This window comes from Streptomyces sp. NPDC088725 (assembly GCF_044751305.1).
GTDB lineage: Bacteria > Actinomycetota > Actinomycetes > Streptomycetales > Streptomycetaceae > Streptomyces.
On record NZ_JBIVLO010000004.1, the window covers coordinates 632,830 to 683,284 of the forward strand.

General features: G+C 71.0%; 37 protein-coding genes, 7 tRNA genes, 2 pseudogenes and 1 riboswitch. Of the genes and pseudogenes, 22 read left to right on the forward strand and 24 right to left on the reverse strand.

Annotation, left to right across the window (positions count from 1 at the left end; genetic code table 11):
* Positions 1-114: 114 nt before the first annotated feature.
* Entirely contained in the window at positions 115-321 is a 207-nt protein-coding gene (bldC, locus tag ACIP6N_RS13060) for a developmental transcriptional regulator BldC (RefSeq protein ID WP_003949541.1), read from the forward strand.
* A 467-nt stretch (positions 322-788) separates the two neighbouring features.
* Here the strand turns inward: bldC and ACIP6N_RS13065 are convergent, their stop codons facing one another.
* The 5 genes from ACIP6N_RS13065 to ACIP6N_RS13085 all read right to left on the reverse strand — a co-directional run bounded on the left by ACIP6N_RS13065 (position 789) and on the right by ACIP6N_RS13085 (position 5,709).
* Positions 789-1,010 carry a DUF6274 family protein gene (locus ACIP6N_RS13065; RefSeq protein ID WP_401815163.1) on the reverse strand — a complete coding sequence of 74 codons (222 nt, stop codon included), beginning with the start codon at positions 1,008-1,010 and terminating at the stop codon, positions 789-791.
* 170 nt (positions 1,011-1,180) lie between these two features.
* Positions 1,181-1,255: transfer RNA gene (locus ACIP6N_RS13070), tRNA-Asp, on the reverse strand.
* Positions 1,256-1,379: 124 nt separating this feature from the next.
* A complete protein-coding gene (hrpA, locus tag ACIP6N_RS13075) occupies positions 1,380-5,441 on the reverse strand; it encodes an ATP-dependent RNA helicase HrpA (protein WP_401815165.1) in 4,062 nt (1,353 codons plus the stop codon).
* A gap of 99 nt (positions 5,442-5,540) precedes the next feature.
* Positions 5,541-5,614 (reverse strand) — tRNA-Phe (locus tag ACIP6N_RS13080).
* Between the two features lie 20 nt (positions 5,615-5,634).
* Positions 5,635-5,709 (reverse strand) — tRNA-Asp (locus ACIP6N_RS13085).
* A 233-nt stretch (positions 5,710-5,942) separates the two neighbouring features.
* Here ACIP6N_RS13085 and ACIP6N_RS13090 point away from each other — a divergent pair.
* The gene (locus ACIP6N_RS13090) at positions 5,943-7,208 is read left to right on the forward strand and encodes an FAD-dependent monooxygenase (RefSeq protein WP_401815166.1); all 1,266 of its coding nucleotides are present in this window, start codon (positions 5,943-5,945) and stop codon (positions 7,206-7,208) included.
* A 216-nt stretch (positions 7,209-7,424) separates the two neighbouring features.
* Here the strand turns inward: ACIP6N_RS13090 and ACIP6N_RS13095 are convergent, their stop codons facing one another.
* Complete coding sequence (locus ACIP6N_RS13095; RefSeq protein ID WP_401815167.1) at positions 7,425-7,577, reverse strand: hypothetical protein; 153 nt, start codon at positions 7,575-7,577, stop codon at positions 7,425-7,427.
* A gap of 118 nt (positions 7,578-7,695) precedes the next feature.
* The gene (locus ACIP6N_RS13100; protein WP_401815169.1) at positions 7,696-7,974 is read right to left on the reverse strand and encodes a hypothetical protein; all 279 of its coding nucleotides are present in this window, start codon (positions 7,972-7,974) and stop codon (positions 7,696-7,698) included.
* A gap of 234 nt (positions 7,975-8,208) precedes the next feature.
* Between ACIP6N_RS13100 and ACIP6N_RS13105 the strand changes: the two are divergent.
* Positions 8,209-8,542, forward strand: a pseudogene (locus ACIP6N_RS13105) (integrase core domain-containing protein); the annotation flags it as partial.
* Between the two features lie 230 nt (positions 8,543-8,772).
* Here the strand turns inward: ACIP6N_RS13105 and ACIP6N_RS13110 are convergent.
* The 3 genes from ACIP6N_RS13110 to ACIP6N_RS13120 all read right to left on the reverse strand — a co-directional run bounded on the left by ACIP6N_RS13110 (position 8,773) and on the right by ACIP6N_RS13120 (position 11,090).
* Positions 8,773-8,848: transfer RNA gene (locus ACIP6N_RS13110), tRNA-Glu, on the reverse strand.
* An 81-nt stretch (positions 8,849-8,929) separates the two neighbouring features.
* A complete protein-coding gene (locus tag ACIP6N_RS13115; RefSeq protein ID WP_401815170.1) occupies positions 8,930-10,624 on the reverse strand; it encodes a metallophosphoesterase in 1,695 nt (564 codons plus the stop codon).
* 115 nt (positions 10,625-10,739) lie between these two features.
* A complete protein-coding gene (locus ACIP6N_RS13120; RefSeq protein ID WP_401815171.1) occupies positions 10,740-11,090 on the reverse strand; it encodes a metallopeptidase family protein in 351 nt (116 codons plus the stop codon).
* 231 nt (positions 11,091-11,321) lie between these two features.
* Between ACIP6N_RS13120 and ACIP6N_RS13125 the strand changes: the two genes are divergently transcribed.
* The 5 genes from ACIP6N_RS13125 to ACIP6N_RS13145 all read left to right on the forward strand — a co-directional run bounded on the left by ACIP6N_RS13125 (position 11,322) and on the right by ACIP6N_RS13145 (position 16,835).
* Positions 11,322-12,008: a hypothetical protein gene (locus ACIP6N_RS13125; RefSeq protein WP_401815172.1), complete on the forward strand. Its 687-nt coding sequence runs from the start codon at positions 11,322-11,324 to the stop codon at positions 12,006-12,008.
* Positions 12,009-12,330: 322 nt separating this feature from the next.
* Positions 12,331-14,619 carry a DEAD/DEAH box helicase gene (locus ACIP6N_RS13130; RefSeq protein ID WP_401815174.1) on the forward strand — a complete coding sequence of 763 codons (2,289 nt, stop codon included), beginning with the start codon at positions 12,331-12,333 and terminating at the stop codon, positions 14,617-14,619.
* Positions 14,620-14,880: 261 nt separating this feature from the next.
* Positions 14,881-14,953 (forward strand) — tRNA-Lys (locus ACIP6N_RS13135).
* 152 nt (positions 14,954-15,105) lie between these two features.
* The gene (locus ACIP6N_RS13140) at positions 15,106-15,966 is read left to right on the forward strand and encodes a helix-turn-helix domain-containing protein (protein ID WP_401815175.1); all 861 of its coding nucleotides are present in this window, start codon (positions 15,106-15,108) and stop codon (positions 15,964-15,966) included.
* An 83-nt stretch (positions 15,967-16,049) separates the two neighbouring features.
* Entirely contained in the window at positions 16,050-16,835 is a 786-nt protein-coding gene (locus tag ACIP6N_RS13145; RefSeq protein WP_401815177.1) for an SAM-dependent methyltransferase, read from the forward strand.
* 293 nt (positions 16,836-17,128) lie between these two features.
* On the opposite strand, the gene ACIP6N_RS13150 is transcribed toward ACIP6N_RS13145, so the two are convergent.
* A complete protein-coding gene (locus ACIP6N_RS13150) occupies positions 17,129-17,914 on the reverse strand; it encodes a TioE family transcriptional regulator (protein WP_401815178.1) in 786 nt (261 codons plus the stop codon).
* A gap of 58 nt (positions 17,915-17,972) precedes the next feature.
* Between ACIP6N_RS13150 and ACIP6N_RS13155 the strand changes: the two genes are divergently transcribed.
* Complete coding sequence (locus ACIP6N_RS13155) at positions 17,973-19,190, forward strand: erythromycin esterase family protein (RefSeq protein ID WP_401815180.1); 1,218 nt, start codon at positions 17,973-17,975, stop codon at positions 19,188-19,190.
* A 69-nt stretch (positions 19,191-19,259) separates the two neighbouring features.
* On the opposite strand, the gene ACIP6N_RS13160 is transcribed toward ACIP6N_RS13155, so the two are convergent.
* Positions 19,260-20,405: a DUF5954 family protein gene (locus tag ACIP6N_RS13160; protein WP_401815181.1), complete on the reverse strand. Its 1,146-nt coding sequence runs from the start codon at positions 20,403-20,405 to the stop codon at positions 19,260-19,262.
* Between the two features lie 128 nt (positions 20,406-20,533).
* Positions 20,534-22,375, reverse strand: coding sequence for an asparagine synthase (glutamine-hydrolyzing) (asnB, locus tag ACIP6N_RS13165; RefSeq protein WP_401815183.1), 1,842 nt, complete (start codon positions 22,373-22,375; stop codon positions 20,534-20,536).
* 424 nt (positions 22,376-22,799) lie between these two features.
* Between asnB and ACIP6N_RS13170 the strand changes: the two genes are divergently transcribed.
* Positions 22,800-22,873 (forward strand) — tRNA-Lys (locus ACIP6N_RS13170).
* 139 nt (positions 22,874-23,012) lie between these two features.
* Here the strand turns inward: ACIP6N_RS13170 and ACIP6N_RS13175 are convergent.
* Both ACIP6N_RS13175 and ACIP6N_RS13180 read right to left on the reverse strand, forming a co-directional pair.
* Positions 23,013-23,890, reverse strand: a pseudogene (locus ACIP6N_RS13175) (helix-turn-helix domain-containing protein).
* A complete protein-coding gene (locus ACIP6N_RS13180; RefSeq protein WP_401815184.1) occupies positions 23,826-24,041 on the reverse strand; it encodes a hypothetical protein in 216 nt (71 codons plus the stop codon). The pseudogene ACIP6N_RS13175 and the gene ACIP6N_RS13180 overlap by 65 nt, the downstream one beginning before the upstream one ends.
* Positions 24,042-24,336: 295 nt before the next feature.
* Between ACIP6N_RS13180 and ACIP6N_RS13185 the strand changes: the two genes are divergently transcribed.
* Positions 24,337-25,221 carry a helix-turn-helix transcriptional regulator gene (locus ACIP6N_RS13185; RefSeq protein ID WP_401815185.1) on the forward strand — a complete coding sequence of 295 codons (885 nt, stop codon included), beginning with the start codon at positions 24,337-24,339 and terminating at the stop codon, positions 25,219-25,221.
* Positions 25,222-25,345: 124 nt separating this feature from the next.
* Here the strand turns inward: ACIP6N_RS13185 and ACIP6N_RS13190 are convergent, their stop codons facing one another.
* Positions 25,346-26,290, reverse strand: coding sequence for a PAC2 family protein (locus ACIP6N_RS13190; RefSeq protein ID WP_401815187.1), 945 nt, complete (start codon positions 26,288-26,290; stop codon positions 25,346-25,348).
* Between the two features lie 214 nt (positions 26,291-26,504).
* On the opposite strand from ACIP6N_RS13190, the gene ACIP6N_RS13195 reads away from it, so the two are divergent.
* A complete protein-coding gene (locus ACIP6N_RS13195; RefSeq protein ID WP_401815188.1) occupies positions 26,505-26,717 on the forward strand; it encodes a hypothetical protein in 213 nt (70 codons plus the stop codon).
* A gap of 122 nt (positions 26,718-26,839) precedes the next feature.
* On the opposite strand, the gene ACIP6N_RS13200 is transcribed toward ACIP6N_RS13195, so the two are convergent.
* Positions 26,840-27,478, reverse strand: coding sequence for an HAD family hydrolase (locus ACIP6N_RS13200; protein ID WP_401815257.1), 639 nt, complete (start codon positions 27,476-27,478; stop codon positions 26,840-26,842).
* 63 nt (positions 27,479-27,541) lie between these two features.
* Between ACIP6N_RS13200 and ACIP6N_RS13205 the strand changes: the two genes are divergently transcribed.
* The 6 genes from ACIP6N_RS13205 (at position 27,542) to ACIP6N_RS13230 (ending at position 32,200) form a co-directional block, all read left to right on the forward strand.
* Complete coding sequence (locus tag ACIP6N_RS13205; RefSeq protein ID WP_401815189.1) at positions 27,542-27,739, forward strand: hypothetical protein; 198 nt, start codon at positions 27,542-27,544, stop codon at positions 27,737-27,739.
* Positions 27,740-27,849: 110 nt separating this feature from the next.
* Positions 27,850-27,923 (forward strand) — tRNA-Met (locus ACIP6N_RS13210).
* Positions 27,924-28,123: 200 nt separating this feature from the next.
* Entirely contained in the window at positions 28,124-28,282 is a 159-nt protein-coding gene (locus ACIP6N_RS13215) for a hypothetical protein (protein WP_401815191.1), read from the forward strand.
* A 74-nt stretch (positions 28,283-28,356) separates the two neighbouring features.
* A complete protein-coding gene (locus tag ACIP6N_RS13220) occupies positions 28,357-29,535 on the forward strand; it encodes a PP2C family protein-serine/threonine phosphatase (protein ID WP_401815259.1) in 1,179 nt (392 codons plus the stop codon).
* Between the two features lie 372 nt (positions 29,536-29,907).
* A riboswitch (cyclic di-AMP (ydaO/yuaA leader) is annotated at positions 29,908-30,063 on the forward strand.
* Positions 30,064-30,074: 11 nt separating this feature from the next.
* Positions 30,075-31,124 (forward strand): M23 family metallopeptidase, encoded by a 1,050-nt coding sequence (locus tag ACIP6N_RS13225; RefSeq protein ID WP_401815192.1) that lies wholly within the window; start codon positions 30,075-30,077, stop codon positions 31,122-31,124.
* A 131-nt stretch (positions 31,125-31,255) separates the two neighbouring features.
* Positions 31,256-32,200, forward strand: coding sequence for an aldo/keto reductase (locus ACIP6N_RS13230; RefSeq protein WP_401815193.1), 945 nt, complete (start codon positions 31,256-31,258; stop codon positions 32,198-32,200).
* Positions 32,201-32,312: 112 nt separating this feature from the next.
* Here the strand turns inward: ACIP6N_RS13230 and ACIP6N_RS13235 are convergent, their stop codons facing one another.
* From ACIP6N_RS13235 to ACIP6N_RS13250, 4 genes are all read right to left on the reverse strand, one after another.
* Complete coding sequence (locus ACIP6N_RS13235; protein ID WP_401815260.1) at positions 32,313-33,626, reverse strand: PrsW family intramembrane metalloprotease; 1,314 nt, start codon at positions 33,624-33,626, stop codon at positions 32,313-32,315.
* Positions 33,627-33,824: 198 nt separating this feature from the next.
* Complete coding sequence (gene trmB / locus ACIP6N_RS13240) at positions 33,825-34,556, reverse strand: tRNA (guanosine(46)-N7)-methyltransferase TrmB (protein ID WP_401815261.1); 732 nt, start codon at positions 34,554-34,556, stop codon at positions 33,825-33,827.
* 357 nt (positions 34,557-34,913) lie between these two features.
* Positions 34,914-36,131, reverse strand: coding sequence for an L-2-hydroxyglutarate oxidase (gene lhgO / locus ACIP6N_RS13245; protein ID WP_401815195.1), 1,218 nt, complete (start codon positions 36,129-36,131; stop codon positions 34,914-34,916).
* 143 nt (positions 36,132-36,274) lie between these two features.
* Complete coding sequence (locus tag ACIP6N_RS13250; protein ID WP_401815196.1) at positions 36,275-37,741, reverse strand: MFS transporter; 1,467 nt, start codon at positions 37,739-37,741, stop codon at positions 36,275-36,277.
* 729 nt (positions 37,742-38,470) lie between these two features.
* On the opposite strand from ACIP6N_RS13250, the gene ACIP6N_RS13255 reads away from it, so the two are divergent.
* Positions 38,471-40,726, forward strand: a complete 2,256-nt coding sequence (locus tag ACIP6N_RS13255) for an asparagine synthase-related protein (RefSeq protein ID WP_401815198.1) — start codon at positions 38,471-38,473, stop codon at positions 40,724-40,726.
* A gap of 102 nt (positions 40,727-40,828) precedes the next feature.
* Here ACIP6N_RS13255 and ACIP6N_RS13260 read toward each other — a convergent pair whose 3' ends face one another.
* Both ACIP6N_RS13260 and ACIP6N_RS13265 read right to left on the reverse strand, forming a co-directional pair.
* Positions 40,829-43,018 (reverse strand): sigma-70 family RNA polymerase sigma factor, encoded by a 2,190-nt coding sequence (locus tag ACIP6N_RS13260; RefSeq protein ID WP_401815199.1) that lies wholly within the window; start codon positions 43,016-43,018, stop codon positions 40,829-40,831.
* 398 nt (positions 43,019-43,416) lie between these two features.
* Positions 43,417-44,262, reverse strand: coding sequence for a TetR/AcrR family transcriptional regulator (locus tag ACIP6N_RS13265; RefSeq protein WP_401815200.1), 846 nt, complete (start codon positions 44,260-44,262; stop codon positions 43,417-43,419).
* Between the two features lie 333 nt (positions 44,263-44,595).
* Between ACIP6N_RS13265 and ACIP6N_RS13270 the strand changes: the two genes are divergently transcribed.
* Both ACIP6N_RS13270 and ACIP6N_RS13275 read left to right on the forward strand, forming a co-directional pair.
* Positions 44,596-46,104, forward strand: coding sequence for an NAD(P)/FAD-dependent oxidoreductase (locus ACIP6N_RS13270; RefSeq protein ID WP_401815201.1), 1,509 nt, complete (start codon positions 44,596-44,598; stop codon positions 46,102-46,104).
* 229 nt (positions 46,105-46,333) lie between these two features.
* Complete coding sequence (locus ACIP6N_RS13275) at positions 46,334-48,046, forward strand: SpoIIE family protein phosphatase (protein WP_401815203.1); 1,713 nt, start codon at positions 46,334-46,336, stop codon at positions 48,044-48,046.
* Between the two features lie 6 nt (positions 48,047-48,052).
* Here ACIP6N_RS13275 and ACIP6N_RS13280 read toward each other — a convergent pair whose 3' ends face one another.
* On the reverse strand, positions 48,053-49,369 hold the full coding sequence (locus ACIP6N_RS13280; RefSeq protein ID WP_401815262.1) for an MFS transporter: 1,317 nt from the start codon (positions 49,367-49,369) through the stop codon (positions 48,053-48,055).
* A 150-nt stretch (positions 49,370-49,519) separates the two neighbouring features.
* Between ACIP6N_RS13280 and ACIP6N_RS13285 the strand changes: the two genes are divergently transcribed.
* Positions 49,520-50,089: a MarR family winged helix-turn-helix transcriptional regulator gene (locus ACIP6N_RS13285; RefSeq protein ID WP_401815204.1), complete on the forward strand. Its 570-nt coding sequence runs from the start codon at positions 49,520-49,522 to the stop codon at positions 50,087-50,089.
* The last annotated feature ends 366 nt before the right edge of the window (positions 50,090-50,455 follow it).

Here is a 50,455-nt window from a genome sequence, read left to right on the forward strand (position 1 = left end):
CCGTTCGTCCTATAACCGACTCGGCCCGCGTCCGCCATTTCGGGCAACGTGGGTCAAGGTGCAGAATTTAGAGGAAAGAACCGAGATGGTTCGGTTCTCCCGAGGAGGCCGCTCATGACCGCTCGCACCCCTGATGCCGAGCCGCTGCTGACCCCGGCTGAGGTTGCCACGATGTTCCGTGTGGATCCGAAGACGGTCACACGCTGGGCAAAGGCAGGCAAGCTCACGTCCATCCGCACGCTCGGTGGGCATCGCCGGTATCGCGAGGCAGAGGTCCGCGCGCTGCTTGCGGGTATTCCGCAACAGCGCAGTGAGGCCTGACACACCCCATCAGGGCCCGACCAACTAGGGCTCGACCAGCGCAACCAGATCCATCAGAGCAACACGATCAACAAGCAGGGCGCGGCCGGGTTCCCCCAACACGGTCGTCCCGACACATATGGCTCCATACGGCGGGTGCCTGCCCCAACAGGCCCCATGCCCTCGCAATACGGGTAAGTCGTCGATCGCGCCGGACTCCGCCGAGTCCGGCGCGATCTTTTTTGTGCTCCGGGGCGGCGCCGTGCCGGCCCCGTCCGGACGCCGTCCCGGCCCTGTTCGGGTGGTGTGCGGGCGCTCCGGGCGGCGTGTACCACCACAGTCCCAGGTAGGTGCAATTGCACATATAAAATTGATGGCCTGTGAGGAGGGGGTAAGAGCGGCCGTTGTCCGGAATCGGCACGTGACTCCCGTCACATCGCACGACTCTTGCGAACGACCGGTGTTGCCGCTAGGGATATCACGGTCCGTCAGCTGTGCTCTGCGTCCGCGGTTTCTTCGTCGTCCGTGTCGCAGGACCGCGCGGGCCCGTCCGTGTTGCGGGGCCATGCGAGAGCCTGTCCCGGCTCCATGGCGAGCCGCTGGAGGCGATGACAGACCGGGCAGACGCTCGTCGCATGCCGATAGCCGGAAGCGGCCGCCAGATGGGCGCGCAGAAGCGCGCCGGTCTCATGCCTCACCGCATGCCTCACCACGGACGCCGTCACGCACACCACCCCCCGGTGCGGGCCCGGCTACGGGTGAACAGGGCCCTGATGACTGGGGTACCCGTGCTGGCGGGCGCCGTCAATACGGCCGAAGGCCCGGATCCACTGGATCCGGGCCTTCGGGGACAGCTTTTTACAACTGCTTTTCTCAACTGCGGTCCTGACGGGATTTGAACCCGCGGCCTCCACCTTGACAGGGTGGCGAGCACTCCAAGCTGCTCCACAGGACCAGATTCGCGGCCCCTTGGCGGCGGCTGCGAGACAGACTGTACAGCAGCTCAGAGGGTGCGGTCGAACTGACTGATGGCGGCAGCGGCCGGGCGCTTCCCCAGAGGGGAAGCCCGAAGGCACGGCCTACGGCGCCGCCGCGTCGATCGCCTTCACGATGCGCTTGTCCGAGACCGGCTGAGCGGTGCCCAGCGCGTGCGCGAAGTAGCTCACCCGCAGCTCCTCGATCATCCAGCGGATGTCCAGGACCTCCTGCGGGACGGGCCTGCCCTGCGGCAGCTGCTCCAGCAGCCAGGCGTACTCGTCCCGCATCTCGTGGACCTTCTCCATGCGGGTGGTGTCGCGCTGGACGTTCGTGGGCATCTGCTGCAACCGCCGGTCCACCGCCACGAGGTAGCGCATCAGGTCGGGCAGCCTGCGCAGCCCGGTGCGCGTCACGAAGCCGGCCGGTACGAGGGCCGCCAGCTGGTCCTTGACGTCCTGGACGTTGTTGAGCAGCACCAGGCTGTTCGTGGCCTTCAGGCGGCGCTCACAGGCCTGCCAGGCGGCCAGGATCTGCTGGACCTGGCCGACCGTGCGCACGGTCGCGTCGACGAGATCGGCGCGGACCTTCTCGTACAGCTTCCGGAACGATTCCTCGTCCCAGGCGGGGCCGCCGTGGTCCGCGATCAGCTTGTCCGCCGCAGCCGTCGCGCAGTCGTCGAACAGCGCCTGGATCGAACCGTGCGGATTGCGGGACAGCGCCAGCTTGTGCTGGTTGGTGAGCTTGTCCGAGGCGAACTTGGCCGGGTTGACCGGGATGTTCAGCATGATCAGACGCCGGGTGCCCGCCCACATCGCCTGCCGCTGCTCCGCCTCGGTGTCGAACAGCCGTACGGCGACGCTCGCACCCTGGTCCACCAGCGCCGGGTACGCCTTGACCGGCTGGCCGGCCCGCCGCGTCTCGAAGACCCGGGAGAGCGAGCCGATCGTCCAGCCGGTGAGACCGGTGCGCTCGATCGCCTCGCCGCCCGAGCGCTCCGCGGTGGCCGCGGCCGCCTTGGAGAGGGCCTGGCGGGCCCTGGGGCGCAGCCGCAGGGCCAGCGCCTCCAGATCCTTGCCCTCGGCGTTCTCGGAGACGCGGCGGCGCCGCTCGTCCACGATCCGGAACGTGATCTTGAGGTGGTCGGGGACGCGCGTCAGGTCGAAGTCGTCCGCCGTGACCGGCACGCCGACCATCCGCTGGAGTTCGCGCGCGAGCGTGACGGGCAGCGGCTCCTGGAGCGGTACGGCGCGCTCCAGGAACGCCTTCGCGTAGTTCGGCGCGGGTACGTAGTGCCGGCGGATCGGCTTGGGCAGCGAGCGGATCAGCTCCGTGACCACGTCCTCGCGCAGGCCGGGGATCTGCCAGTCGAAGCCCTCCGGGGTGACCTGGTTGAGCACCTGGAGCGGCACGTGGACGGTCACGCCGTCCGCGTCCGTACCCGGCTCGAACTGGTAGGTGACCCGGAACTTCAGCTGTCCCTGGCGCCAGGAGTCCGGATAGTCGTCCTTGGTGATGGCGCCCGCGGACTCGTTGATGAGCATGGAGCGCTCGAAGTCGAGGAGTTCGGGCTCCTCGCGGCGCTTGTGCTTCCACCACGAGTCGAAGTGCGCGCCCGAGACCACGTGGTCGGGGACCCGGCCCTCGTAGAAGTCGTACAGCGTCTCGTCGTCCACGAGGATGCCGCGGCGCCTCGCGCGGTGTTCCAGCTCCTCGACCTCGCCGAGGAGTTTGCGATTGTCATGGAAAAACTGATGGTGCGTCCGCCAGTCGCCCTCGACCAGCGCGTTCCGGATGAACAGCTCGCGGGACGCCTCAGGATCGATTCGGCCGAAATTCACCTTGCGCTGGGCGACGATCGGTACTCCGTAGAGCGTCACCTTCTCGTACGCCATCACGGCCGCCGCGTCCTTCTCCCAGTGCGGCTCGCTGTAGGTGCGCTTGAGGAGATGGCCGGCGAGCGGTTCGATCCACTCGGGTTCGATCTTCGCGTTGACGCGGGCCCAGAGGCGGGAGGTCTCCACCAGCTCGGCCGACATGATGAAGCGCGGTGTCTTCTTGAAGAGCGCGGAGCCCGGGAAGATCGCGAACTTGGCGCTGCGGGCGCCCAGATACTCGTTCTTGGCGCCCTCCTTCACATCCTTCAGCCCGATGTGCGACAGCAGGCCGGCCAGCAGCGACTGGTGGACGGCCTGGTCGGGCGCGTGCGCGTCGTCGTCACCGCCCAGCTTCAGGTCCATCTGCTTGGCAACCGTGCGCAGTTGGGAGTAGATGTCCTGCCACTCCCTGATCCGCAGGAAGTTCAGGTACTCCGATTTGCACATGCGGCGGAAGGCCGACGAGGACAGCGTCTTCTGCTGCTCCCGTACGTACCGCCACAGGTTGAGGAGGGCGAGGAAGTCGGAGGTCTCGTCCTTGAAGCGGGCGTGCTGCTGATCGGCCTGGGTCTGCTTCTCGGCGGGGCGCTCGCGCGGGTCCTGGATGGAGAGCGCGGCGGCGATCACCATCACCTCCCGTACGCAGCCGTTCTTGTCGGCCTCGATGACCATCCGGGCGAGGCGCGGGTCGACGGGCAACTGGGAGAGCTTGCGGCCGAGCGGCGTCAGACGCTGGCCCTTCCTGCCCTCCCGCTTTCCGCCGGGCCGTCCGTCGCGCCGTCCGTCCGGCCTTCCACCGGGCTGTCCGTCCGGCTGTTCGCCGGGCTTCCCGTCCGGACTTCCGTCCGGGGCGGGCTTCTGCGCGGTGTCGAACGCCCCCAGTTCCTGGAGCAGTTGCACGCCGTCGCGGATGTTGCGGTGGTCCGGCGGGTCGATGAAGGGGAACTTCTCGATCTCGCCCAGCCCGGCCGCGGTCATCTGGAGGATGACGGACGCCAGGTTCGTACGGAGGATCTCGGCGTCCGTGAACTCCGGGCGCGAGAGGAAGTCGTCCTCGGAGTACAGCCGGATGCAGATGCCGTCCGACGTACGGCCGCAGCGGCCCTTGCGCTGGTTGGCGCTGGCCTGCGAGATCGCCTCGATCGGCAGTCGCTGGACCTTGGTGCGGTGGCTGTAGCGGGAGATACGGGCGGTGCCCGGGTCGATCACGTACTTGATGCCGGGAACGGTCAGCGAGGTCTCCGCGACGTTCGTCGCCAGCACGATCCGGCGTCCGCCGTGGCGCTGGAAGACGCGGTTCTGCTCGGCGTGCGAGAGCCGGGCGTACAGCGGAAGGACCTCGGTGCCGCGGATCCTGCGTTTCTCCAGGGCGTCCGCGGTGTCACGGATCTCGCGCTCACCAGAGAGGAAGACCAGGATGTCGCCGGGCCCCTCCGACTGGAGCTCGTCCACGGCGTCGGAGATCGCGGTGATCTGATCGCGGTCGCCCTCCTCGCCGTCCTCCTCGAGGAGCGGCCGGTAGCGGACCTCGACCGGGTACGTACGGCCGGAGACCTCCACGATCGGCGCGTCGCGGAAGTGCCGCGAGAAGCGCTCGGGGTCGATGGTCGCGGAGGTGATGACGACCTTGAGATCCGGGCGCCGGGGCAGCAGTTGGGCCAGGTAGCCGAGGAGGAAGTCGATGTTGAGGCTGCGCTCGTGGGCCTCGTCGATGATGATCGTGTCGTACGCGAGCAGTTCGCGGTCCGTCTGGATCTCGGCGAGCAGGATGCCGTCCGTCATCAGCTTGACGAACGTCGTCTCCTGGCTGACCTGATCGGTGAAGCGGACCTTCCAGCCGACCGCCTCGCCGAGCGGGGTGTCCAGCTCGGCGGCGACCCGCTCGGCGACCGTGCGCGCGGCGATCCTGCGCGGCTGGGTGTGGCCGATCATGCCGCGGACACCCCGGCCCAGTTCCATACAGATCTTGGGGATCTGCGTCGTCTTGCCGGAGCCGGTCTCACCGGCGACGATCACGACCTGGTGGTCGCGTATCGCCTCCAGGATCGTGTCCTTCTTCTGGCTGACAGGCAGTTGCTCCGGATAGCTGACGGCGGGTACGCGGGCCGCGCGACGCCGCGTCCGTTCGGCTGCCTTCCCGGCTTCGGCGGCGATCTCGTCCAGCACGGCCTGACGTGCTTCGGGCTTGCGGATGCGCCGGGAGCCTTCGAGACGGCGGCCGAGCCGCTGCGCGTCACGCAGCGAGACCTCGGCCAGCAGGGTCTGGAGGTCGGCGAAGGAAGTAGACATACCTGAACCAGGATCTCACCCCGCGCCGCGACCGGGCGAACGAGTTTCGCCGGAGACGGCAAAAGCCCCGATCCGGGAGGATCGGGGCTCTTACGGCGGTGGCTGGGGCCGGGATCGAACCGGCGACCTATCGCTTTTCAGGCGATCGCTCGTACCAACTGAGCTACCCAGCCACGCAGCTGCGTGGCTGCAGCGGTCCTGACGGGATTTGAACCCGCGGCCTCCACCTTGACAGGGTGGCGAGCACTCCAAGCTGCTCCACAGGACCTTGCGATGTGCGAGTGCAAGTCTCGCACACAGTTAAGGGCGGCTCCAACGGGATTCTTTACAGCTTCAATACGGGAGGATACCCTCCGGCACTGATCAGACACGCTGTGGTGTCCCGATGTCGCTAGATGAGCGTATCAGAACGCGGTTCATGCTCCGTGCGCCCAGATGGCGGCGGCGGACCACTCGCAGGCAGCACACGACGGCGCACCGCTCATCGCAGAACGGACACCCATGGCACCGAACAGACCGAAAGTCCTCGTCATCGGCGCGGGAATCGGCGGCCTCGCCCTCGCCGCAGCCCTGCGCCGCGCCGGCATCGGCGCCGAGATCTACGAGCGGGCCGACCGGCTGCGCGCGGCCGGAACCGGCCTCAGTGTGATGAGCAACGCCATCACCGCGCTGGCCTCCGCCGGTATCGACCTCGGACTCGACCGGCTCGGCCAGGCCATCACCAGCTTTGTCATCAAGGACGCGCAGGGCCACGACCTGGCCCGGCTGCCCGTGCCGGAAGCGGTCCGGGAGCTCGGGCTGCCTCCCAGCGTCGCCATCGGCCGCACCGCGCTGCACCAGAGCCTCCTGGAGGCGATGGGCGACGTACCGGTCACGCTCGGCGCGACCGCAGTCGGCTTCGAGACGCGGCCGGACGGCGTGACCGTCCACTTCGCCGACGGCACCCGGGCCGAGGGGGACGTCCTCGTCGGCGCGGACGGTTTCCACTCGGTGATACGCCGCGAACTCGCCGGTCCCGAGGAGGTGCGGGAGGGCGGATACGTCTGCTGGCTCGCCACCGTGCCGTTCAGCCGACCCGGACTGCGGCCGGGGTACGTCGGCCACTACCGGGGAAACGGCAGGCGCTTCGGCCTGCTCGACATCGGCCACGGCCGTTTTTACTGGTGGGGTGCCAAGAACATGCCGGCCGAGGAGGCGAACGGCTGGAGCGGCACCAAGGACGACATCGCCGCCACCTACAGCGGCTGGGCCGAGGAGGTCCAGGCCGTCATCCGCGCCACCCCCGAACAGGACATCGTCGCCGTCCCCGCTCACGACCGCGCCTTCCTGGAACGCTGGGGCGAGGGCCGGGTCACGCTGCTCGGCGACGCGGCCCACCCCATGCTCGCGAGCGTGGGCCAGGGGGCCGGTATGGCCATCGAGGACGCCGTCGTGCTGGCCGGCACGCTCGCACGCTCCACCGACCTGACCGCCGGTCTGCGCAGCTACGAGGACCAGCGCCGCGCGCGTACCCGCATGGCAGTCGCGGCCGCGCGGGCAAGGAGCGACGGGGAACAGGCGGAAGGCCCGGAACAGCGGCGCGAAATGGCCGAGGAACTACGACGGACCCCGCTCGCCGACTTCGCACGGTCGCAGAAGGACATCCTCACCTTCCCCGGCGTCGCTCTGCCCGGCCTCACCGTGCCCGGCATCCGGACACGGCGAAACCCGCGGACAGACGCGCTGTGCGGTTCCGCGGGAACGGGAGGGCCGAAGGCCGGAGAGTGATGCTGCGATGCCGGCTCCGTGCCGGCTGCCGCGGGAAGCGGCAGCTGTACGCACGGAAGCGAGTGGTACCCCCAACGGGATTCGAACCCGAAAACTTTCCCTTCCTGACCTGCGGTTTCGCCGGAGAAATGGGACAAACAGCCCCGTTTCCATCCTCCTCGGTCCCGCTCCACCCGGGCCGAACCTGGACCCGTGCTGACGCGTCGGCGCGACGGGTCAGCGGGTGCCGGACCCGGACTCGGGGCGAGGGAGTTCGTCCAAGTCGAGGGTGAAGACGCGGCCGTCGGCCAGCTCGATGGGGAGCTTGCCGGTGCCGTACTTGTGGGTGTGCGCGGCGATGTAGCCGGTGCCGTTCGGCTGGGTGTGCACGACGGCTTCCTGCGCATACGGGTCCACGATCAAGTAGCCGGGATGCCGTAGCGGCCGTACTTAGCGGTGCAGTCGTCGTAGTCCTTGCGAGCCGAAGAAGCCGAGACTGCCTCGGAGATCAGGAGCACGTCATCGAAGCTGTAGCGCTGCCCTGCTTCTGTGCGTCCTCGCGGAGGATCGCGAGATCGGGTGCGGAGTTCTCGTCGGCCGGGAAGTCGATGTACACGTCCGACGTCACCTTCGCGTGACGGCCCAGAGGGAGCGTGTCGATCTGCATCGAGCGGATCGTGCTGGAGCGCTCCTCGCTCTGCCGGGTCATGATCACCTTCCCGTCGGCACCGAAGAAGACCACATACCCCTCGGGGAACTCGGTCTGCACGATCGCGTCAACACTCATCAACGGCTCCTTCCCGTGTGACATCACGGTACGGCGGCCAGCTCCGAGGCGTCGGACTTCCCAGTCGAAGGACCACACCGCCGGAAGTTCGCCCGCTCGTCGAACCGTCCGCCTGGACGCCACGGCCACGAGGACGTGTTGCGAAAGTCCTGCCTGGCTCGCGACGCCTGGCACGCGCACGCGCCCCGCCCTCCGGGCGGACGGCGCTACTTTCGCAACACGCCCTCGCCGGGCCGCGCCTGGCCGGCCGCCCACGGGATCACACGCATCGAACGGATCGTGACAGATAACAGCGCCTGCTACGAGCCGAGAGCTTCACCCGTGCCCTCCCCGGCGCCAGGCACCAGCGCATCGCGCCCTACACGCCACGCCACAACGGCAAAGCCGAGCGATACAGCCGCATCCTGGCCGAAGAGTTCCTCTATGCCTGGACGTGGACGTCGGAAGCCCAAAGCGCCAACTCCCTGGGCCGCTGGACTGGCCACTGCAACCACCACCGCACGCCGTGCTCAGAAACCAACCACCCGAAGCACGACTGCCGGGCGGTGCCACCGAGGTCCTGGCGTCCGACAGCCAGGTCTCGGAAGCGCTCGGTGGCCGTCTCGTCATCGAAGACCTCCGACTCCTGCTTCCCGCCCGGCCGGCACGCCACATCTCCGTGTGGCTGACCGTGCCGTCGCTCTTGCTCGCTGCTTGATGTCCGCCGTGCAGCGCACCGCAAAACAGAACGGTGCTGACGTTATGGACACAAAAAATCCCCCTGGCCAGCGTTTCCACTGGGCAGGGGGACTATGAGTTTGGTACCCCCAACGGGATTCGAACCCGTGCTACCGCCTTGAAAGGGCGGCGTCCTGGGCCACTAGACGATGGGGGCCAACGACCCGGACCGGGCGCTTCGCAGCGTGTCGCGGGCGTGAGCAGCATATGGGATGGGCGGAGGTAACGCCAAAAGGATTCACCGGGTGGACGGGGAGGCGGGAACGGACCCGCCGGGGGAAGCCGGGGCGGAGCCGCCGGGAGGCGCGGGAGTCGCGCTGCCGGGGGACGGGGGAATCGAGCCGCCGGGAGGCGTGGGTGTCGTGCCGCCGGGGGAGGCCGGGGCCGAGTCGCCGGGGGACGTGGGAGTCGGGCCGCCGGGCGTGGTCAGCGGCGGGCCGGCCGGGGCCGTGCCCGGGGCCGCGGCCTCCTCCGGCAGGTGGCGGCTGACTTCGGCGGTCGTCAGGCCGAGGCCGCCGAGGGTGATCTCGTCCCACGCCTGGAGCCGCTTGCTCGTACGGTCCAGATAGAGGACGGACGCGCGCACCTTCTCCGGGGTGTTGTTCTGGAGCGCGCGCAGCCCGCCGCCGCCCGTCGAGCCCTCGACCATCAACCGGGTCCCGCCGGGCAGCACCTCCGTCTCGCGGTGGTGGATGTGACCGGCCAGGACCAGCGGGACCAGGCCGTCGGTCTGCCGGGCGGCCACCGGCTCGTGGGTGACCGCGATGTCGGCCGGGTGACCGGCCAGCGCCTGGTCGCGCAGCCCGGTCGCGAGGAACTTCCCGGCCTCCCGCTGGGCGGCGTCGCCCTGAACCTCCAGCGAGCGGTCGGGCGTGAAGGCCGGGTCGCCCATGCCCGCCACCCGCAGCCCCGCGACGGTGACGGCGCTGCCCTCGTCCAGGACCCGTACGTTCTTCATGTGCTCCAGGTACTGCTGGGTGACCTTCGAGTCGTGGTTGCCGCGCACCCAGATGTACGGGGCTCCCAGGTCGGCGATGGGGTCGAGGAAGCCGTTCTCGGCGGCCGTGCCGTGGTCCATGGCGTCGCCGGAGTCGATCACGACGTCGATCTTGTACTGGTCCACGAGCGAGCTGATGATCTGCCAGGCGGCCGGGTTGAGATGGATGTCGGAGACATGCAGCACCCGCAGGGTGCCCGGGTCGGGCTGGTACGCGGGGAGCGTCGAGGTCGCGTCGTACAGCTTGGTCACGTTGGTGACCAGCCGTGCCAGCTCCTTCTGGTAGGTGTCGAAGTCGCTGACGATCGAGCGCGCGCTGCCGACGACCTGCGGGGCGGATGAGAGCAGGCCGGAGAAGCGCGGTTCGAGCACCGATTTCGGGTTCCAGGTCGCGTACGCGCCGACGCCCGAAGCGGCCAGCAGCGCGAGCGCGAGCCCGCCGGCCGCCAGCGCGCGGCGGGGACGGCGGTAGACGGCCAGGCCGAGCGCGGTCGCTCCTGAGACCACGGCGACGGCGGAGCGTACGGCCAGCTCCGTGGCGCCGTGCCCGACGTCGTGAGCGACCTCGTCCTGGAGGCCGGAGATCCGGTCCGGGTGCTCCACCAGGGCCTGGGAGCGGACCGGATCGAGCTGGTCGACGTCCACGTCGAGGCGGACGGGGGCGTTGTGGGTGCTCAGTTCCAGCGCGCCGAGCGGCGAGACGTTGATCTTCGTGCCGCCGGTCAGGGAGGGGCGCAGGGTCATGCTCGTATCCATCGGCCCGACGGGCGCCCGTACGCTCCCGGCGATCAGCAGCCCGAGCCACGCGCCGATCAGCGCGACGGCCATCAGGCCGAGCGCGCGGCCGGTGCGGGCGGCGCGGGTGGGGTGCGCCGCGTCGGGAGCGAGCGGGTCGTACGAACGGCCGGACGGAACGGGGAACGCGCTGCGGAACATTGGGCCCGTATGCCCATACCGGCGGCCGGACATGCGGCCCGGCGGGCGGCTGATTGCCGGTTCACCTGTTGCGCCGGTGCCGCCGGCTGTCCCCGGTTGTCGCCGGCCCGGTCGGTCATCCCCAGCCCAGTTCGTGCAGTCGCTCGTCGTCGATGCCGAAGTGGTGGGCGATCTCGTGGACCACGGTCACCGCGACCTCGTGGACGACCTCCTCCGCCGTCTCGCAGTAACGGAGCGTCGGACCCATGTAGAGGGAGATCCGGTCGGGCAGGACTCCGGCGTACCACTCGCCGCGCTCCGTGAGCGGGGTCCCCTCGTACAGACCCAGCAGATCCGGGTCCTCCGGGGCGGGTTCGTCCTCCACGAACACGGCCACGTTGTCCATGACCCGGGTCAGTTCGGGCGGGATCCGGTCAAGAGCCTGGCTCACCAGCTCTTCGAAGGCGTCGCGTGTCATCTCCAGCACAGGGCCATTGTGGCTGCCGTCCGCCGGGGGCGCCGGGTTACGGGAGCGCAGGTCCGGTACGGACGGGTGCGGGGGCGGTACGGCGTCGGCGCGCGCGGCCGGCGGTGCGCCGTACGCCCTGATCCGATGTCCCGTCCGGGCGTGTCCCTGACGGGAAAAGCGAGTTGAGCAGTGAAATCCTTCCTTCGCCGCCGGCGGGGAGACCCTTTGAGTGCTCCGGAGGTGCCACTCGTGCGCCCGTTGTCCGTCCTGACCTCCCCGTCCGCCCCAGGCCGCTTCGCCGTCTGGATCGTCACCTCGCTGGCGGTCGCGGCCTGCGCGGGCTGCATGAGCGTCGGCGAGGAGGAAGAGAGTCCGGCCCCCGTGCGTTCCTCGGACCGGCACGGTACGGCGAAGGAGCCCGACGGCGTCACGGGGTCGGTGACCGGCGTGGCCGGCGGCAGGCAGGGCCGCGCGGGAATGGACGGCGTGGGCCGGATCGACGCGGAGAGCACGGCCAAGGAGCCCTCGCCGGGACCCAGTTCATCGGTCGAGCCCTCGGCGGGCCCGTCGCGGGAGGGCGAAGGGCCGCGTCCGGCCAAGCCGTCGCGGCCCGGTACCGGTCCCACGCAGCCGTCGAAGGAACCAGCGCCTCCGCAGCAGACCCCGCCCCAGCCGCCGCCCGCGGGCCCGGGTCCGGGGCACGGCTCCGGTCCGGGCACCGGCACCGGTTCCGGCCCCGGTACGGGAACCGGCACCGGACCCGGCTCGCAGGACCCCGACCCCGGGTCCGACCCCGATCCCGCGCCCAGCGATCCGCCGTCCGCGTCGCCGCAGGCCGACGTGCGCACCGGGTTCTTCCCCGGCGCCGAGGGGGTGGGGCTGAAGCTGGGGATGAAGAAGGAACCGGCCGCCTCACCGCAACTGGGCCCGGTGTGACGGCCGTACGCCGGCGGCTCGTACGACGGTCTGCGTGACGGCCCGTATGGCGGCTTCCGCTCCGCTTGTGCGGCGGCCCGCGTGCGGCCCGTACGACGGCCCGCGACCCGCGTGTGACCGGGGACTCACCCGCACTGGTTTGCCTAAGTGGGGGGAGGGTGCGTATGGTAGTAGATCGTTTGATCATTGCCCGGCGCCGACACAGAAGAGCGCCGCGTGGCGCGTACTCTCCCTTGCCGTGGCTGGACCGCATTGAGGCGGTCGATTTGCGAATCACGGAGTTTGGGCGCGTGCCGAGACTCCGGAAGGTTTCGCATTTCGCATGTCCATTTCCAGTTCTGACCACGCCGTCATGTCCGAGAACGAGTCCACCACCCCGGTCACCGAGACCGCGGTGGCAGAGACCGTCGAGACGGCCACCGAAGTAACTGAATCCCCCGAGGCGGCCGACTTCGCCGACCACGGGGTTTCCGACGAGACCTCCGAGGCCGTCGACACCGACGAGACCCCCGAGGCCGTCGACAACAACGCCGAGAACCCGGGCATCACCTTCACCGACCTGGGCCTGCCCGAGTCGATCGTCCGCAAGCTCTCGCAGAACGGCGTCACCTCGCCCTTCCCGATCCAGGCGGCGGCCATTCCGGACGCCCTGGCGGGCAAGGACATCCTGGGCCGCGGCCGTACCGGCTCCGGCAAGACCCTCACCTTCGGTCTGCCGCTGCTGGCCACGCTGGCCGGCGGCCACACCGAGAAGAAGAAGCCGCGCGGCGTCATCCTCACCCCGACCCGTGAGCTGGCGATGCAGGTCGCGGACGCGCTGCAGCCGTACGGCGATGTGCTCGGCCTGAAGATGAAGGTCGTCTGCGGCGGTACGTCGATGAGCAACCAGATCTACGCGCTGGAGCGCGGCGTCGACATCCTCGTCGCCACCCCCGGCCGGCTGCGCGACATCATCAACCGCGGCGCCTGCTCCCTGGAGCAGATCCAGATCGCGATCCTCGACGAGGCCGACCAGATGTCGGACCTGGGCTTCATGCCCGAGGTTACCGAACTGCTCGACCTGGTGCCGGCCGGCGGCCAGCGGATGCTGTTCTCCGCCACCATGGAGAACGAGATCAGCACGCTGGTCAAGCGCTACCTGACCAACCCGGTCAACCATGAGGTCGACAGCGCGCAGGGCAACGTCACGACGATGTCCCACCACGTGCTCGTGGTGAAGCCGAAGGACAAGGCCCCCGTCACCGCGGCCATCGCCGCGCGCAAGGGCCGCACGATCATCTTCGTCCGCACGCAGCTCGGCGCCGACCGTATCGCCGAGCAGCTGCGTGAGTCGGGCGTGAAGGCCGACGCGCTGCACGGCGGTATGACGCAGGGCGCGCGTACGCGGACGCTGGCCGACTTCAAGGACGGTTACGTCAACGCGCTCGTCGCGACCGACGTCGCCGCCCGCGGTATCCACGTGGACGGCATCGACCTGGTGCTGAACGTGGACCCGGCCGGGGACCACAAGGACTACCTGCACCGCTCGGGCCGTACCGCGCGCGCCGGCAAGTCCGGTGTCGTCGTGTCGCTGGCGCTGCCGCACCAGCGCCGTCAGATCTTCCGGCTGATGGAGGACGCGGGCGTCGACGCCTCGCGCCACATCGTCGGCGGAACGGGCGTCTTCGAGACCGAGGTCGCCGAGATCACCGGCGCGCGTTCGCTCACGGAGGTCCAGGCCGACTCCGCGAACAACGCGGCCAAGCAGGCCGAGCGCGAGGCCGTCGACCTGACCAAGCAGCTGGAGCGCGTCCAGCGCCGTGCCGCCGAACTGCGCAGCGAGGCCGACCGGTTGGTGGCCCGTGCAGCTCGTGAGCGTGGGGACGACCCGGAGGCGGCGGTGGCCGAGGTGGCCGCCGAGGCCGTACGCGAGGTGGAGGCGGCCGCTGCCGCCGCTGCCGTACCGGCGCAGGCCGCGCCGCGCGACGACCGCAGGGACAGCCGTGACGACCGCGGCAACTTCGGCCGTCGTGACGACCGGGGCGAGCGCAGCGGCCGGGGCGGCGCGCGGGGCTACACCCCGCGTGACGGTGGCGACCGCGGCGGCGACCGTGGCGGCTTCCAGCGCCGCGACGACCGCGGTGGTGACCGTCGTGACGACCGTGGCGGTGACCGTGGTGGTTTCCAGCGCCGTGACGACCGTCCGGCCGGTGGTTCCGGTGGTTTCCGCCGTGACGACCGCAGCGGCGGCGGCTTCAACCGTGACCGTCGTGACGACCGCGGTGGTGACCGTGGTGGTTTCCAGCGCCGTGACGACCGTCCGGCCGGTGGTTCCGGTGGTTTCCGCCGTGACGACCGCAAGGAAGGCGGCTTCAACCGCGACCGCCGCGACGACCGCGGTGCCGAGCGCCGTGACGACCGCGGCGGCAGCCGTCCGGTGGGTCACCGGGGCAGCGACCGTCCGTTCAACCGCGACCGCCGCGACGACCGTCCGGCGACCGGCTTCCGCGCCGGTGCCGGTCACGACCGTCCGACCGGCCGCCGTGACGACCACCGGGGTGGCAGCACGGGCACCGGCACCGGTTCCTTCGGCCGCCGTGACGACAAGCCGCGCTGGAAGCGCAACGGCTGACCGTACGGCCGTCCGTACGGACCTGATCCGTACGAGCCGACAGAGCTGACATGACACCAGGGCCCGTGTCCTCCCTCCGGGGTGGGACACGGGCCCTGGTGTTCTGCGTGCGGAGTGCGGCGTGCGGCCCGTGAACCCGTCCGGTGCGCGCGATGTCACACGCGATACCCGATCGGCGCACTGGTCACGGGCGGCTATGCTCGTGGATGTTGTCCCGAGGCGTTGCAGGCGTACAGGTGTCGCTCCGGGATGTCGTGGCGAGGGCCGTTAGCTCAATTGGCAGAGCAGCGGACTTTTAATCCGCGGGTTGTGGGTTCGAGTCCCACACGGCCCACCCTTTTCACCACGCCGGCAGGTCTCACGACGCCGGTGGCTCTCACCGCACTGGTGGCTCTCACCGCGCCCGCGCGGGCCGGTGCACCCTACACGCGTTCCACCGGCTGTGGCATGCTTGATCGCTATGTCGGTGGTGCCTGGAGGTGTCGTGTGAGCGAGCCGAGGTCTGCGCCGACGATCGGGCAGCTGGTCCTGAGCAAACAGCTCCGGGCCCTGCGGGAGAAGGCCGGGCTGAGCCGCGAGGACGCGGCCAGGCTCCTGCGCGTGACGGTCGCGACCATACGGCGGATGGAGATGGCCGAGGTCGCGCTGAAGATCCCGTACGTACAGGTCCTGCTCCCCGCGTACGGGGTGTCCGACGACGAGGCCGAGGTCTTCCTGCGGCTCGCGGACGAGGCGAACAAGCCCGGCTGGTGGCAGCGCTACCACGACGTACTGCCCGACTGGTTCAGCGGCTACGTGAGCCTCGAAGAGGCCGCCAAGACCATCCGCTCCTACGAACCGCATTTCGTGCCGGGTCTGTTCCAGACCGAGGACTACGCCCGCGCGATCCTGACGGCGGGCTCGGTCGGCCAGTCGGATCCGGCCGGGATCGAGAGACACGTCGCGCTCCGGCTGGAGAGACAGGCGCAGCTGACGCGGCCCGGCGCGCCGAACTTCTGGGCCGTGATGGACGAAACGGTGCTGTGCAGACCCGTCGGCTCGACCGAGGTGATGCGCGCCCAGGTCGACCGGCTGCTCGACGTGACGGAGCTGCCCCATGTGACGCTCCAGATCGCCGAGTTCGCGTCCGGCCACCACCCCGGTACGTACAGTCCGTTCGTGCTGTTCCGGTTCGCGGAACCCGAAGTGCCCGACATGGTCTACATCGAGTATCTGACGGGCGCGCTGTACCTCGACAGGCCCCACGAGGTCTCCGAGCACATGGAGGCGATGGACCGGGTGGTCGCGCACGCGGAATCCGCCGTCCGGACGAGGCAGATTCTCACCGACTTCCGCGAGAATCTGTGAGCGGGCACCTGGGTGAGCAGTACGTGCCCGAGAGAACGAGTCCGTGTAGTCCGTGAGAGCAAGTCGCTGCAATGGAGCGCCAGATGACGGCAGATACCCCCAAGCCCCAGATCGACACGAGCAGACCCCACCCCGCGCGGGTCTACGACTACCTGCTTGGAGGTAAGGACAACTACATCGTCGACCAGGCGGTGGGCAGGCAGTTGCCCGAGATCTCCCGGTGGAGCGCCAGGCAGAACCGCGCCTTCATGAACCGGGCCGTCGAATGGGTGGTGCGCGGCGGCGTCGACCAGTTCCTCGACATCGGTACGGGCATCCCCACCGAGCCGAATCTGCACCAGATCGTCCAGCGGGTGAACCCGAAGTCGCGGATCGTCTACACCGACAACGACCCGATCGTGCTGCGTCACGCGGAGGCGCTGCTGATCAGCAGGCCCGAGGGCGCCACGGACTACATCCAGGCCGATGTACGCGACCCGCAGACGATCCTCCAACACGCGCGTGAGTTCCTGGACTTCAGCAGGCCCATCGCCCTCTCGCTGATCGCGCTCATGCACTTCATCCCGGACACGGACGACCCGTACGGCCTCACCCGCTCGCTCGTGGACGCGCTCCCGGCCGGCAGCTTCCTGGTGTTCTCGCACGGAACGGCCGATTTCCACCGGCAGTTGGAGGGCGAGGTGACGCAGACGTACGGCACCGGCGGCATCACCCTCCGCCCGCGCACCCACGCCGACGTCGCACGGTTCTTCGACGGGCTCGAACTGGTCGAACCGGGACTGGTGACGGCCCCGCGGTGGTACCGGGACACGGAAGCCCCGGAGGACGAGGAGAGCCCGCTGTACGTCGGAGTCGCCAAGGCCGGCTGAACCCGGTCGGCGCGAGCGACGGGCCCTGCGCAAGCGACTGGCCCTGCGCGAGCGACCGGTCCTGAGGGGCCGCCGGGTGCCAACTCCGCACGTATCAAGGCCCGGAAGGCGGGCACCCGGCGGTCGGCACGCTCCCTTACGGGCGGGTGTCGGCGGTCGCGGAACGTCGGACGGAAATCGCTCGTCGGACGGAAATCGCTCGTCGGACGGAAATCGCTCGTCGGACGGAAATCGCTCGTCGGACGGAAATCGCCCGCCGGACGGAAACCGCCCGCCGGCCGGCGGCCGGAGTCTCATCCGCGCTCGCGGAGGTACGCCTCCAACTCCGCAGCCCCGGCCAGCATCGACCGCCCCCGGGCGGACAGCCGACCCTGCCAGTCCTGCAGCGCGGCCGCCAGCGGCTCCGGCCCGCCGGCCGCGCGCACCTGGTCGAGCAGCGGAGCGATCTGCTCCAACAGGTAACCACCCCGCCTGAGTTGGTGCGCCAGCCGGACGTCACGTACGTCGGCCTCGTCGTAGACGCGGTACCCGGTCCGAGGGTCGCGGCGTGGGCGCACCAGCCCGGCGCGCTCCCATGCGCGCAGTGTCGCGGGCCGGACCGCGAGCGTGTCCGCCAGCGGCCCGATGAACGTGCCGCCCCGCCCCAAGGCCTCGGCGGGCCCGGACCCCGCACGGGCCCCCGCACCGGCGCCCCTGCCGGACCCCGCACCGTCCCCGGACGGCGTGGCGGAATTCAAATCGCGGAGCGCGCTCTCCACGGTCCGGAGGGTCCGCCGGTCGTCGAGGAGCTGGACGTGGCTCTCATCGATGAGACGGAACGCCTCATCGACCGCGCCCCGGTTCACGGCCCGCATGATCGCCGTCGCCGTCCGGTGACCGTGGCCGGGCACCAGGGCGAGGAACGCGCGCAGGGCGCTCGCGTGCAGCGGGGTGTAGGTGCGGTAGCCGTGGGCCGTGCGACCGGAGGCCGGAAGGATGCCGGCCTCCTCGTAGTTCCTGACCGCCTGCGTGGACAGACCGTGTCCGCGCGCCAGATCAACCGGCCTGAGCCCTTTACCGGTTTGAAGGTTTCGTCCCACAGTCCCGACGATATCCCGGAAAAGTTTCAACCGAGGCTTCAACGATAGCGTTGAAGGCATGGCTACTGACATCAAGGACACCGTCCGCGCCGTCGAGGCCGCCGCCGTCATGGGGCTGCTCCCGGCCCGGCCCCGGCTGCTCGCGCTGGGCGAGCCCACCCACGGCGAGGACGCCCTGCTCGATCTGCGCAACGAGCTTTTCCGGCAGCTTGTCGAGCAGGAGGGCTACCGGACGATCGCGATCGAGAGCGACTGCGTGGCGGGCCTGATCGTGGACGACTACGTCACCTCGGGCACGGGCACGCTCGACGACGTCATGGAGCGCGGGTTCAGCCACGGCTGGGGCGCATCCGAGGCCAACCGTGAACTCGTGCGCTGGATGAGAGCCTTCAACGTTCGCGCCGACAACGAGAGGCGGCCCGTGTCCGACCGGCTCCGCTTCGCCGGTTTCGACGCGCCGCTGGAGATCACCCACGCGGCGAGCCCCCGGCAGGCACTCACCGCGCTCCACGGTCACCTCGCGGCCCGGCTGGACGCGGATCTGCTCCCGTGCACCGCCGACACACTCGACCGCCTCCTCGGCGCCGACGACCTGTGGACCGACCCCGCCGCGATGAGGGACCCGTCCCGGTCCACGGGACAGTCGGCCGAGGCCGGCCAACTGCGCCTGCTCGCCGACGATCTGGCGGCACTGCTCGACCAGCACAGACCGCATCTCCTCGCGGCGGCCTCGCGCGACGACTGGGACCGGGCGCGCCTGTATGGGCGTACCGCGACCGGTCTGCTGCGCTACCACCACTGGATGGCCGACACCTCACCGGCCCGCATGACCTGGCTGGTCGGCCTGCGCGATCAGATGATGGCCCACAACCTCCTCGCACTCACCGAACGCGGCCCGGCACTCGTCCACGCCCACAACGGCCATCTCCAACGGGCCCGCAGCTCCATGCGGATGGGCGGGGCACCCGTGGAATGGTGGAGTGCCGGTGCGCTGGTGGCCGCCCAACTCGGCCCGGAGTACGCCTTCGTGGCCACCGGCCTGGGCACGATCGAACACCAGGGGGTTCAGGCGCCGCCGCCGGAGACCGTGGAAGGGCTCCTGTACGCGCTCCCGGAGGACCGCTGCGTCATCGACGCGCCACGGCTGGCCGCAGCCCTCGGCGGTACGCGGTGCGCGGCCCGTGTATCGCCGTGGTTCGGCTACGCGCCCCTGGATCCGGCCCACGTGGCCGGATACGACGGGATCGTGTTCATCAAGGACGTCCCGCGCCGCTGACCCTGCCGGGGGGACATGCCGGCCCTGTCCGGTGCGGCTCGGAGGCGTGGAGGCATGGGGGCCTGGGGCTCAGGGCCGGTTCTCGTCCCGGTCGTCCGCCGCGCTCCTCGCCGCGCCCCTCGCCTCGCGCAGGGCCTTCCGGCGCTCCTCCTCCTCGTAGTAGAGGCGGGACAGCTCCTTCGTCTCCTCCGAAAGCACCAGCGGCTCGTTCTCGTCCAGGATCACGCCCTGCGCCCGCAGTTGCTCCACGTGGACGGACGGGGGCGGCTCGGGGTCGTGGTCGGATGGGCGGGGGCCCTCGGGGCCGTCGGGGCCGATCCGTACGAGCCGTTCGACCCGGACCACGCGGCTGAGGCAGCCCGCGACCTCGATCTCGTCGGAGCGTTCGGCGTCGAGCTTGTCGGCCGCCGCCGCGTAGACGGCGCGCTGTTCCTTGTCCAGCCGCTCCACGACCGGGGCCATGACGCGCAGATACGTGCCGAGCACGTCCCGCGCGCCCTGCGGGGTCCCGCTCGTGGCGGCGGTCGGGCGCCAGTCGCCGTTCACGTACTCCGCGGTCATGAACTCGGCGGGCAGCAGCACCCCGCCCGGGTGCGTACGTACCGCGACCTGGGAGTCCTCCCACACGTCGTCGGGGACCGTGCCCGGCTTGCGTACCAGCGTCAGCAGTTCCACCCGCAGGATGGCCTCCGACATCCCGGACTCCGCGAACGTGTCGATCACGAACCCCTTGGTGGGCAGGGGCAGTCGGTACGCCTCGCCCACCTCTGCCGGATCGGGGTCGGAGGGACGGGGCGGCTCGGGGCCCGTCGGACCCATCCGGATGAACGGCTCGGCCCGTACGATCCGGTACCGGATGCCGCACACCGTCAGGTCGTCCAGGACCTCCCAGTCGAGCCGTTCGGCGGCTTCCATCAACTCCGCCCGGGCGTCGGCGTTTCCGTCCTTCTCGGCCTCGCTGGCCCGCTGTCTGAAGACCATCGACATGCTGTCGCGCGCGGTCTGCGGGTAGACCTCACCGAAGCTCAGGATCTCCCAGCCACCGGTGTCCAGCTCCTGGGCCACCCCGAAGACCGGGCCGCCGCCACCGAGCAGATGGGGGTACTGATCGCGGGCCTGCCACGCGTCCACGTCGGCGATGGCGGCCGCGGGGGAGTCCTGCGGGCCGACTCTGACCTTCTGGTACGCCGGTACGTTCTCACCGTGCTCAGACATGGCTCCAGCATGCCCAACTGGCTCCGGCCGGTGGGATGTTCACGAAGGTGATCAACCCGATCGATGGATGGATCGATCGGGTGAGCGATTCGGGTGAGCGATTCAAGTGACCGATGCGGGTGGCCGATTCAGGTGAGCGATACTTCCGGGCGGTAGAGGTCCAGCCAGAGCGCGAGGTCCAGGGTGCGTTCGAGGCCCTGCCGGGTCGTCTGGTTGATCTCCGCCACGTCCCGCCCGGCCGCGAGCGCGGCCCTGTCCCGGTCGACGAGGTCGAAGACCTGGTGGAAGGGGTTCGCGAGCAGATCCTTCACGTGCCCCTGGAGGGCCAGGGCGTACGCGGGGTCCTGGGTGGTCGGATACGGGCTCTTCACGCGGTCGTACACCGAGCGCGGCAGGACATCGGCCGTCGCCTCGCGCAGCAGACTTTTCTCCCGGCCGTCGAACGACTTGAGCGACCACGGGGTGTTGTACACGTACTCGACCAGCCGGTGGTCGCAGAACGGCACCCTGACCTCCAGGCCGACGGCCATGCTCAGCCGGTCCTTGCGGTCGAGCAGCAGCCGGACGAGCCGGGTCAGGTGCAGATGGCAGATCTTGCGCATCCGGAACTCGAAGTCGCTCTCGCCGTCGAGCCGTTGGACCGCGCCGACGGCCGTGGCGTAGCTGTCCTGGACGTACACCGGCAGGTTCATGGCCGCCGTCAGCTCCGTACGCAGTACGCCCCTGTCCTCGCCGAAGGCCCGCGCGAAGTGGACGAGCCAGGGGAACATGTCGGCCTTCCGCGCCTCCTCGTCGAAGAAGTGCCGGTAACCGCCGAAGACTTCGTCGGCCGACTCGCCGGACAGCGCGACCGTCGAATGCTCCCGGACGGCTTTGAAGAGCAGATAGAGCGAGGCGTCCATGTCGCCGAGCCCCATGGGGAGATCGCGGGCGCCGATGACCCGGGAACGTACGTCCAGATCGGCGAGGACGCGCGCGTCCAGCACGATGTCCGTGTGGTCCGTGCGGGAGGCGCGGGCGACATCGTGCACGTACGGCGTGTCATGGGTGGGGCGCAGCTCGTCGGCGACGAAGTTCTCGGTCTGGCCGGCGAAGTCGACGGCGAAGCTGCTGACCGTCTCACCGCTCGCGGCCAGTCGCCGGGCGGCGATCGCCGTCATCGCGGAGGAGTCAAGACCGCCGGAGAGCAGCGTGCAGAGCGGTACGTCGGCGACGAGTTGGCGGCGCACACTGTCGTCGAGCAGTTCCCGAACGCGCGCGATCGACGCCTCGCGGCCGTCGGGGTGCGCGCGGGTCTCCAGTGCCCAGTAGACGTGCCGGCGCAGCCCGTTCCTGTCCACGGTGACGACACTGCCGGGCTCGACCTCGTACATGCCGTCCCAGATGGCGTGCCCGGGCGTCTTGACGAAGGCGAACAGCTCGCGCAGGCCGTCGAGTGCGACGCGGGCGCGGGCGAGCGGGTTGGCGAGGATCGCCTTGGGCTCGGAACCGAACAAAACACCGTCGGGGGTCGGGTAGTAGTAGAGGGGCTTGATGCCCATGCGGTCGCGGACCATCACGAGCTTGTCCTCGCGGCCGTCCCAGACGGCGAACGCGTACATCCCGCCCAGCCGTTCCGCGACGGCCGTGCCCCATTCCAGATAGCCGCGCAGGACGACCTCGGTGTCCGACTGCGTACGGAACCGGTGCCCGCGTCCCGCCAACTCCTCGCGCAGGTCGGTGAAGTTGTACGTCTCGCCCGAGTAGACCAGCGCGAGGCTGCCCCGAGGGGTCGCCAGCGTCATCGGCTGCGCCCCGCCGGGCAGATCGATGACCGCGAGCCGCCGGTGCCCGAGCGCCACGGGCCCGTCGGCCCACGTACCGCGGTCGTCCGGACCCCGGCAGGACATCGTCCGCGTCATCGCGTCCAGGGTCCTGGACGCGGACCGCAGATCACGGTCGAAGGAGACCCATCCGGTGATGCCACACATGCGTTTCCTCCTGCTTCCGATCGCGGCCCCGCGCGCGTCGGACGCGGTGGAGGGATGAGGGACCACGGCGGGACGGCGCTCCGGACCGGATCAGCGGTATCCAGCGACTGGAGTCTGGATAACGGAGCGTCGGCGCAACGGATTCGGCCGGTCAACGCACTCGGCGCACAACCACCCCTGTGCACCGCCGATTTCAGCCGTCTGCCGGACAGAACGCCCAGCGGATTCCGCCGTCGCCCCGATCCCTCGGCCCCACCGTCGCCCCGGCTCCGCCCTCGCCCCGGCTCCGCCCTCGCCCCGGCTCCGCCCTCGCCCCGGCTCCGCCCTCGCCCCGGCCCGCCCCCGCCCGTCGCGGCCCGCCACAACGGCGCCGCCCCCCCGGACTGGCCGATCGGCCCCGGGGATTGACTATGCTGCGGGGTGCGGGCCGTTAGCTCAATTGGTCAGAGCAGCGGACTTTTAATCCGTTGGTTGTGGGTTCAAGTCCCACACGGCCTACCGCTCCGGCCCAGGTCAGGAAGGCTCTGACCTGGGCAAATACGTAATCCGTCACCTTCTTGATGCCGGCGCGGCCCCGGTTCCGCTCCTCGGCCGGGCCCCGTTCGGCCCGCAGGGAACACCCGGACGATTACAGGGGTCATGCCAGCGCTTCGATGGCCCGCACGATCAGTGCGCGCGCCTCGGCTCCGTACAAGGCCGTGCTCCGCAGTTCCTCGAACGCCTTGAGGTACACGATCTCGGTGGGCTGCGTGACCGTGACCCTCGCGGACAGCAACTCCGCCAACACAAGCGTGTCGTCGTACATGTGGAACGTTTCCATGGGCCGGATGGCGCGCGACAGAGTCGCCGCGGGGAGGGCACCGGGAGACACGGCGGGCAGGGCCCCGGCGGTGAGAAGGTGGCCGAGTTGCGCGGCCATGGCGTCCGCGTCGCCCATCCGGTACCGCAACGCCGACTCCTCGACGACGAGAACGAAGCGGTGACCCCGCTCATGATGACCCCGCTCATGATGACCCCGCTCATGAAGAATTCGCGATCTCTCCAGGCGCGCGGTGACCGCGTCGGCGACGTCGTTCGGGATCTCACGGAAGTCCGTGATCGCCGACATCAGCCCGGTGGCGTAGCCCTCGGTCTGGAGCAGGCCGGGCACCAGCGTCGCCGAGGACACACGGAAGACCCGTGTCGCCTTGCGAGCGGAACGTAGCTGTGCTGCAACTGCTTGAACCCCGACCGCACCCGGCGCCGCCATTCGACGTACTGGGACTCGGCATTGCGCGACTGGGCGATGATGTCCACGGCCTGGTCCTCCGCGCCGCACGCGCGGCACCAGGCCCGTAGGTCGGCGGGGGACGGAGGCGTCCGGGCGTTCTCGGTGCGGCTGGACTTCGAGTGCGTCCATCCGCACCGAACGGCCGGCTCAGACCCGGTGATCCCGGCATCGGCCCGGAGATCACGCAGGCGCTGGGCAACGCTTTCCCGGGCGGCCTGAGCCGATGAGGACGGGGATACGGGCATCCGGGGCGAGCGACGCGAGGCCCTGCATCGCGTGGTGTTCGGCGAACCGGACGCGGTGCAGGCCGATCTCCTCGGCGTGTCTGACCGTGGGCAGCGTGGTGCGGACGGCCTCTTCCTGGGACTGGTCCGCGGCGGTGGCGGCCGGTTCCACCAAAGACAATTTCAGGGGAGCGTGGCTCCGCTTTCTACGGTTCTCTCGGCAGGCGATGGTCCCTGGCGAGCCTGGTTCTCTGTGAGCGTGGTTCTCTCCGAGCCACAGGGCGCGCGCGGGCGTCCGGCTATTGCTGACGGCGCGCGGGCTGAATTCGTGGGTGGCCGGATAAGCGTCGCGAGAGGTTCGCGTAAACACTTCGTGACGCTCTGCTCCCGGATTCCGGTTAGCCTGCCACCGACAGGGTCAGGCTGAGCCCGCGGGGAAAAGCCGGAGCCGAGTCATAATCGGTGACATGGCCGAACTGGGAGAGTTTCTACGCTCACGCCGGGGCGCACTGCACCCGCAGGACGTGGGGCTGAACGCGGAGAGCAGACGCCGTCGTGTCGCGGGCCTGCGCCGTGAGGAGCTGGCGCTGCTCGCGGGGGTGAGCCTCGCGTACTACACACGTCTTGAGCAGGGGCTGAGCCGTAACGCGTCCGACAGTGTGCTGGACGCGCTCGCCGACGCGCTGCGGCTGGACGACGACGAACGTACGCATCTGCACAGCCTCGCCAGGCCGCAGCGCAGAACCGCGCGGCCCACGACGGCGGAATTCGCGCGGCCCGGCGTACGCATGATGGTCGACGCTCTGGAGAACTCCCCGGCTTTCGTTCTCGGGCGCAATCTGGATCTGCTCGCCTGGAACCGCATGGCGTACACGCTGTTCGCAGGCCATCTCGACTTCGAATCGGTGGATCGGCCGGTGGACCGGCCGAACCTGGCCCGTCTGGTCTTTCTCGACCCGCATATGCTCGACCTGTACGCGGACTGGGAGGAGAAGACCGGGGAGACGGTCGCCTATCTCCGCATGGCCGCGGGGCGTTATCCCGACGACCCGGGGCTGAATGGGCTGATCGGCGAGCTGACCGTGAAAAGCGCCCACTTCGCCTCCCTGTGGTCCTCGCACCCGGTCAGCGACTGCTCGTTCGGTGTCCGGAACTACCAGCACCCCATCGTGGGCGACATCACCCTCGCCGAGGAGGTGCTGCAGCTCGCGGACCCGGGGCAGCGCCTGGTCGTGTACAACGCCGAGCCCGGCTCGCCGTCGGCCGAGGCCATGCAGTTGCTGGCCCGGCTGAGCGCCCCGAGTGCCGCGAGCACCCCGCGTACGCCGAGCGCCCCGCGCCAGTCCGACTGAGCCGTGGTCCGGCGCAGCGCCCGGCCGTGAGGCCGAGGCCGTACGTACAACCACGAGGCCACGAGCAGGGGCCCGGTCGCCGGAAGGCGATCGGGCCCCTGCCGCATGCGGCGGCCGCGCCCCGTCAGCCGTTCGCGCCGCGGTCCTGTTCGGCCAGGAAGTCCTCGAAGAGGCGTCCCAGCTCGTCCGCCGTCGGCAGATCGGCGCCGGTAACGCGGTCGTCCGCCGCCATCGTGTCCGCCATGGCGACCATGGCCAGGTCGTACTGGCGCTCCATCGCGCGCACCGACTCGGCCAGCTCGTCCGCCTCGGCCAGCTGGGCGTCGATCTCGGCGCGTACGTCGTCGATGAGGGAACGCGGTCCCGCGCTCGGCAGCACCAGGCCGGTGGCCGCCTGTACGGCCTCCAGCAGGACCACCGCCGCGGCCGGATAGGGCGAGTCGGTCACGTAGTGCGGCACATGGGCGCCGAGGCCGAGTACGTCGTACCCCGCCTCGCCGAGACGCAGCTCCAGCAGCGCGGCGGCGCTGCCGGGCACGGGGGCCTTCTCGAACCAGGCGGGCACGGGCGCGGCGAGGTCCCGGCGGGTGCCGTGCGGGGTGTGGCCCACGGGACGGGTGTGCGGCACGCTCATGGGCATGCCGTGGACGTACACGGTCAGCCGGACGCCGAGCCGGTCCACCAGATCGCGCACCGCGGCGCTGAAGGCCTCCCAGCGACCGTCGGGCTCGGGCCCGCTCAGTACCAGGAACGGCGTGCCCGTGGCGTCGTTCACCAGATGTACCGCCAGCTCAGGCGCGTCCACGGAAGCCCACCGGTCGCGCCGGAAGATCATCTGGGGCCGCCGCGTCCGGTAGTCGATCAGCTGGTCGGTGTCGAACCGCGCGACTACGCGCGGGTCGCCCTCCTCCAGCAGATGGCGGACGACCGAGGTACCCGCCAGTCCGGCGTCGATGAACCCGTCGAACTGGTAGAGCAGGACGAGGCCGTCCCCCGACTCGGCGGCCGCCTTTTGTGCTGCCTCCAGGCCGTTCGGCTCCCATATGTACAGAGCTTCCGGATCAAACATGGTGCAGAGCCCTCTTTCCGCGTCTTCGGCGTCGTCTTCGGCGTCGCTCAACAAGGCGCGCCGGATTCGGCGTCAAGGGGAGAACAGTGGAGCCACCGAGCCGGATTCCCGATCAGCCCGCCGTCCGTCTCCACGGCGGTCCGGCGGCCCGGCCGGAAAAATGATTCGGTCCGACATGCTGCGGACCGGGCGGGATCGTCGCAGGCTTGGGCTTATGAGTGATGCACCGATCGTCGTACACCGGGCGTCCGGGACGGGCGGCCGGCGGGTCACGGTCCGCGGGCGGATCATGGGACTCGCCCACTCGGACGAACACCTGATCGAGTTCCTGCGCCTGGCCGGCCTGCCCGACGCCTGGGACCTCATAGACGATCCCGGCTGGGTGGAGTGGCAGGGCGGCGAACCGCACGAGTACGCGGCTGCGTGAGCGGGTTCGGGGTCGCCGGGTGGCGGGCTCGGGGTCCGGGACGGGCGCCGCACCCGGTAGCCCTTCGGGGACGGGTACGTACGGCTGCGAGCGGTGCGTACGGCCACGGCGCGCCCCGCCCGTCACTCCGCGACGATCGACGCCAACTGCGTGAGCCCGTCGATACGCCAGTCCGCCGCCTCGATCACCCCGGGGTCGTCCGCCCACAGATAGCCCCACGGGCCGCGCCGCAGATGGGCGGTGAGCAGACCGGCCTCCTTCGCCGGGTACAGGTCGTACACCGGGTGGTCGCCGACGTACAGCGTGTGCTCGGGGGCCGCCTCCGCCACCTTCGAGACGTGCGCGAAGAACTCCGCGGACGGCTTGGACACGCCCCACTCGCCGGAGGTCGCGACGAGATCGGCGGGCAGGTCGAGCCCGCGCAGCAGCTCACCGGCCCTGACCGTCTGGTTCCCGGCCAGTACGACGCGGATGCCGAGGTCCCGCAGCTTCGCCAGGGCCGGGCGTACGTCGGGATAGAGGTCGGACTCGTCCAGATGCTCACCGCGGCCCGCGGCCTCGCGAGCGCGGTACGCCTCGCCGACGTCCATGCCGGGTTTGATGAGCCGCAGGGCATCCGCGTTGTCCCTGCTCTGCGCGGTCACGGCGCCGACGAGCGCGGACATGGTGTGCCGGGGGACGCCCAGCCAGTCGGCCCAGCCCGCCCAGTAACGGTCGTCACGGATGAGCGTCTCACCGACGTCGAACACGATGCTTTCGATCACCGGCGTAACCCTAGAGATACTCTCTGCCGAATGTCAGTGGCTGGCCGTAGCCTGTCTCCCATGTCCGCTTCCTCGTCCGCTTCGGCTCAGCCCCGTCCCGTACGTTCCGCCGCCGTCGTCAACGCGGAGATCCGCGCCCTGTGGACCCGCGCCGGCGGTGCCGGACGCGCGCTTTCCGAGGCCGAACAGGACCGCTATCAGCGGCTTCTGGTGGAATGGGCCGCCTCGATCCGGGCCGATGTCGTGACGGCCGCCTGATGTCCGGGCGGTCGGCACGCCCGGGAAAAGGGCCGGCGGGGCGGCCTTTCCGGGGTCTTTCCGGGGTGGAGATGATCTTGCTCCGGATGGCGTAGTGTTGCGTTCAGCGGCGCGGGGTGGAGCAGCTCGGTAGCTCGCTGGGCTCATAACCCAGAGGTCGTAGGTTCAAATCCTGCCCCCGCTACTCATGAAGACGAAGGCCCGGATCCCTGTGGATCCGGGCCTTCGTCGTGTCCGGGGCGGCTTTACCCAGATTTGGTGACGGTAAACCCGCCCTCGGTACCCACCGAAGCGTCAGATATTCGGGCAGAATGGGACAGAGCGGATCGCGTGCAGGGTTCTAAGGTCTGCGAGTGATCGCTACGCAGTGTCAAGCTCAGGCGTATGAATCGTTCCATGTTCATGGCCGTAGCCCACTCGGCCGTAGCCCACTCGGCCGACGGCGAATCGCCGCCCGACGTGGCGGCGGACAGCCTGGTGGGAGCGCGGTACCTTCCGCAGCCGAAGGTGGACCGGGCAGGAGATCATTGGTGGGGAAGCTGAAACGGGGCGCCGACGCCCCGAGTGATGCGAGCGGCGGCGCGAGCCGTGCGCCCCGCGCGGACGCCCGGGGCGGCATGAGCGACCCCGACGGTCCGAACGGCGCGAGCAGCCTCGGGAGGCCGCGCGGGACCGGACGTCCGCCACCGATGATCGTGCGGATTCTTCCGGTGATCATGCTCGTCGCGGGCGTACTGCTCGAAAGCCTGACGCCGGCGAGCGTCACCGCCTCACCCTTCTTTTCGGCAGCCCCGCTGCTGGCCGCGCCTTTCACCAGCGCGCGCAACACCGCGGTGGTGGCGCTCCTCTCACTGGCCGCCGTGGTGGGCATCGACACCGCGATCGAATCGGTGAGCGTGGTGGTCACGGTCGCCGAAGCGGCGACCGTGGCGACGGTGTCCGTCCTCGCGCTGTTCATCAACTGGGTCGTCCGCCGCAGTGGCCAGCGGCTGGCCTCGGCGAGAATCATCGCCGAGACGGCGCAGCGTGCGGTGCTGCCCACCCCGGCCGAGGAGATCGGCGGGCTGCGCGTCGCCGCCCGGTACGAGGCCGCGCTGAGAGACACGTTCATCGGCGGTGACCTGTTCGTGGTGCTCGACACCCCGTTCGGCGTGCGGCTGGTGGTCGGGGACGTGCGCGGGAAGGGGCTCGAGGCGGTCGCCATAGTGGCGGTGGCCGTCGGCGCCTTCCGCGAGGCCGCGGAGCAGGAACGGTCCCTGGAGGGCGTCGCGCAGCGCCTGGAGCGCGCGATCATGCGCGAGAAGGCGCTACGGGGTGAACTCGACGCCTTCGAGGGGTTCACCACCGCGGTGCTCGCCGAGATCCCATACGGCGAGAATGTCGTACGGCTGGTCAACCGCGGGCATCCGGCGCCCCTGCTGCTGTTCGCGGACGGATCGCTGCGGTCGCTGGAGCCGGACGAGTACGCGCTGCCGCTGGGCATGGGCGACCTCGGCAGCCTGCCGGACCGCGCGGACCAGATCGAGTACCCCGACGGCGCGACGCTGCTCCTCTATACGGACGGGCTCTCCGAGGCGCGCAACGAAGAGGGCGTCTTCTTCGACACGGGCGCCCGGCTGCTCGGCCGGACCTTCAAGGGTCCCGAGGCACTGCTCGACGAGCTGGTCGGCGAGGTGGTCGATTACACCGGAGGCGGCAGCAAGGACGACATGGCGCTGCTCGCGGTCTGCCGGCCGACGGGAGAGCAGCTGGAGGAGTGGCCGGAGCGGCGCGGAGCCATGCCGCTCACGCCGTGAGTCACGGACTCGTACGGCCCGCACCGTTGAGTCGCGGAGCCATGCCGCCCACACCGTGCGTGCCGTGAGCCATGCCGCTCACTCCGTGCGCCTCTGAGGCCCCTGAGTTCCCTCAAGGAGCTCAGGGGCCTCGCGCACGGATTATCACTTCAGGTGACCGCAGTACATCCCTCCGCATAACATTTGACTTACGGTCAGGAAGCGGAGGTGTACCGACGAGCAGCCAAATCACCCGGTTGCACCCGCTTGCGTCCGGGTAAGTCCGTTGCGAAGTTGTTAACGATCATCGGGAATGGCTTGGAATAAAGCCGGACTCTCTATTAACGTTCGATAACGCAGCGCGGTTGTCCCAGCCGTCGGCAGAGATGGCGCCGCGCGCACGCGCCGAATTCCGCATGGAAACCGGGGAACCAAAAATTGGGGTGAATCGGGCATCTTTTGCTGCCTCGCGCAGCGGAAAGACGCTCGTAGGAGACCTTCCTGCTCCGAACCCGTCAGCTAACCCGGTAGGCGAGAAGGAAGGAAAGGAGTGCGCCCCCGTGGCGTCAGACAAGCCTGCCCAAGAGGCCCCCTTCGGTACCACCGTTCTCGGCGAGGAGCCGGTCAGACAGTGGGCGGAGTGGAACCCCACAGAGGAGTCCGTCCTCCCCGTGCGCGGCAGACACCGCGTCGCCAAGCAGCGCAACGGACTCGCGCGCAGCTCCACGGTCCTGGGTGTCGGCGTCATAGCCGCCGTCGGCGCGGGTGGCATGGCCACCGCGCAGAGCAAGCCCCCCATCTCCATCACCCTCCCCGACGTCATCACCGACAACCTGCCCGACGCCACGTCGCTGCCGGGTGTCGGTTCTCTTGTCTCGCACGACGAGAAGAACGCCGAGCCGGACTTCGCGGCCATGGCCGCGGACGCCCCGCTCACCACGGCGGGCCTCACGAGTGAGGACGCCGAGCAGGGCACCACCGACGCGGGCGAGGCGCTGCGCGCCAGGATCCTCCAGCAGGCCGAGCAGCAGCAGACCGCGGCGGACACGGCCCAGCAGGTGGCCGCCGAGGCGGCGGCCGCCGAGAAGGCGCAGGAGCAGGCGAAGCAGCAGCAGGACGCGGCCGAGAAGAAGGCCGAAGAGGCGAAGAAGAAGGCGGAGGAAGAGGCCAAGAAGAAGGAAGAGGCCGAGCGGCTGGCCAAGCTGGCCGCCAGTTTCAGCCTCCCGGTCGCCTCGTACACCCTCACCTCCACCTTCGGCGAGGCCGGCTCCATGTGGTCCTCGGGCTATCACACGGGCCTGGACTTCGCTGCCCCGACGGGCACCCCGATCAAGGCCATTCACGGCGGTACGGTCCTGTCGGCCGGCTGGTCGGGCTCGTACGGCTACCGCACGGTGCTCGAACTGGACGACGGCACGGAGCTGTGGATCTGCCACCAGTCGTCCATGACCGTCACCGCCGGGCAGAAGGTCACCACGGGCGAGCTGATCGGCCGGGTGGGCGCGACCGGCAATGTGACCGGGCCGCATCTGCACCTCGAGGTGCACACTCCGGACGGCACCGGCATCGACCCGATGGCCTGGCTGCGGAGCAACGGACTCAATCCCTGACGGAACGGACGCGGCGGACGCGGCGGGCCGGGCCTCGGGTGGCAACCCGGGCCCGGCCGCTCGGGAACACCGCCGCGAGCCGTGGGCCCGAGGTGGAATAGGGGGAGCCCGCGCGGGGGTTGAATCACCTCATGACTGATCTTCGCAAGCTTGGCTCCTCCGACCTCCAGGTCTTCCCGCTCGCCCTCGGCGGCAACGTCTTCGGCTGGACCGCGGACAAGGCCCAGTCCTTCGCCGTGCTCGACGCGTACGCCGCGGCGGGCGGCAACTTCATCGACACCGCCGACGTCTACTCCGCCTGGGTGGACGGCAATGAGGGCGGCGAATCGGAAACGATCATCGGTGAGTGGATCGCCTCCCGCGGCAACCGTTCCGACGTGCTGGTCGCGACGAAGGTCGGCGCCCACGAGAAGTTCAAGGGCCTCGCCGCCGACACCATCAAGGGCGGCGTCGAAGAGTCGCTGCGGCGGCTGGGCACGGACCACATCGACCTCTATTACACGCACTTCGACGATGTGAGCGTCCCGGTCGAGGAGATCATCACCGCCCTCGACCAGCTGGTGAAGGCGGGCAAGGTGCGTGCCATCGCCGCCTCCAACATCAGCGCGGAACGGCTCGACGCCTCGATCGCCTTCTCTGAGCGTGAGGGCCTCGCGAAGTACGTGGCGCTCCAGCCGCAGTACAACCTGGTCTCGCGCGACTCCTACGAGGGCCCGCTCCAGGACAGCGTGGCGCGCCACGGCCTGTCGACCGTCCCGTACTACGCGCTCGCGTCCGGCTTCCTCACCGGCAAGTACCGCCCGGGCAGCACGGTCGACAGCAAGCGCGCCGAGGGCGCGGCCAAGCACCTGGAGACCGAGCGCGGTGTGAAGGTCCTCGCCGCGCTGGACCAGGTCGCGCAGGCGCACGGCGCCGAGATCTCGACCGTCGCGCTGGCCTGGCTGGCGGCGCAGCCGACCGTGGTCGCGCCGCTCGCGTCCGCGCGTACGGTCGAGCAGCTGCCGGCGCTGCTGGCCGCGGCGGACCTGAAGCTGACGGCGGACGAACTGGCGGCGCTGACGGCCGCGTCGGCCTGATCCGCTCCGCCGGACCGGGGAGCCTGATCGGTTGCGTCTGATCTGTTCCGGCTGATCCGGGCCGTCTGATCCGTTCTGTCTGCCCCGGGGCCGGTCGGCTCGAACTGCCTTGTCAGTACTGGCGGTACGGGTTGTAGCCCTCGTAGTCCAGGTACGGCGGCGGCACGCGTACCCGTCCCGTGGCCCGCGCCGCGTAGATCATCGCGGGGTCCGCGACGCTCCTGCGCTGCCACAGCCGGCGCAGCAGTTCCCGCTCGCGCTCGATGAAGTCCGGGTCCACCGCGCCGCGGTGGGCCCGGTGGCGCATGAGCGCCAGGGACGTCGCCAACGCCTCGTACTCGCCTACCGCGCGGGCGGCGGCGGGTCCGTACGTACGGCCGGCGAAGTCCCGTGCCGCCGTGCGCGCCCGCATCGAGGACAGTGTGTGGGGCGCGGCGGTGGCCAGCCAGCCCGCGGCGGCGTACGCGGGCAGTTCGTCGTGGACGGTACGCAGCCCGCGCTGCCTGCTCCAGACGGCCAGCCAGGTCAGCAGGGAGAAGACGGGGACCATGAACAGCGCGTACACCGCGTAGAAGCCGTACGTGCCGAAGGACGACGAGCCGTTCCACAGCGCGTGCGTGCCCATCGCGGCGACGAGGCCGAGCGGTGGCGCGACGTACCGGAGGGGCCGTCGCCGCCCGGCGGCCGAGGCGGCGAGGCCGAAGCCGATGCCCGTCATCACCGTGAAGAGCGGATGCGCGAAGGGCGACAGCACGACCCGCGCGAAGAACGTCGCCACGGTGAAGGACGCGAATCCCCCGTTGCCGATGGACTGGTCCTCGCCGAAGGCGCTGCCGAGGTAGAGGACGTTCTCGGTGAACGCGAAGCCGGTCGCGGTGAAGCCCGCGAACACGACTCCGTCGACCAGTCCCGTGAAGTCCCGCCTGCGGAAGAGGAAGAGGAGCAGAACCGCGGTGGCCTTCGCGCTCTCCTCCACGACCGGCGCTATCAGCGTCGCGCCCAGGGACTGGGCGCCCACCGGATCGGCGGTGGCGGTGGCTATCCACTGGGTCGCGAACGAGTTGGTGAGGATCGCGACCAGGGCGGCGGCGAACGCGCCCCAGGCGAAGGCGAACAGCAGATTGCGCCAGGGGCCGGGATCGACCCGGTCCAGCCAGCGGAAGGCGCCCATGAGGAGCGGTACGGGCAGGACGGCGAGGCCGAGGCCGACCAGGAAGCCCTGATCGCCCGTCTGGTCCCTGACGAGCGCGAGGATCACCAGGGCGCAGAGCGCGAGCAGCGTGATCACCGCGCCCGCGCGCACGGCCCCGCGGCGCCAGAAGGCCCGGTACGAGAGGGCCCGGCGCCAGAGGGCGGGGCGCGGGCGGTGCTCGGCCTGGACCTGGACCTGGACCTGGGGCTCGGGCTCGGGTGGGGCGGCCCACAGTGCGGCCGGACCCGGACCCGGACCCGGATGCTGATCGAGGCGCTGCTCGGATGCTTGGGCCACCCGTCGACCCTAACGAGGGTCACTGACAACGGCGATGGCGCGTTGACCGCCTATAGCGTGTCATGGCCAACAATCACCCGCTATGCGCGTCGATACGGTTCGGAGCGTGGGAAGTAGGGCCCATACGGTGGGGAGTTACGGCACGCGGCGGAACAACAGGTCATGCACCACATGCCCCTTGTCGAGGCCCTGCCCCTCGAACCGGGTCAGCGGCCGGAAGTCGGGCCGCGGCGCGTAGCCGCCGTCCTCCTGGGTGTTCTCGAAGCCGGGGTGCGCGGTGAGCACGTCGAGCATCTGCTCGGCGTACGGCTCCCAGTCGGTGGCGCAGTGCAGGACGGCGCCGGGCTTCATGCGCTCCGCTGCCAGCGTCAGGAACTCGGGCTGGATCAGACGGCGCTTCTGGTGCCGCTTCTTGGGCCAGGGGTCGGGGAAGTAGACCCGCATCCCGGCGAGTGCGGCCGGTGCCAGCATCTCCCTGAGCAGGATGATCGCGTCGCCGTTGGCCACCCGGATGTTGGACAGGCCGTGCTCCTCCGCGAGGCGGAGCAGGTTGCCCTGGCCGGGCGTGTGCACGTCGGCGGCGAGGATTCCGGTGCCCGGGTCGGCCGCGGCCATCCGCGCGGTCGCCTCGCCCATCCCGAAGCCGATCTCCAGCACGGCGGGCAGGCCGCCGAAGATCTCGTCCAGGTCGAGGATCCGCTGTCCGTCGATGTCCAGGCCCCACGCGGGCCACCGGCGGCGCAGCGCCTCGGCCTGGCCGGTGGTGACCCGGCTCCTGCGGGGCTGGAAGCTGCGGATACGGCGCTCGAAGTGCGAACCGGCGGGGTCGGCGGCCGGGCCGGTGCCGTCGGGGAACATCCGGCTCATGGAGCGCAGCTCGGACGCTCCGGGGCGCGCGGCGGGTACGGCGGTGCGCGCGGCGGGCACGGGCCGCGCGTCGGCCGCGGCCCGCGGGGCGGGGCCGGCCGGTGCGGTGGTGCCGGCCTGCGCGGCCGTCTCGGCCGTCTCGACCGGCGCGGTCGGCTCGGTGGTGCTGTCGGTCATCTCGGTCTTCTCCGGCTCGGACACAATGCTCCGATTCTACGGAGGAAGCGGAGCAGCCGGATCCGCGCGGAGGCCGGATCAGCGGGATCAGCCGGATCAGCGGGATCAGCCGGATCCGCCGGACCAGCCGGATCCGCCGGACCAGCCGGATCCGCTCAGGCCCGCAGCAGAGTCCTCCGCTCAGTCCTCCGCCAGGACCGCGAGCGCCCGCCGCGCCACCTCGCGGCCGATCGGCAGGGATGCCGTCGCGGCCGGTGAGGGCGCGTTCAGCACATGGACCGTGCGCGGGGCGCGCCGGATCAGGAAGTCGTCGGCCAGTGAGCCGTCCCGCAGTACCGCCTGGGCCCGTACCCCGGCGGGCGCCGGGCGCAGATCCGCCTCCGTCACCGTGGGCAGCAGCCGCCGTACGGCCGTCGTGAAGGCGCGCTTGGACAGCGAGCGGCGCAGTTCCCCGGCCCCGTACCGCCAGTGTCTGCGCGCCATCCGCCAGGAACCCGGCCAGCTCAGCGTGTCCGCCAGCTCTCCCGGGTGTACGGCGGACCGCGCGTAGCCCTCGCGGGCGAGCGCGGGCACCGCGTTGGGGCCGACATGGACGCTGCCGTCGGCACCCCGGGTCAGATGGACCCCGAGGAACGGGAACGCCGGATCCGGCACCGGATAGACCAGGCCCCGTACGAGCCCCGGCCTCGCCAGCTCGTAGTACTCGCCCCGGAAGGGCACGATCCGCATCTGCGGGTCGTCGCCCGCGAGCCGCGCCACCCGGTCGCACTGGAGCCCGGCGCAGTTGACCAGCGTGCGCCCCCTGACGACCTCTCCCGCCGTCGTACGGACCGCCACACCCCACGGGCGGCGGTCGATGGCGTCGACGGCCGCGCCGTACCGTACGGAGGCCCCTGCGGCCTCCGCCGAACCGGCGAGCCGCGCCGCGACCGCGCCGAAGTCGCACACGCCGGTGGTGCCGACCCGGATCGCCGCGAGGCCGCGCACCTCGGGTTCGTACTCCTGGATCTGCGCGGGGCCCAGCTCACGCACCGGGATGCCGTTCTCCCTGCCGCGCTGGACCAGGGCGTGCAGCCGGGGCAGCTCGTCGCGGCGGGTCGCGACGATCAGCTTGCCCGTGACCTCGTGGGCGATGCCGTGCTCCGCGCAGAACTTGACCATCTCGGCGCCGCCGCCCACCGCGTACCGCGCCTTGAGCGAGCCAGGCGCGTAGTAGACACCGCTGTGGATCACCCCGCTGTTGTGGCCCGTCTGATGACGCGCGGGACCACGCTCCTTCTCCAGGACCACGACGCGGATGCCCGGCGAGGCGCGCGTGAGGGCGTACGCCGTCGACAGACCGACGATCCCGCCGCCGATCACCAGCACGTCGCAGTCGAACCCGGCCCGTCCGCCCATCGCACACCACCTCCGACCCCGATAGTGCACTGGCCCGCTGACAATCCGCTTAAACCAGAGATCCACATCGGGAACCCGGGGAGTTCCGGCACGGCTGCGCGCGCCCGGGCCGCGGGTTCACGCGGGCGCCGCCGGCGGCCGGTTCACGCGGGCGCCACCAGCAGCGGCCGCGCCCGCTCCCGCAGCTCCACGACGCGTGGTTCGTCCCCGTACGGCTCCAGGCGGTGCAGCAGATCGCGTACGTACTCGGTGGTGCGCGCCGAGGAGATACGGCCCGCCACCTCCACCGCACGGGTGCCCGCCGCGCACGCCGCGTCCAGATTGCCCGACTCCAGCTCGGCGACCGCGCTCACCACCAGACGCAGGCCGTGGGAGCGTACGAACTCCTCCGTCGGCCGCGACAGCGCCTGCTCCGTGAAGCGGCGCACCTGGCGCGGCGCCTTCAGGTCCCGGTAGCACTCCGCCGCGTCGGCCGCGAACCTGTCGTACGAGTAGAAGCCCAGCCACGCCGGATCGGCGTCGCCGGACCGCGAGCGCTCCAGCCAGCCCTCCGCGGCCTTCAGCGCGGCCCCGGCCGCCACCGCGTCGCCCGCCTTCGCGTGCGCGCGCGCCTCCACCAGCCGGAAGAAGCTCATCGTGCGGGCCGTGGCGAGACCGCGGTTGCGCTCCAGTGCCGCCTGTGCGAGGTCGACGCCCTCGTCGGCGAAGCCCCGGTAGGTCGCCTGGAGCGACATGGAAGCCAGGACGTACCCCCCGAGAGGGACGTCGGCGGCCGCGCGGGAGAGGCGCAGCGCCTGGATGTAGTAGCGCTGGGCGGCTTCCTGCTGGCCCGTGTCGAAGGCCATCCACCCGGCCAGCCTGGTCAGTTCGGCCGTGGCACCGAACAGACCGCGGCCCACTTCGTCGCTGTAGGCGCCCAGCAGCAGAGGCGCCGCGTCGACCCGCAGGCACTCCGGGACCATGGACGAACGCCAGTCGCCGCCACCGTACTTGGAGTCCCAGCGCCGGGCGTCGGACGCCGCTTCGCGGAGCTTGGCCACATCGCTGTGGCCCACCCGCATCGGAGAGATCTCCCCGGAGGCGTCGGCGCCCTGCACGCCGTGCGCTCCCTGCGCCGCCTCCGCGGCCGCCGCGTCGCGGGCGACCGAGGAGTCGGCGGGGGTTATCAGCCAGCGGGAAGCGGGCGTGGCGTACGCGGTGACCGCGAAGGAACCCGCCAGCGACTGCCAGATGCCCCCGCCGCCGGCCCGCCGGCCCGCCAGATCGAGGCGGTACAGGTCCGTCGCGGAGCGCACCGCCTCCCCGATGTCGCGCGGAAAGGCGAGCCCGACCTCGGGGGCCGGATCCGCGTCGGCGAGACCGATCTCGTGCAGCGGCACGGGACGGCCCAGCTTGGCGCCGATGGCCGCGGCGATGAGATGGGGCGCGGCTCCTTGCGGAACCATCCCCTTCGACACCCACCGCGCCACCGACGTCTTGTCGTAGCGAAGAGTCAGACCGCGCTGGGATCCGAGGTCGTTGACCCGCCGGGCGAGACCGGCGTTGCTGATTCCCGCGAGGGCGAGAACGGAACCGAGCTTTTCGTTCGGCCCGCGTAGCTCTCTGGACATGCGTCACCCCTCGACACACAGACGGCCGCCGTGTTCGCGGCATAGGCGCCCGGCATTCGTAAAACCAAGCGTAGTTCGCCACATCCCGACCGTTAAGGGGCGGTGTTCCGTATGGCGAGATTGTTGTCCGTACGGAAGCGCGCGAACGGAGCGCCGACACGCGGCTCGTGCTCCGGGTGTGTACCGTGCGCCCGGCCGTGCGCTCTTGGCCCCCTGGGAGCGGAAGCGCTTCCATGAGACCTGCGTGGGTCGGCCTACTGCGTACTGGAACCAGTGGGCTGGGGGATACCGCCGCCCCAATCCCCGCGGGCGGTGGGTCGGTCCGGGAGGCGCTCGACGCCTCCCGGACCGAACGTGCGCCGGCTCACGGGCGCCGGGTCAGGTCCGGAGATTGGCTGAATGCTGCCTGTCGGGCCGGGGTCGCGGAGGGCCGTCCGGGGCCGCTTATTCGCCAAATGGCTCATGCCAGAGGCCCGTTCGCCCTTTTGCGGGTACGGCTTGCGGGTGCGGCGGGAGGCCTTCCGGGTGCGCGCGCCCGGCCTGTGCGGGTGCGTCTGCCGTCCCGTCAGGGTGCGGCCGGTCACCGGGCACGGGTGCGACGCGCGCCTCCGACGTGTCCTCGTGCGGTCCCTCCCGCGTCCCCTTGTCGTGGCAGCATGGTCCCGAACGGGCTTCGGTGCGTGACCGAAGGGGCCTCGGCCCGACTTGTCCACAGGCTGTGGAGGCGGCGTGCGCTGGTTGGTGGGGTGGAGCAGTATCGCCGCGCACTTCGGCACGGCCGGAGCGGTGGGAGGGCTCGGCCGGGGCGGTAACGGCGCGTTCGCGGGCGGTGGGGGCACGGGAAACGGCGGGTACGCCGGCGGCACCGCGGCCGGACACCACGGCGGGTACGCCGGCGGCACCGCGGCAGCCGGGCATCCGGGGGCCGAAGACGGCGAGGCCGAGCGCGGCACCGTCCATCCGGTCGGCTCCCAACTCCTTTGGGGCGACCCGGATCCGCTCTGGGCCGTAGGCGACTGGCGGCCCGACGAAGTACGAGTTGTCAGCATCGACGCCGACAACCGGCTTGCCGTGCTGGGCTGTTGCGGAGCGACGGACGAGGAACTGCGCCTCGGCCTCTTCGCCGCGCGCGGCGGCGCCCTGCGTCATCTCACCGCCTGGCCCGGCAGTTACACGGCCGTCGCGCGGATCGGCCGCCGGATCACGGTCGCCGGCGATCTGGCCGGGGCCAGGCCCGTCTTCTACACACCCTGGGCCGGTGGCACCGCGTACGCCACCGCCGCGCTCCCGCTCGCCGACCTCATCGAAGCCCAGCTGGACATCGGGTACTTGGCGGCGCTGCTCGCCTGCCCGGAGACCCCGGAGGCCCTGCGCGACGCCACTCCGTACGACGGCGTCAAGCGCATCCCGCCGGGCCACTCGCTGATCCTGCGCGAGGGTTCGCGTCAGATCACCGGCTACGAGTCGGTCGCCTCGCTCGCCGTCGCGGCGGCCCAACTCGACCCGGACCAGGCCGTCGAGGGCGTACGGGACGCGCTCATCGACGCCGTACGGGCCCGGCTCGTGGCCCCCCGCCACGCCCCGGAGACCCTGCCGCAGGATCCCGGCCCCGTCCCCGGCATGGGCCCCGCCGACCGCCGCGCCGCCCGCGGAGCGCCCGTACCCGGCATCGGCGCCGACCTGTCGGGCGGCAGCGCCTCCGGCACCCTCGCGCTCCTCGCCGCCGGGCTGCCCGGCGCACCCGGCACGATCCTCGGGCACGGCACGGGCGCGGGGGAGCGGCTGCTCGCCGTCACCTTCAACGACCTGGCCACCAACGACCCCGCCACCCACGGCAGCGACGAAGCCGAACTGGAGCGCGCCCGCGCCATCGCCTCCAACCCCCGGCTGCACCACGTCGTGGTCGCGGCGGGCGAAGAGGCCCTGCCCTACGCCGGCTTGGCGGGACCGCTCACCGACGAACCGGGCTCCTCGCTCGTCGTCGCGGAACGCCACCGCCGCAGACTCGCGGCGGGCAGCGCCGACCACTTCACCGGCGCGGGGGCGCGTGAAGTCCTCGACGGCCACCCGGCGCGCCTCGCGGACCTCCTCCTCGACCGCCGCAGACGTCATCTGCTGCACCCGGTGACCGCGCTCGCCAAGGCCGAAGGGGCCTCGCCCGCCTCGTTGTTCGTCCCTCTGACCGTCTACCGGGCCGCGCGCAGGCTCGCCCGTACGACCTACCGCGCCGGCCTCGAAGAGGCAGCGGCCCGGCTGCCCGACGCGCGGCGGGAAGCGGGTTTCCCGGTCTCGCAGGGCCCGCTGGCCGCGTCGCTGTCGGCGCTCGCCTGGTCCCGGCCGGGCCCCGCGGCGCGCTGGATGACGGGCGAGGCGCTGGCCGAAGTCGCGCTCCGGCTGACCGCCGCGGCCACCCGCCCCACCTCCGTACAGCGCCCGGGAGACGCCCGCGCCCGCGCCGCGCTGGCCCGTTACGCGGCCGACCACCGGGTGCTGGAACAGGCGGCGGAGGTCCGCAGCCAGCGCCTGCACGCGCCGTTCCTCGACAACCAGGTCGTACGGGCCTGCCGCGTGCTGCCCGAAGCACTGCGGGTCCAGCCGGGCGCCCGCGCCGACATCCTCCGTACGGTCCTGGCGGGCGCCGGCATACACGACCTCCCGCCGGGCTGGGGCGCCACCTCACGCGCCACGTCGGCCGCCGCCGCGCGCGCCGGCCTGCGGCTGGCCGCCGGCGACCTGATCGCGCTCTTCGACGCGCCGCTGCTGGCCGACGCGGGCCTGATCGAGGCCCGCGTCGTACGCGAGGCCCTGCGCGCGGCCGCCGAGGGCGAACCGGTGCCGCTGGACGGCATCGCCGACCTGGTCTCCACGGAACTGTGGCTGCGCAGGCTGCTGTCCCGGCGCGGCACCTGCTGGACGGGAACGTCGGCGCCCCGGCAGCGCGCGGTGGCGGGTGGGGTGATCGCGCGGCCGACTCTGCGGTCGTGAGCGCGTGGGCGTGGCCGGGGGCGACCTGCTCAGCCGCGTACGGGCCGACCCGTCGCTCGCGCTGGTGTCGTGCGGCCAGGCCTTCGGTGTTCGCTTCGCCCCTTACGCGCAGGTGATTCGGGACTCTGCCCAGTCCGCCAGTGCTACCGCGTCCAGGGGCGTGTGCGGTTCCACCACCAGGCGGATGGTCTTCTGGCCGGAGATCCCCACCCGTACGGGTACCGCCGCGTCGTGACCGTGCAGTAGCGGTGAGCGCCACAGCCTTCCCCTGTCGCCGTACACGGAGAAGCGGACGGCGCCGAGGCCCAGGGCCAGATCGTCCACGCCGACCCGCGCCTCGTACGCGGTGCAGGGGCGGTTGAGGTCGATCGTGACCGAGCCGGTGCCGTGCATGGTCACGCCGTGCCCGTAGCGGGTGGAGCCGATGGACATGCTCGACCGCTGCCAGAGCCAGCCGCCCCCGCCGAGGCGGACCTCGGGTGTGGTGCCGTCGCCCAGGACGCCGTACTTCAGCTCGTTCACCTGGTAGACCGCCGGTACGGGCGCCGGGGGCAGCGGGGGCGGCGGGGCCGGGGTCGGAGCCGGCGTCGGGGCCGGCTCGGCGGGGGCTGCCTGTGTGGGCCTGGCGGGCGTGGGCTCGGGCGATGGGGACGGCTCGTGATGCGGGGTGGGCTTGTGGGGCGGGGTGGGTTGTGGCTTCGGCGGGGCCGAGCGTGGCTGCGAAGGTCGCGGAGTCGGCGGCTTCGGTGCGTCGTGGGGTTTCGGCGGCGCCGGTGAGGGTGCCGGAGGCTGCGGCGGAAGAGGCTGAGCCACCGGTGGCCTGGGCTGTGGATCGTGGGCCGGCGACGGGTCGCCGGACATGGCCCAGACGAGACCGGCGGCCGCCACGATCGAGGCCAGCGCTCCGATACCGGCCTTCGCCGGGGCACCGAGCCCCTCGGCGGCGGCCCCGCCGGACGTGCCGTTCGCGGCGGCAGCGGCGCCCGCGCCCGCGGCTCCCGCCGCGCCGCCCGCCAGGATCCCGGCGGCCTTGAGCGAGTAGCCCGCGGCGAACCAGCCGATGACGGCGACCGGAAGCAGCCCCGGGATCTCGGAGTTGACGTGGGCCAGTTCACCGGCGGCGACCCGGCACCTGGCGCACTCCTCCAGGTGCTTGCGCAGCCCCCGCTCGGCCCGCATCCGCAGACCTCCCCTGGCGTACGCGCCGAGCCGGTCGGCGTAGCGCGCGCAATCGCCGCCGGCGGTGAGCGAGGAGCTGACATGGGCTTGCAGGTAGGCCTGTTTCAGGCCCTCGCGGGCCCGGCTGGCCAGCACCGCGGTGGCATTGGCGGACAGCCCGAAGAGCGGTGCGACCTGGCTCGGGGACTCCTCCTCGACCGTGGTGTGCCAGAGCACCGCCTGCCAGCGCTCCGGCAGGCTGCGGAACGCCTGCATGGCGAGGGACTGCTCGGCCTCGTGCATCGCCCTTACGTCCGCGCCCAGTTCGTGTGCGTCTCCGTCGGACGCCTCGAAGGAACGGGCTGCCTGCACGGCGAACACCGCGAAGTCGTCGACCAGTTGCTCACGCTTCGCCGACTTCGTCCAGGACGCGGCGACGCGCCGGACGGTCGTCAGCAGGTAGGCGCGCACCGCCTGCTCAGGACCCGCGCCGCCGCGCACGGCCTGGAGCACACGGGCGAACACCTCAGCCGTCAGGTCGTCGGCGGTGTGCGCGTCCCGGCAGCAGGTACGGGCGTAACGCCGCACCGCGTCCGAGTGCCTGCGGAACAGCTCCTCGTACGCGCTGTCGTCACCGCCGCGCATCCGCTGGATCAAGTCGGCGTCGGACAGGGGCAGTCCGGACGCGACCAGTTCGAGCGTCGGTGCGTCGGAGGAGTGAGACCCGCGCCCCTCGCGCTGCGGCGGCACACTCACCTCGGCGCCGCCGCCGCGCCCGCCCTGCCCGGGAACACCTTGCCCGTGGACGTCCTGCGCGCGCCGGTTCTGCCCGTGGGCGTCCTGCCCAGGAACCTCCTGGCCGGGACCGCTCTGCCCGAGCCCGCCCTGACCATGGACGTCCTGCTCGCGCGCGCCCCGCCCGGGAACCTCCTGGCCAGGACCGCCCTGCCCGCGCCCGCCCTGCCCGCGCCCGCCCTGCCCGGGACCGTCCTGCCGGGGAGCGCCTTGCCCGTGGGCCTCCTGTCGCGGAACGCCCTGGCTGTGGACGTCCTGCCGGGGAGGCTCCCCAGGAACCTCCTGGCCAGGACCGCCCCGCTCGCGCCCGCCCTGCCCGGGACCTTCCCGCCGGGACACGCCTTGCCCGTGGACGTCCTGCCCGGGAACGCCTTGCCCGCGCCCGCCCTGCCCGGGAACCGCCCGCCCCCGCGGGGCCGCAGGACCGGTGGGTTCTCTGGGGCCGCCCTGGCTCGGCACCTGCGGGGAGGGCCGGCGGGGCTCCGTCCCGCCGTGGGCGCCGCCGGGCGCGCCCCCACCGAGCGGTTCGTCCCGTCCGTCACCGCTCATCGTGAAGCCCCCCTGCGCACCCTCAGACCCAAAGACCGGGAAAGAGTCCCACAGGGCGCCGTTCACACCGGCCCCTTGCGTCCCTCAACCACTCATCCGGGGCTGATTCCCGCATCCGGGCACCTGACTTCACCCATTCGTGAAAGGCTCGGACACGGCCAACACGACTGGGCGATACGTCAGTTCGACTACGCGGCTCGCGGCCGCAGCCCCTCCAGCAGGATGTCGAGCAGCCTTGTCGAGGCAGCCGCCTGCTGCGCCGCGTCCGGCAGCGGAGGCGCAGCCGTGGCGATCACCAGCAGGACATCGGCCACCGTCACATCACCGCGCAACTCGCCGCACGCCCGAGCCCGGTCGACCAGCTGCCCGACGACGTCCAGCAGTTCGATCGCGCCCGGATCGTCCAACTCCGTTGCGGCCGAAGGCTGTCCGACCACCCGCAGGTCGGGCTGGCCCGCCTGCCGCTGCTGCGGCACTCGCCCCTCCGCAGGCACTCGCGCCTTGCCGGGCCTCCGCCCTTCCGCGGACACCGGCGCACCGGGCACCGCCTCCGCGTCCTCCCCGCCCACTCGCAGCACCTGCGGAGGCAGCAGCCGCCCCGCGCCCGAAGCCACCGACGTACGCAGGAAGCGCGCGAGCGCCGACCACGGTTCTTCCTCCTGGCCCAGCGCCGACCGCGCCTGGTCCGTCAGCCGGGAGGTCTCCTCCTCGGCTATTCGCCGCACCAGCACGTCCTTGCTGGGAAAGCGCCGGTAGACCGTACCGACCCCGACCCGGGCGCGCCGTGCCACGTCTTCCATGGGCGCCCCGTACCCCAGCTCGCCGAACACCTCGCGCGCCGCGCGCAGTACATGTTCCAGATTGCGCTGCGCGTCCACACGAAGCGGTGCCGAGCGCCCCGGTCCACCGACGCCCAGCCGTCTGTCGCCGTCTCCGCCCGCGGCAGCCGGGCCGCCCGCGGTACTCGCCGCGCCCCCGCCGCCCGAACCACCCGCGACGACAGCGGTCTGCCAATGAGAATTCTGAAGATGCATAACCGTTCCCCCGGTGATGATGTCTCCCCCCGGAGACTCCCCGTTGTGACCACGGAGTGCACGACCAGGTCACAGTCCTGACACACCGTCGAGAATGAACATAGTTGAGCCTGGACCAATTCAGAAGGGGGCGGTTCCGCACAGGTCGCCCCCCGATCGGAGCAAGGCCGGGAAGCTGTCTGGTCCGGCCCTCCGCCGCTCCCCCTGAAACCCGGCCTGACCTGCAATTCTCCAGCGTTTCCACGGTACTTGACGGCCCCGGATCGCATACGGCTTCCGGTCACACAATTTGTCGGGGCTGTGGACAAACCCTGAGCACCGTTGCCTCATGGGATGGTGAAGGCTGAGATCTCTCGAGGGACGACCCCCGCACCGGACCGCGGTGCGCGCATTCTCGTTGTCGGCGGCGGTTACGTCGGGATGTACACCGCGCTGCGGCTCCAGCGGAAGCTGAGGAGCGGCGAGGCGGAAATCGTCGTGGTGTCCCCCGACCCGTATATGACGTATCAGCCGTTCCTGCCGGAAGCGGCCGCCGGGAACATCTCACCGCGGCATGTGGTGGTCCCGCTCAGACGGCTTCTGGACAAGTGCACCCTCGTCGTCGGTGAGGCGACGTCCATCGACCACGCCCGGCGCACGGTCACCGTGCGCACACTCGCCTCAGACGAGGAAAAGGGCACGGGCGAGGGGAAAGGCCCGGGCCGGGGGAAGGGCCCCGGCGCGGGAAAAGGCCCCCGCGAGGAGAAGGCATCCCGCGAGGAGAAGCGCTCCCGCGAGGAAAAGACCCCCGGCACCATCGACCTCGTCTACGACGAACTGGTCCTCGCGCCGGGCTCCGTCTCCCGTACCCTCCCGGTTCCGGGACTCGCCGAACACGGCATCGGCTTCAAGACCGTCGAAGAGGCCATCGGCCTGCGCAACCACGTCATCGAGCAGCTGGACATCGCCTCCTCCACCCGCGATCCGGACATCCGTGACGCCGCGCTCACCTTCGTCTTCGTCGGCGGCGGCTACGCGGGTGTCGAAGCGCTCGCCGAGCTGGAGGACATGGCCCGCTACGCCACGCGGTATTACCACAACATCAAGCCCGAGGACCTGAAGTGGATCCTCGTCGAGGCCACCGGACGAATCCTGCCCGAGGTGGGCGAGGAGATGGGCCAGTACGCGGTTCGCGAGCTGCGCGCCCGCAATATCGACGTACGGCTCGACACCCGCCTGGACTCGTGCGAGGACCGCGTCGCCGTACTGAGCGACGGCACCCGCTTCCCGACCCGGGCCGTCGTCTGGACCGCCGGCGTCAAACCGCATCCGGTCCTCGCCGCCGGCGACCTGCCGCTCGACGAGCGCGGCCGCCTCGCGTGCACCGCGCGCCTGAGCGTCGACGGCGTCGAGCACGCCTGGGCCGCGGGCGACGCGGCCGCCGTCCCCGACCTGACCGCCGGGGAACCGGGCACGGAGTGCGCCCCCAACGCGCAGCACGCCGTGCGCCAGGCAAAGGTGCTGGCCGGCAACATCCTCGCGTCCCTGCGCGGCGAACCGCTCCGGGACTACCGCCACGCGTACGTCGGTTCCGTCGCGTCCCTCGGGCTCCACAAGGGAGTGGCGCATGTGTACGGCCGCAAACTCAAGGGCTATCCGGCCTGGCTGATGCACCGCGTCTACCACCTCAGCCGCGTCCCCACCTTCAACCGCAAGGCGCGCGTGCTGTCCGAATGGATACTCTCCGGGCTCTTCAAACGGGAGATCGTCTCCCTCGGCTCGCTGGAACACCCGCGCGCCGAATTCGAACTGGCCGCGGGCGGTGAACCTCCCAGGACGGCCGAGCCTCCCAAGAGCAGCTGAGGCTCCCGAGGACAGCCGGACCTCCTGAGGACGGCCGGCACCGGAGGCGGCCGATAACCTCCGCCTCCACCGTCACCAGTGCGCTCGCCCGCAGAGGACGTGTGACCATAGGTGGGTCCAGATCTGCACAGAGTGATCCGGCGCGGCGCGGACCGGCCCGAAGGACCGCCCTGCCGGACGAACAGCAGCGACACGCCACGCGATACGACACCATGAGGCCTGTGAATTCGTGAACTTCACGCGTTGGAGCGCCCGGCTCCCCGGTACACAGCGCCGCGCAGCCGCGCGCACGGCCCGCGGGTCCGTCCCTCCGGCCCGTGGTGAGTCCGAGCAGCGCCCCGCGCACCCCGCTGCCCCGGAACCGGTCGCGGTCGCCGTCCCCGCGCTCGAAGACCTCTCCGTACGGGACATCCTCGGCGGCCTGCCCGCCCTGGTCGCACTCGTGTACGGCCCGGATCACCGCGTCGCGTACGTGAACGACGCCTATGCGGAGGCTTTCGGCCCGCGTCCCGCCGGCACGACCGCCGCGGAGAGCTGCCCCGAACTGGCCGAGCTGGGACTGCTGCCGCTCCTCGACCAGGTGCTGCGCAGCGGCAAACCCCGCACGGTCAAGTCCCGCAAGATCCAGTCCCTGGCCCGGAAACTCGAACAGGACCGGAAGCCGGACCAGGACCAGGCCCCGCAGCAACACCAGGACCGCAGGCCCCCGGACAAGTCCTACACAGTCACCTGCACCCCGGTCGACTGCGAGGGCGGCGGTGTCCTGGTCTTCGCCGCCGACGTCACCGACCACGCGGAAGCCGTGGAGCGGCTGCGCGGCAGCGAGCGCAAGCACCGCCAGACCGCGGTCACCCTCCAGCGCTCCCTGCTCCCGCAGGAGCTGGAGCAGCCGGACGACCTGCGGGTCGCCGCCACCTACCAGCCCGGCGGCGTGGACGCGGCGGTCGGCGGCGACTGGTACGACGTGATCACCCTCGGCGCCGGCCGCACGGCACTGGTCATCGGGGACGTCATGGGCCGCGGCGTCCGCGCCGCCGCCGTCATGGGCCAGCTGCGCACCGCCGTCCGGGCGTACGCGCGCCTCGACCTGCCGCCGCACGAAGTGCTGCAACTGCTCGACGGACTCGCCGCCGAGATCGACGCCAGCCAGATCGCCACCTGCGCCTACGCCGTCCACGACCCCAACGAGGGCCGTCTCGTCTACGCGTCCGCGGGACACCTGCCGATCCTGGTGCGCGCGGAGGACGGCACGGTCGAGCGCGCGGCCGACCCGACGGGCCCGCCGCTCGGCACCGGCGGCTGGATCCACACCTCGGGCAGCATCGCGCTGCCGCCCGGCTCCACCGCCGTCCTCTATACGGACGGTCTGGTCGAGCGGCGCGGCGAGGACATCGACGAGGGGGTCGCGTCCCTGGAGCGCGCGCTGTCCGGCGCCAAGGGATCACCCCAGGTGGTCTGCGACCGGCTGATCCGCGCCCTGGGCGTCACCGCCGACCACGACGACGACGTGGCGGTGCTCGTCCTCCAGCACCCCGCGCGTACGGGCGGGAACGCGGAGCTGTTCCACAACGCCGCGCTCGACCTGCTCGGCGGGATCGAGGCCGCGCCGCGCGCCCGCGCCTTCGCCACCGGGGTCCTCGCCTCCTGGCGCTTCCCCGTCGAGCTGTGCGATCTGGGCGTCCTCGCCACCAGCGAACTGGTGGCGAACTCCCTCCAGCACGGCACCCCGCCCATGCGCCTGCGCCTGCGGCGCACCGACCGCCGCCTGATCATCGAGGTGACGGACGGCGACGACCACCTGCCGCGCAGGCAACGCGCCGAACCTGCCGACGAGGCGGGCCGCGGAATCTCCATCGTCGCGACGATCGCCTCGTCGTGGGGGGCGCGCCGTACGCCCGGCGGCGGCAAGGCCGTCTGGTGCGAGTTCGCCCTGCCGCAGTGACCGCGCTCAGCGCACGGCGGGCACCGGCTCCGGCACGGACGGCGCGTCCGCGGTCCCGGGCTGCGGAACGTTCTCCGGCACGGGCAGGTGCTGAGCCACCACCCGCGACACCGACGCGAGCGCGGGCCTGTCCTGTACGGGCGTGAGCCGACCGCCCAGCCGCAGCGCCAGCACGGTGATGCCCAGCGAGAACAGCACGAACGTCAGGATGTACGGGCCGTGCAGCGCGGCCGCCATCGGCCCGCCCACGGCCGGACCGACCGCCAGCGCCAACTGCTTGACCAGGGCGAACGCCGAGTTGTACTGACCGGCCATCGAGGACGGCGCGAGGTCCGCCACCAGCGGCGCCATGGTCGGCGACAGCATCGACTCGCCGAGTCCGAACAGCGCGTACGTGGAGATGAGCGCGGCCGTCGCCATCGTCTGGCTGCCGTGCCCGAGTCCCGCGTATCCGGCGACGACCCACGCGAAGGCCCAGATCAGGCCGACCAGGGCGATCACCCGGCTGCGCCTGCGCCGCTCGACGAGCCGCAGCACCACGAACTGCGCGAGCACGATGACCGCCGTGTTGGCGGCGAGTGCGATGCCCAAGGTCGCGGGTTCGATCCCGGCCGCCTCGGTGGCGTACGCGGAGAGCCCGGACTCGAACTGCCCGTAGCAGGCGAAGAACACCACGAAGCCCAGCACCAGCAGCCGCACCATGGCCTTGTGCGAGAGCAGAGTCCGCATCCCGCCCCCGGCGCCCGCGTCCTTGGGCAGAACCCCGGGAATCGCCGTGGGACGCGGCACCCGGACCGTCGCCGCCGTGACAGCGAGCACCAGGAACATGACGGCCTCGATGCCGAAGAGCAGGGTGAAGCTCGCGGGCCGGTTGACGTCGACGAGCTGTCCGCCGATCAGCCCACCGATACCGAGCCCGAGGTTCTGCAGGAAGAACTGCATGGCGAACGCCCGGGTACGGGCCGAAGGCGCCGAACTCCACACGATCAGCGTGGCCAGCGCGGGCTGCATGACAGCGGTTCCGGCTCCCAGTACGGCGGCGGACGCCACGGCCGCCGGGACGCTCCCGGACAGCCCCATGCCGACCGCGCCGACGGCGGCCAGCAGCGCGGCGCCCATCAGTACGGGCAGCGGGCCTCGCCGGTCGATGACCCGCCCGGTGAACGGCAGCACGGCCAGTGCCGCCATGGCGAACACCGCGAGCACGGCGCCGGCCGTGGTCGCGCCCAGATCACGCACCTGAGCCACGTAGATGTAGAGATACGGAACCGTGAACCCGAGACCGAACGCGCTCAGCGCGTTCCCCGCCTGGACCCGGCGCATCGCTGCGCCCACCACCCTGGTCACACTCACCGCCTAGAAAGTAGAAGTCGTAACGACTTAACCCCGAAGACTTCGAAGCTAAAGTTAGAACTGGAACAGTACACCTCGAAGGACTTCGAAGCCAGGAAGGGTGCGTGCGATACTTCACCGATGCCCGACACCCCACGGAAGCCCGCTGCGGCGGACCCCCAGGAACCGAGCCTCGACGAGCAGATCGCGGCCTATCAGCGGGAGTTCAGGGACCTGGACCCCCAGGTCGAACAGGTCGTCTCGGCCCTGGGGCGGCTGAACCGCCGGATGAACGTCGCGTACGGCAGGCAGGTCGCCTACCTCGGCATCAGCAACGCCGAATGGGAAGTACTGAAGACCCTCGTGCTCGCGGGCTCCCCGTACCGCCTCGGCCCCGGCGAACTCGCCAAGCGCCTCGGGCTCACCCCCGCCGCCATGACCCACCGCATCGACCGCATGGCGGCCGAGGGCCTGGTGACGCGCGACCGCGACGAGAACAACCGGGTCCGGGTGATCGTGGAGCTGACGGACGAGGGCCGTACGCAGTGGCTCGAAGCCATGCGGATGGCGACGGACTTCGAGGAAGAACTGCTCCAGGACCTCTCGGGAGACGAGCGCGGAGTGCTGGGAGAGCTGCTGATCCGCCTGCTGCGCCGCGTGGAGGACGCCCAGCCCGACGCCGGGGGCAGGCTGAAGGACCTGGAGCCGTGACGGTCGGCCTGGACCGGTGACGGTCGGGAAGCGGCCGGAAAACCGGTGGACAGCAGGCGCTTGACACGCCCCCTCCGGATCCGTAAGGTTCTTCGAGTTGTCCCGGAGCCGGATGGTTCTGAGACAGCCACTTCTGCCGCGAATGCGGCACCCAAACTCAGCACGATCCCCAGCCGGGACGCATTTCGGCATGCCGAAATGCATTTCGAAGACTCGATTATGAGTCGCCTGCGGAATCCGCTAGAGTTTGAAACGTCGGAACGGCCGAACAGCCGGGAAGACAAGCCCCCTCTGACTGGGAATCAGGCCCGAAAGGATCTGATAGAGTCGGAACCGCCGGAAAGGGAAACGCGAAAGCGAGAACCT

What these genes read in the sequence shown, in the direction of transcription:
- bldC (WP_003949541.1), top strand. Translation starts at nt 115, where the DNA reads ATGACCGCTCGCACCCCTGATGCCGAGCCGCTGCTGACCCCGGCTGAG.
- hrpA (WP_401815165.1), bottom strand. Translation starts at nt 5,441, where the DNA reads ATGTCTACTTCCTTCGCCGACCTCCAGACCCTGCTGGCCGAGGTCTCG.
- ACIP6N_RS13090 (WP_401815166.1), top strand. Translation starts at nt 5,943, where the DNA reads ATGGCACCGAACAGACCGAAAGTCCTCGTCATCGGCGCGGGAATCGGC.
- ACIP6N_RS13100 (WP_401815169.1), bottom strand. Translation starts at nt 7,974, where the DNA reads ATGAGTGTTGACGCGATCGTGCAGACCGAGTTCCCCGAGGGGTATGTG.
- ACIP6N_RS13115 (WP_401815170.1), bottom strand. Translation starts at nt 10,624, where the DNA reads ATGTTCCGCAGCGCGTTCCCCGTTCCGTCCGGCCGTTCGTACGACCCG.
- ACIP6N_RS13130 (WP_401815174.1), top strand. Translation starts at nt 12,331, where the DNA reads ATGTCCATTTCCAGTTCTGACCACGCCGTCATGTCCGAGAACGAGTCC.
- ACIP6N_RS13145 (WP_401815177.1), top strand. Translation starts at nt 16,050, where the DNA reads ATGACGGCAGATACCCCCAAGCCCCAGATCGACACGAGCAGACCCCAC.
- ACIP6N_RS13155 (WP_401815180.1), top strand. Translation starts at nt 17,973, where the DNA reads ATGGCTACTGACATCAAGGACACCGTCCGCGCCGTCGAGGCCGCCGCC.
- ACIP6N_RS13160 (WP_401815181.1), bottom strand. Translation starts at nt 20,405, where the DNA reads ATGTCTGAGCACGGTGAGAACGTACCGGCGTACCAGAAGGTCAGAGTC.
- asnB (WP_401815183.1), bottom strand. Translation starts at nt 22,375, where the DNA reads ATGTGTGGCATCACCGGATGGGTCTCCTTCGACCGTGATCTGCGGTCC.
- ACIP6N_RS13185 (WP_401815185.1), top strand. Translation starts at nt 24,337, where the DNA reads ATGGCCGAACTGGGAGAGTTTCTACGCTCACGCCGGGGCGCACTGCAC.
- ACIP6N_RS13190 (WP_401815187.1), bottom strand. Translation starts at nt 26,290, where the DNA reads ATGTTTGATCCGGAAGCTCTGTACATATGGGAGCCGAACGGCCTGGAG.
- ACIP6N_RS13195 (WP_401815188.1), top strand. Translation starts at nt 26,505, where the DNA reads ATGAGTGATGCACCGATCGTCGTACACCGGGCGTCCGGGACGGGCGGC.
- ACIP6N_RS13205 (WP_401815189.1), top strand. Translation starts at nt 27,542, where the DNA reads ATGTCCGCTTCCTCGTCCGCTTCGGCTCAGCCCCGTCCCGTACGTTCC.
- ACIP6N_RS13215 (WP_401815191.1), top strand. Translation starts at nt 28,124, where the DNA reads ATGAATCGTTCCATGTTCATGGCCGTAGCCCACTCGGCCGTAGCCCAC.
- ACIP6N_RS13220 (WP_401815259.1), top strand. Translation starts at nt 28,357, where the DNA reads ATGAGCGACCCCGACGGTCCGAACGGCGCGAGCAGCCTCGGGAGGCCG.
- ACIP6N_RS13230 (WP_401815193.1), top strand. Translation starts at nt 31,256, where the DNA reads ATGACTGATCTTCGCAAGCTTGGCTCCTCCGACCTCCAGGTCTTCCCG.
- trmB (WP_401815261.1), bottom strand. Translation starts at nt 34,556, where the DNA reads ATGAGCCGGATGTTCCCCGACGGCACCGGCCCGGCCGCCGACCCCGCC.
- lhgO (WP_401815195.1), bottom strand. Translation starts at nt 36,131, where the DNA reads ATGGGCGGACGGGCCGGGTTCGACTGCGACGTGCTGGTGATCGGCGGC.
- ACIP6N_RS13250 (WP_401815196.1), bottom strand. Translation starts at nt 37,741, where the DNA reads ATGTCCAGAGAGCTACGCGGGCCGAACGAAAAGCTCGGTTCCGTTCTC.
- ACIP6N_RS13265 (WP_401815200.1), bottom strand. Translation starts at nt 44,262, where the DNA reads ATGCATCTTCAGAATTCTCATTGGCAGACCGCTGTCGTCGCGGGTGGT.
- ACIP6N_RS13270 (WP_401815201.1), top strand. Translation starts at nt 44,596, where the DNA reads ATGGTGAAGGCTGAGATCTCTCGAGGGACGACCCCCGCACCGGACCGC.
- ACIP6N_RS13280 (WP_401815262.1), bottom strand. Translation starts at nt 49,369, where the DNA reads ATGCGCCGGGTCCAGGCGGGGAACGCGCTGAGCGCGTTCGGTCTCGGG.
- ACIP6N_RS13285 (WP_401815204.1), top strand. Translation starts at nt 49,520, where the DNA reads ATGCCCGACACCCCACGGAAGCCCGCTGCGGCGGACCCCCAGGAACCG.